General features: G+C 42.9%; 49 protein-coding genes (2 of these 49 cut by a window edge). 44 read left to right on the top strand and 5 right to left on the bottom strand.

Features of this window, described 5'->3' with window-relative positions:
- The 3 genes from uxuA to IGK63_RS12940 form a co-directional block, all read left to right on the top strand.
- Window positions 1-745, top strand: the 3' portion of a protein-coding gene (gene uxuA / locus IGK63_RS12950; RefSeq protein WP_005234052.1) for a mannonate dehydratase. 353 nt of this gene lie to the left of the window's left edge; only the last 745 of its 1,098 coding nucleotides appear in the window; its start codon lies off the left edge, out of view; it ends in the stop codon at window positions 743-745.
- Complete coding sequence (locus tag IGK63_RS12945; RefSeq protein ID WP_008380585.1) at window positions 742-1,359, top strand: bifunctional 4-hydroxy-2-oxoglutarate aldolase/2-dehydro-3-deoxy-phosphogluconate aldolase; 618 nt, start codon at window positions 742-744, stop codon at window positions 1,357-1,359. Before uxuA ends, IGK63_RS12945 begins: the two co-directional genes overlap by 4 nt.
- Window positions 1,360-1,455: 96 nt before the next feature.
- Window positions 1,456-2,178, top strand: coding sequence for an HAD family hydrolase (locus IGK63_RS12940; protein WP_008380587.1), 723 nt, complete (start codon window positions 1,456-1,458; stop codon window positions 2,176-2,178).
- A gap of 262 nt (window positions 2,179-2,440) precedes the next feature.
- On the opposite strand, the gene IGK63_RS12935 is transcribed toward IGK63_RS12940, so the two are convergent.
- Window positions 2,441-3,235, bottom strand: coding sequence for an AraC family transcriptional regulator (locus tag IGK63_RS12935; protein ID WP_008380589.1), 795 nt, complete (start codon window positions 3,233-3,235; stop codon window positions 2,441-2,443).
- A 266-nt stretch (window positions 3,236-3,501) separates the two neighbouring features.
- Between IGK63_RS12935 and IGK63_RS12930 the strand changes: the two genes are divergently transcribed.
- The 4 genes from IGK63_RS12930 (at window position 3,502) to IGK63_RS12915 (ending at window position 8,312) form a co-directional block, all read left to right on the top strand.
- Window positions 3,502-5,118 (top strand): glycoside hydrolase family 43 protein, encoded by a 1,617-nt coding sequence (locus IGK63_RS12930; protein WP_008380592.1) that lies wholly within the window; start codon window positions 3,502-3,504, stop codon window positions 5,116-5,118.
- The gene (locus tag IGK63_RS12925; RefSeq protein WP_008380593.1) at window positions 5,115-6,440 is read left to right on the top strand and encodes an ABC transporter substrate-binding protein; all 1,326 of its coding nucleotides are present in this window, start codon (window positions 5,115-5,117) and stop codon (window positions 6,438-6,440) included. The genes IGK63_RS12930 and IGK63_RS12925 overlap by 4 nt, the downstream gene beginning before the upstream one ends.
- Window positions 6,441-6,566: 126 nt before the next feature.
- Window positions 6,567-7,478, top strand: coding sequence for a carbohydrate ABC transporter permease (locus tag IGK63_RS12920; protein ID WP_016612771.1), 912 nt, complete (start codon window positions 6,567-6,569; stop codon window positions 7,476-7,478).
- Entirely contained in the window at window positions 7,479-8,312 is an 834-nt protein-coding gene (locus tag IGK63_RS12915) for a carbohydrate ABC transporter permease (RefSeq protein WP_005228444.1), read from the top strand.
- Between the two features lie 56 nt (window positions 8,313-8,368).
- On the opposite strand, the gene IGK63_RS12910 is transcribed toward IGK63_RS12915, so the two are convergent.
- Window positions 8,369-9,547 (bottom strand): ROK family protein, encoded by a 1,179-nt coding sequence (locus IGK63_RS12910; RefSeq protein ID WP_016612770.1) that lies wholly within the window; start codon window positions 9,545-9,547, stop codon window positions 8,369-8,371.
- Between the two features lie 250 nt (window positions 9,548-9,797).
- Here IGK63_RS12910 and xylB point away from each other — a divergent pair, with 250 nt between their 5' ends.
- The 7 genes from xylB (at window position 9,798) to IGK63_RS12875 (ending at window position 20,541) form a co-directional block, all read left to right on the top strand.
- The gene (gene xylB / locus IGK63_RS12905) at window positions 9,798-11,294 is read left to right on the top strand and encodes a xylulokinase (protein ID WP_061053208.1); all 1,497 of its coding nucleotides are present in this window, start codon (window positions 9,798-9,800) and stop codon (window positions 11,292-11,294) included.
- 117 nt (window positions 11,295-11,411) lie between these two features.
- Window positions 11,412-12,719, top strand: a complete 1,308-nt coding sequence (gene xylA, locus IGK63_RS12900) for a xylose isomerase (RefSeq protein ID WP_034872124.1) — start codon at window positions 11,412-11,414, stop codon at window positions 12,717-12,719.
- Window positions 12,720-12,860: 141 nt separating this feature from the next.
- Complete coding sequence (locus IGK63_RS12895) at window positions 12,861-14,327, top strand: glycoside hydrolase family 1 protein (protein ID WP_005234062.1); 1,467 nt, start codon at window positions 12,861-12,863, stop codon at window positions 14,325-14,327.
- Between the two features lie 36 nt (window positions 14,328-14,363).
- Window positions 14,364-15,773, top strand: a complete 1,410-nt coding sequence (locus IGK63_RS12890) for a response regulator (protein ID WP_005234063.1) — start codon at window positions 14,364-14,366, stop codon at window positions 15,771-15,773.
- A gap of 137 nt (window positions 15,774-15,910) precedes the next feature.
- On the top strand, window positions 15,911-16,810 hold the full coding sequence (locus IGK63_RS12885) for an ROK family protein (RefSeq protein WP_016612767.1): 900 nt from the start codon (window positions 15,911-15,913) through the stop codon (window positions 16,808-16,810).
- Window positions 16,807-19,077 (top strand): alpha-xylosidase, encoded by a 2,271-nt coding sequence (gene yicI / locus IGK63_RS12880; RefSeq protein WP_016612766.1) that lies wholly within the window; start codon window positions 16,807-16,809, stop codon window positions 19,075-19,077. The genes IGK63_RS12885 and yicI overlap by 4 nt, the downstream gene beginning before the upstream one ends.
- Window positions 19,078-20,541 (top strand): glycoside hydrolase family 43 protein, encoded by a 1,464-nt coding sequence (locus IGK63_RS12875; protein ID WP_016612765.1) that lies wholly within the window; start codon window positions 19,078-19,080, stop codon window positions 20,539-20,541.
- A gap of 58 nt (window positions 20,542-20,599) precedes the next feature.
- Here the strand turns inward: IGK63_RS12875 and IGK63_RS12870 are convergent, their stop codons facing one another.
- Window positions 20,600-22,396 (bottom strand): sensor histidine kinase, encoded by a 1,797-nt coding sequence (locus IGK63_RS12870; RefSeq protein WP_275626522.1) that lies wholly within the window; start codon window positions 22,394-22,396, stop codon window positions 20,600-20,602.
- Window positions 22,393-22,998 carry a YesL family protein gene (locus tag IGK63_RS12865; RefSeq protein WP_275626523.1) on the bottom strand — a complete coding sequence of 202 codons (606 nt, stop codon included), beginning with the start codon at window positions 22,996-22,998 and terminating at the stop codon, window positions 22,393-22,395. The genes IGK63_RS12870 and IGK63_RS12865 overlap by 4 nt, the downstream gene beginning before the upstream one ends.
- A 234-nt stretch (window positions 22,999-23,232) precedes the next feature.
- Here IGK63_RS12865 and IGK63_RS12860 point away from each other — a divergent pair, with 234 nt between their 5' ends.
- The 11 genes from IGK63_RS12860 (at window position 23,233) to rbsK (ending at window position 35,011) form a co-directional block, all read left to right on the top strand.
- Window positions 23,233-24,174 (top strand): ABC transporter permease, encoded by a 942-nt coding sequence (locus IGK63_RS12860; protein WP_005228459.1) that lies wholly within the window; start codon window positions 23,233-23,235, stop codon window positions 24,172-24,174.
- Window positions 24,175-24,189: 15 nt separating this feature from the next.
- The gene (locus IGK63_RS12855; protein ID WP_005234069.1) at window positions 24,190-25,122 is read left to right on the top strand and encodes a carbohydrate ABC transporter permease; all 933 of its coding nucleotides are present in this window, start codon (window positions 24,190-24,192) and stop codon (window positions 25,120-25,122) included.
- A gap of 21 nt (window positions 25,123-25,143) precedes the next feature.
- Window positions 25,144-26,892 (top strand): ABC transporter substrate-binding protein, encoded by a 1,749-nt coding sequence (locus tag IGK63_RS12850; protein WP_275626524.1) that lies wholly within the window; start codon window positions 25,144-25,146, stop codon window positions 26,890-26,892.
- Between the two features lie 138 nt (window positions 26,893-27,030).
- Window positions 27,031-27,687, top strand: coding sequence for an SGNH/GDSL hydrolase family protein (locus tag IGK63_RS12845; RefSeq protein WP_252709031.1), 657 nt, complete (start codon window positions 27,031-27,033; stop codon window positions 27,685-27,687).
- A complete protein-coding gene (locus IGK63_RS12840) occupies window positions 27,684-29,150 on the top strand; it encodes an alpha-L-fucosidase (protein ID WP_275626525.1) in 1,467 nt (488 codons plus the stop codon). The genes IGK63_RS12845 and IGK63_RS12840 overlap by 4 nt, the downstream gene beginning before the upstream one ends.
- A gap of 10 nt (window positions 29,151-29,160) precedes the next feature.
- Window positions 29,161-29,970, top strand: coding sequence for an alpha/beta hydrolase (locus IGK63_RS12835; RefSeq protein ID WP_008380605.1), 810 nt, complete (start codon window positions 29,161-29,163; stop codon window positions 29,968-29,970).
- A gap of 151 nt (window positions 29,971-30,121) precedes the next feature.
- The gene (locus tag IGK63_RS12830) at window positions 30,122-31,135 is read left to right on the top strand and encodes a LacI family DNA-binding transcriptional regulator (protein WP_008380606.1); all 1,014 of its coding nucleotides are present in this window, start codon (window positions 30,122-30,124) and stop codon (window positions 31,133-31,135) included.
- A 139-nt stretch (window positions 31,136-31,274) separates the two neighbouring features.
- On the top strand, window positions 31,275-32,195 hold the full coding sequence (rihC, locus tag IGK63_RS12825) for a ribonucleoside hydrolase RihC (protein WP_275626526.1): 921 nt from the start codon (window positions 31,275-31,277) through the stop codon (window positions 32,193-32,195).
- A gap of 12 nt (window positions 32,196-32,207) precedes the next feature.
- A complete protein-coding gene (gene dcuC / locus IGK63_RS12820) occupies window positions 32,208-33,578 on the top strand; it encodes a C4-dicarboxylate transporter DcuC (protein ID WP_005234077.1) in 1,371 nt (456 codons plus the stop codon).
- Window positions 33,579-33,582: 4 nt separating this feature from the next.
- The gene (locus tag IGK63_RS12815) at window positions 33,583-34,077 is read left to right on the top strand and encodes a GNAT family N-acetyltransferase (RefSeq protein ID WP_005234078.1); all 495 of its coding nucleotides are present in this window, start codon (window positions 33,583-33,585) and stop codon (window positions 34,075-34,077) included.
- Between the two features lie 4 nt (window positions 34,078-34,081).
- Window positions 34,082-35,011, top strand: a complete 930-nt coding sequence (rbsK, locus tag IGK63_RS12810; RefSeq protein ID WP_422705611.1) for a ribokinase — start codon at window positions 34,082-34,084, stop codon at window positions 35,009-35,011.
- Window positions 35,012-35,102: 91 nt separating this feature from the next.
- On the opposite strand, the gene IGK63_RS12805 is transcribed toward rbsK, so the two are convergent.
- On the bottom strand, window positions 35,103-36,317 hold the full coding sequence (locus IGK63_RS12805; RefSeq protein ID WP_275626528.1) for an amidohydrolase family protein: 1,215 nt from the start codon (window positions 36,315-36,317) through the stop codon (window positions 35,103-35,105).
- A gap of 229 nt (window positions 36,318-36,546) precedes the next feature.
- Between IGK63_RS12805 and IGK63_RS12800 the strand changes: the two genes are divergently transcribed.
- The 19 genes from IGK63_RS12800 to IGK63_RS12710 form a co-directional block, all read left to right on the top strand.
- The gene (locus tag IGK63_RS12800; protein WP_005234081.1) at window positions 36,547-36,960 is read left to right on the top strand and encodes an RDD family protein; all 414 of its coding nucleotides are present in this window, start codon (window positions 36,547-36,549) and stop codon (window positions 36,958-36,960) included.
- Window positions 36,938-37,231 carry a hypothetical protein gene (locus tag IGK63_RS12795; protein ID WP_005234082.1) on the top strand — a complete coding sequence of 98 codons (294 nt, stop codon included), beginning with the start codon at window positions 36,938-36,940 and terminating at the stop codon, window positions 37,229-37,231. Before IGK63_RS12800 ends, IGK63_RS12795 begins: the two co-directional genes overlap by 23 nt.
- 50 nt (window positions 37,232-37,281) lie before the next feature.
- On the top strand, window positions 37,282-39,609 hold the full coding sequence (locus IGK63_RS12790) for a glycoside hydrolase family 65 protein (protein WP_086316527.1): 2,328 nt from the start codon (window positions 37,282-37,284) through the stop codon (window positions 39,607-39,609).
- A gap of 11 nt (window positions 39,610-39,620) precedes the next feature.
- Window positions 39,621-40,898 carry a sugar ABC transporter substrate-binding protein gene (locus IGK63_RS12785; RefSeq protein WP_005234084.1) on the top strand — a complete coding sequence of 426 codons (1,278 nt, stop codon included), beginning with the start codon at window positions 39,621-39,623 and terminating at the stop codon, window positions 40,896-40,898.
- A gap of 62 nt (window positions 40,899-40,960) precedes the next feature.
- Entirely contained in the window at window positions 40,961-41,869 is a 909-nt protein-coding gene (locus IGK63_RS12780) for a carbohydrate ABC transporter permease (protein WP_008380619.1), read from the top strand.
- Between the two features lie 5 nt (window positions 41,870-41,874).
- Window positions 41,875-42,711: a carbohydrate ABC transporter permease gene (locus tag IGK63_RS12775; protein WP_016612747.1), complete on the top strand. Its 837-nt coding sequence runs from the start codon at window positions 41,875-41,877 to the stop codon at window positions 42,709-42,711.
- A complete protein-coding gene (locus IGK63_RS12770) occupies window positions 42,698-44,824 on the top strand; it encodes a glycoside hydrolase family 65 protein (RefSeq protein ID WP_275626529.1) in 2,127 nt (708 codons plus the stop codon). Before IGK63_RS12775 ends, IGK63_RS12770 begins: the two co-directional genes overlap by 14 nt.
- A 3-nt stretch (window positions 44,825-44,827) precedes the next feature.
- The gene (locus tag IGK63_RS12765; RefSeq protein ID WP_005234088.1) at window positions 44,828-45,853 is read left to right on the top strand and encodes a LacI family DNA-binding transcriptional regulator; all 1,026 of its coding nucleotides are present in this window, start codon (window positions 44,828-44,830) and stop codon (window positions 45,851-45,853) included.
- A 244-nt stretch (window positions 45,854-46,097) separates the two neighbouring features.
- Window positions 46,098-47,978 (top strand): BglG family transcription antiterminator, encoded by a 1,881-nt coding sequence (locus IGK63_RS12760; protein WP_086297971.1) that lies wholly within the window; start codon window positions 46,098-46,100, stop codon window positions 47,976-47,978.
- Window positions 47,979-47,981: 3 nt separating this feature from the next.
- On the top strand, window positions 47,982-48,767 hold the full coding sequence (locus IGK63_RS12755; protein WP_275626530.1) for a tyrosine-protein phosphatase: 786 nt from the start codon (window positions 47,982-47,984) through the stop codon (window positions 48,765-48,767).
- 15 nt (window positions 48,768-48,782) lie between these two features.
- Window positions 48,783-50,048 (top strand): PTS sugar transporter subunit IIC, encoded by a 1,266-nt coding sequence (locus IGK63_RS12750; protein WP_061053196.1) that lies wholly within the window; start codon window positions 48,783-48,785, stop codon window positions 50,046-50,048.
- Window positions 50,049-50,076: 28 nt separating this feature from the next.
- Complete coding sequence (locus IGK63_RS12745; RefSeq protein ID WP_034872120.1) at window positions 50,077-50,376, top strand: PTS sugar transporter subunit IIB; 300 nt, start codon at window positions 50,077-50,079, stop codon at window positions 50,374-50,376.
- 1 nt (window position 50,377) lies between these two features.
- Window positions 50,378-50,719, top strand: a complete 342-nt coding sequence (locus IGK63_RS12740) for a PTS lactose/cellobiose transporter subunit IIA (protein WP_061053195.1) — start codon at window positions 50,378-50,380, stop codon at window positions 50,717-50,719.
- 156 nt (window positions 50,720-50,875) lie between these two features.
- Window positions 50,876-52,216, top strand: coding sequence for a hypothetical protein (locus IGK63_RS12735; RefSeq protein WP_016621626.1), 1,341 nt, complete (start codon window positions 50,876-50,878; stop codon window positions 52,214-52,216).
- A 217-nt stretch (window positions 52,217-52,433) separates the two neighbouring features.
- Window positions 52,434-53,789 (top strand): guanine deaminase, encoded by a 1,356-nt coding sequence (guaD, locus tag IGK63_RS12730; protein ID WP_275626531.1) that lies wholly within the window; start codon window positions 52,434-52,436, stop codon window positions 53,787-53,789.
- 49 nt (window positions 53,790-53,838) lie between these two features.
- Window positions 53,839-55,122 (top strand): uracil-xanthine permease family protein, encoded by a 1,284-nt coding sequence (locus tag IGK63_RS12725; protein WP_016612741.1) that lies wholly within the window; start codon window positions 53,839-53,841, stop codon window positions 55,120-55,122.
- A 328-nt stretch (window positions 55,123-55,450) separates the two neighbouring features.
- The gene (locus tag IGK63_RS12720; RefSeq protein WP_275626532.1) at window positions 55,451-56,068 is read left to right on the top strand and encodes a LysM peptidoglycan-binding domain-containing protein; all 618 of its coding nucleotides are present in this window, start codon (window positions 55,451-55,453) and stop codon (window positions 56,066-56,068) included.
- 288 nt (window positions 56,069-56,356) lie between these two features.
- A complete protein-coding gene (locus IGK63_RS12715; protein ID WP_008380641.1) occupies window positions 56,357-56,758 on the top strand; it encodes an MmcQ/YjbR family DNA-binding protein in 402 nt (133 codons plus the stop codon).
- Between the two features lie 229 nt (window positions 56,759-56,987).
- Window positions 56,988-57,671, top strand: the 5' portion of a protein-coding gene (locus tag IGK63_RS12710) for an ABC transporter ATP-binding protein (protein WP_077451992.1). 1,026 nt of this gene lie beyond the right edge of the window; 684 of the gene's 1,710 nt are visible here — the first part of the coding sequence; the start codon lies at window positions 56,988-56,990; its stop codon lies off the right edge, out of view.

Genomic DNA, 57,671 nt, shown 5'->3' with positions numbered 1-57,671 from the left:
TCAAAACGAGGATGGCAGCTTCTCCTTGCTCTATGATCAAGCCGTTGTGGATGATATGGAACCTAGTGAGATGTATACGCTAATCCATAGCCAATCAAAAGGCTTTAAATTGCCAGGCTGGGAAGAAGAACGACTGAAAAAGTTCCAGCGTTTGATGGCAACTTATGAAGGGGTCACTCAAGAGATCCTCTTTGATAACTTAAGCTATTTCTTAAAGCGGATCATTCCTGTGTGTGAAGAAGTAGATGTGAAAATGGCGATCCATCCGGACGATCCACCTTGGGAAATTTTTGGTTTGCCACGGATCACCAAAAATTTAGAGGACTTGAAAAAAATCATGGCCATCGTGGATTCGCCTTATAATGGGGTGACGTTGTGCACCGGTTCGTTAGGTGCCGATCCAGAAAACGACATGGTGGAGATCGTTCATGGCTTAAAAGGCCGCATCAACTTTGTTCATTTTCGCAATGTGTTGTTTATGGGGGAACGCAAATTTAAAGAATCTGCCCATCTTTCCACTGAAGGATCGTTAGATATGTATGCCATTATGAAAGCCTTGGTTGAGGTCGGTTTTGATGGTGTCATCCGTCCTGATCACGGGCGGACGATCTGGGGGGAAGTGGCGATGCCAGGCTATGGTCTGTATGATCGCGCGATTGGTATCAGTTATCTTCAAGGGCTTCATGAAGCCGTCTTGAAAGAGCAAATGCAATCGAGGGGAACGAAGGGAGGAGAGAGTGTATGACACTCTATGAACAATTGGCAAAAACAAGGGTGTTGCCCCTTTACACGGCAACAGACCTTACCTATTTGCCAGTAGTAGAATCACTGCTGATTGAGCATGAACTGTATTTTATTGAAGTGACCTTCCGCAGTGCCCTTGCTTTAGAAGCGATTGAAAAACTCTCTCAATCGGGCAAATTGATCGTAGGCGCAGGCACGGTCCGCACCTTAGAACAAGCAAAAGCAGCAGTTGAGAAAGGGGCGCGCTTTATTGTTTCCCCTGCTCTTGTACCTGATGTGGTGGAATTTTGTCTTGCCGAAAACATTCCAGTGTTTCCAGGGACAGCTACCCCAAATGACATTCAACGGGCAACGGATTATGGCTTATCAGTTGTGAAATTTTTCCCTGCGGATATCTACGGGGGCTTACCGGCAATCAAAGCCCTCAGCGGTCCGTTTTACGATATTCGATTTGTCCCAACTGGTGGGATCACTCTCGAAAATGTTCAAGACTATTTATCTGATCCGCAAGTATTAGCGGTTGGCGGCTCCTTCATTCTGTCAGAAGCGCTAGTAAAAGAAGGGCGGGAAAAGGCTGACAGCCATTTGGCGCATGTAAAATCATTGCTAAGTTGAGCAGTCAGCTGTAAATAAACAAGATGAAGCAATGGGTGCCAAAGGATTTTGGTACCATTGCTTTTTTATTCGCAGAAAAGCAAAGGAGGCCATAGGATGGAGAAGATAAAACTGGTGATTTTTGATATGGACGGTTTGATGTTTGAAACAGGTCGGTTAGTTTACCGCGCCTATTTAAGAGCCGCGGAGGAGTATGATTTTGAAGTTTGCCAAGATGTTTATTATTACCTGACTGGCAGAACGGAAGCAGATATTCGTAAAGGGATGCAGGAACTTTATGGCAGTACGGTACCAACGGATCGGTGGCGAGAAGCGATGAATCGTCAGAAAGAAGTGATTTTAGCTGAAGAAAAGCGGGTGTTCAAAAAGCCCGGCCTTCTTGAACTATTGGAAGCATTAAAAAAACAAGATTGCTTGATAGCCGTGGCGTCCTCTTCGTCGAAAGAAAAAATCAAGGCGTATTTTGAAATGGAACAGATGCCAGATTGGTTTGATACGGTGGTTTCTGGGGATCAAGTGCGAAAGGGCAAACCTGATCCAGAAATCTTTCTGACAGCATGCCAACAATTAGGCGTAAAGCCTGAAGCAGCCTTGGTATTAGAAGATTCTCTAGCCGGCATAAGAGCCGCAAAACAAGCCAAGATCCCAGCTTTTCTGATTGCGGATGATTTGAGTATTTTGCCAGTCAAGAAAAATGGGAAGTATCCTTTGCTTAAACAGCCAAAACTTGAGCAAGAAGTAGCTGCACAGGTGAAAACTTTTTCTGATCTGACGGAAGTCAGAGACTGGCTAGTCGTGAATCATTTTTCTTGGCCTTGATCGATGTTCCAAGAAGCTTCGATAAAGCAAACGGCATTAAGCAAGAACATACGGTGCTATAAATCAGGCATAGCGTTGCGGAATCGGTAAAACAACAAAGGTTCATTTTGGCAATTGGTCTTTTCCTGCTCATTTCTCTATGAAGAAGGGGAGAGTTAGAATGTTTTTCACTACTTTCTGGGAACGTGGCAAAAGGCTGACTAGAAAAACGAGTAAGATTGTAGCAGCTCACTTTATAGGTAAGTGAAGCTGCTTTTTTGCGCTATTCCTTCAGCAACGAAAAATGAGCATTGTGTGTTAAGCGGTATTCTTTCGGAGTCAGTGAGGTCAAAGCTTTGAAATTTCGATTGAAGGTTCGCACATTTTGAAAGCCAGCCTGTTCTGCTACTTCCGTAATCGGCAAGAGACTATGAGTCAGCAAAAAAGAGGCATGGCGAATTCTTGCTTGATTCAAAAGCCGAGGAAAGGTGCTTTTCAATTTCTCAGTGATCATTCTGGAAACGTAGACGCTACTATAACCGATACTGCTGCTTAGTTTTTCGAGCGTCAGCTCTTCTTTGAAGTGTGACTCGATATAGGCAAGCAGCTGGATCAGGATATCCTCTTGGTTTTTGGCTGGTAGTAAAGTCGTTTGGTGCTCAAAAAGGTAAAGGACTTGATACAGTGCCGATTTTCGTAAATAGAGGGAATCCGTTTCAAATAAAGGATAATACAGCTGATTTGCGACAGACGAATCAATGGTGATAACGGGATCTGACAAAGCGAAATCTTTGGTTTTGGCATAAAAATCTGGAATAAACTCCGGCGAAAAAACCAGAATATGCAGTTGTGATTCCTTAGGGGTTTCGATGGCATGGGTCTGGTAAGGCATGACTAATAACACTTGGCCAGTTGTAAGGACATAGGGACTTTCTTCGATTTTGACAACCGCTTCGCCGTCACTACAAAAAAGCAATTCAAAGGAACGATGAAAATGTTCCATGTAATTAAGCGAGTAGGGATGGTAACTGGAAACGCCTAGGTATTCGCCGAAATGGTATTCTTCTAAAATAGTCACGCGATCTATCCTCCATTTTTTGTCTATCGATGTGTGGAAATCGTCCTGTGAATGATAGCGATTTCATTCTATAATTATGACAGTTCAGCTGAAGAAAGTAAATAGAACAATGATTAGTGAATATTTTTAAAATGAGCTGCAGCAGCAAGTTTCTTTTTTTTGTTAGGTATATTAGTAAAGAAAACTTACTAACTGGATGAAGCTCATTCCTACTGACACTCAGTTGAATCACAAAATGCCAAAAAGGGAAAGAGGAGGAAATTTTTTTGATTACCAATCCGATACTAACAGGCTTTCATCCAGACCCGAGTATTTGTCGTGCAGGAGAAGATTATTACATTGCTACGTCGACCTTTGAATGGTTTCCAGGTGTGCGCATCTTCCATTCGAAGGATTTGAAGAACTGGCGCTTGATCAGTACACCAGTCAATCGTGTCAGTCAGTTGAATATGCTGGGAAACCCAGATTCTGGGGGTGTTTGGGCGCCAAACTTAAGTTACAGTGATGGTCGTTTTTGGTTGATTTATTCAGATGTCAAAACACAATCTAATAGTTGGAAAGATGTGAACAATTATTTGATCACCTGTGAGACCATTGATGGGGATTGGTCAGAACCAATCTATATGAATTCTTCTGGTTTCGATCCCTCGTTATTTCATGACGACGACGGCAAAAAATATTTTTTGAACATGGTTTGGGATTATCGTCCGACAAACCATTCCTTTTATGGGATCGCTCTCCAAGAGTTTGATTGGCAAGCCAAGAAATTGGTGGGGCAGCCCAAAATCATCTTCAAAGGAACAGAGCGCAAATTGACGGAAGCACCGGTTATGTATAAAGTGAACGGCTATTATTATTTATTGACGGCAGAAGGCGGCACCAAGTTTGAACATGCAAGTACCATCGCTCGTGGGACGCACATCGAAGGGCCTTATGAAGTTCATCCTCAAAACCCTCTGATCAGTTCCTGGGGACAGCCAGAGATCCTGCTACAAAAAGCTGGCCATGGTTCATTTGTGAAAACGCAGACCGATGAATGGTATTTTGTTCACTTAACAGGGCGAGCGCTGAAGTATCCAGAAACGCCCCTCTTAGAAAATCGCGGCTATTGCCCGCTCGGACGAGAAACAGCGATCCAGTCTGTTTATTGGGAAAATGATTGGCCGTATATCACAGGCGGAAACTTTCCAAAAGAGGAAGTCCCACAGCCACAGCTGCCCGAACATCCGTGGGAAACAGAATCAGGCTTTGATGATTTTGAAGAGGCGTCGTTGGCACCAGTGTTTCAAACCTTGCGGATTCCTTTTTCTGAGGAAATCGGTAGTTTGACCGCACGACCAGGGTACTTGCGCTTGTATGGGCGAGAGTCGTTCAATTCCTTGTTCCATCAAGCACTGGTGGCAAGAAGATGGAGCGATTTTCGTTTCGAAGCAACGACTGCCGTCGAATTTTCACCGAACTCGTTTCTACAGTTAGCAGGCATGACGAATTACTACAATACACAAAACTGGTCGGCGATCTACATCACTCATGATGAGACGAAAGGCAGAATCATCACTGTATTGACAAGCGAAAAGGGCCAACTGAAGAGTCAAAAAGCACCAGAAGTTGTGATACCAGCCGATGTACAAACAGTCTACTTCAAAACGATCGTTAATTATGCCCACTATCAATACGCGTACTCGTTTGATCAAAAAGAGTGGCAGGTCATCGATCAGCTATTTGACAGCTTGCAATTGTCTGACGACTATGTAGCAGAACATTACGGTGGGTTCTTTACAGGGGCTTTTGTAGGGATGTTTGCGATTGATACGACCGGCAATCGTTTGGCGGCTGATTTTGATTCATTTGACTATCAAAAAATCGAGGAGGAAGAAAGATGAAAAATTGGAAACGGGTCTTACAAACAGTGTCATTGGCGGGCTTAGCAGCTTTTATGCTTAGTGGCTGCGGGAATGGTTCTGGAAACAGCAGCTCAGATAATAGCGCAACGGGAAGTAGTGGCAAGGATGAACTCGTGGTTTGGACCTTTACTTCAGAATTATCAACGATGATCAATGATTACTATTTGCCGGCGCATGACGACTTGGCCTATGACATTCGGATCGTGGAGATTCCTTCTGACCAATTCGAGACCAAGCTCGATCCGATTCTCGGTTCCAAAGATGCACCAGATGTGATTGCTTTAGAATCTGCCTTTGTCAAAAAATATGTGGAATCAGGCATGATGGCAGACCTTGGTTCACTGGGGCTTGATGAAGCCTCAGCAGATACGTATCAATATGTCAAAGACGTAGGGACTTCAAAAGACGGGGTTCTTCATGCCTTGGCTTGGCAAGCTGCTCCTGGCGGGTTTTATTACCGGGCATCGATGGCAGAAGAGCTGCTAGGAATCGATGATCCAGCGGCTGCGCAAGCGGCCTTGTCAGACTATGACAAGTTCTATGAGCAAGCCAAAGCAGTCAAAGAAAAAAGTGGTGGAACCACCTATATGATCTCTAGTGTCCAAGATTTGGCGAAGCCTTTTTATGGTCAACGCGAACATGGCTGGGTTGAAGACGGCAAATTAGTGATCGACGACAGTTTGTATGACTTGTTGGATGTATCACGAAAATTTGTAGAAGAAGGCCTGACACAAGATACAGAAGGACAGTCAGAAGCTTGGTTTGCTGGAATGAATGGCGACAATGTATTCGGTTATAGTTTGCCGACATGGGGGCTGCACTATTGGTTAAAACCAAATGCGACAGCTGCCGATAACTCCAGCTCAACAGAAGGCGACTGGCGCATGATCCAAGGACCTTCGTCGTGGTTCTGGGGCGGCACATGGATCGGTGCTACGGCAAATTCTGAGATGCAAGAAGAAGCTGCGCAATTGGTGGCTTACTTGACCACAGATCAAGCATTTTTAAAACAATGGGCCGAAGATACCGGTGATTTTGTATCAAATGAGCGAGTCGTTGAAGAAATTAAAGGCGAATATGAAGAGGAATTTTTAGGCGGTCAAAACCACTATGCAGAATTTGCCGATATGGTTCAAGACATCAACGCGAAAATTCTGACCGAGTATGACCAGACGATTGAAACCCTCTTTACGGATAGTTGTTTGACACCATATTCAAAAGGTGAAGTGGATCAGGAAACGGCGATCCAAAACTTTAAAGATGCGGTCGTCAATGCTTATCCAGATGTTCAAGTAGATTAGGTGTTGTTGAAACCGGCACCGAAGACGGGGTCGGTTTCAACCTTTTCTAGGTACTATGCGCTGCTTAAATGGCTTGTCTTTACAGGCAGAAGTTGGCAGTAGAAGAAAAAAATCAGGGGGATTACGATGCAGAATAAGAGAAGATTTGAACAGTATCATCGCTATGGGCTATTATTTATCACACCATTTTTTCTAGCATTCTTGGTTTTTCAGCTTTATCCAATTCTCTATACGATTTACCTAAGCTTTACGGATCTAAAAGGGTGGAATCCAGCTGCCAATCTTGTCGGACTGGATAACTATTTTGCGATTTTTCGCAACCCGTTATTTTTAAAATCGATCAGCAATACCTTTATTTTGTGGGGCGTAAACTTTGTCCCTCAAATTGGCTTGGCTCTGTTGCTGGCGGCATGGTTTACCAATATCAAGTTGCGTTTGCGGGGGAAAGGCTTCTTCAAAGTCGCTTTTTACTTACCCAACATCATTACTGCCGCTTCAGTAGCAATCTTATTTTTCGTTTTGTTCAGTTTTCCGTTAGGTCCGATCAACCTAGTCTTGCAGCATTTCGGTGTTTTGGACCAGCCCTATGACTTTTTCCGTAGTGAAACGGGCACTCGGCTGATCGTTTCCTTTATCCAATTTTGGATGTGGTATGGTCAGACAACGATCGTTTTGGTTTCGGGCATTTTGAGCATTGATGATGCTCTTTTTGAATCAGCAATGGTCGATGGAGCCAATGATGGTCAAATTTTCCGCAAGATCACGCTGCCTTTGTTAAAACCAATCTTGCTTTATACATTGGTGACGTCTTTGATTGGCGGCTTGCAAATGTTCGACATTCCTTTTTTGCTGACAAACGGCAATCCCAACAATAGTGTCTTAACGATCACGATGTTTATCTACAACCAAGCCTTTACCGGGAGTCGGAATTTCAACGTTGCCGCAACCGCGTCGGTGCTATTATTGGTACTTTCGATCGTATTAAGCACGTTATTGTTTCAATTTTTCAAAGAAAACAGCAAAGTGGGGAGAAAATAAATGGAAAATAGCTATCGAGCAAAACGATTGTTGATCTATGTCTTTTTGGTGTTGCTGACGATCTTAAGTATTCTGCCGTTTTGGGTCGTCTTAGTCAATGCGACCCGTTCAGCAGAACAGATCCAGCAAGGGCTGTCCTTGTGGCCTGGCGGTAATCTCCAATACAACTGGTCCGTCTTAATGGGCAGAGGCTTCAATGTTTTCAATGGATTTAAAAATAGTTTCTTGATTGCGGCTGGCGCTACCGTTCTCAATGTATATTTTTCGGCATTGACAGCTTATGGCGTGATCGCCTATGAGTTTCGTGGCAAGAAAGTCCTGTTTGCTGTCATTCTTGGGCTGATCATGATCCCTCAGCAAATTAGCATGATCGGTTTTTATCAATTTATGAATCGCTTAGGGCTCTTAAATAATTTTCTGCCATTGATTTTACCAGCGATCGCATCACCTGCTACCGTTTTTTTCTTAAAGCAATACTTAGAAACGATCTATCATCCTGATTTGGCAGATTCTGCTCGTTTGGACGGAGCCGGCGAAATCAAAATTTTCCATCGCATCATGTTGCCCTTGATGAAACCGGGCTTAGCCACCATGGCGATTTTCTCGTTCGTGACCTCGTGGAATAATTTCTTGATGCCCTTGATCTTGATCAACGATACGGAAAAGTATACGTTGCCGATGCTGGTCCAATTGCTGAAAACTGATGTTTACCGTACTGAATTTGGCAGTATGTATCTAGGGATCTCATTAAGTATTATTCCTTTATTGCTGATTTACCTGTTTCTATCGAAATACATCGTGGGCGGTGTGACGGCTGGCGGAATCAAAGGATAGCGAGACCTTTTTTCCCAAAAGAAAACGCTGGACTGAGTCTTCAGTCCAGCATTCATTTAATGGATCACACGGGAGAGATCAAGTGCTGCAAAGCGCAAATCGTTGATATTCAAGAAATGTTTCGCCACTAAAACGTTACCGCCAAACAGCGGGGCTTGATCGCCTAATCGGCTGTTTTTGATCTTCGTGTTTTTGGTGAACTGGCTGGTCAATTTTTGTTGCAGCGCCAGTAATAAATCAGGAATTTTGCGATAGACCGAGCTGTTGATATAGACTTCTTCGGGATCAGAAAAAGTGATGACATTGTTTAGCCCAATACTAAGAAACTCAACATTTTGTTGCGCCAATTCGACTGCTGATTTTTCTCCGGCATGATAGGCTTGTGCAAAGGTATCCGAATTAACGAACGCTGTTTTTGTATAGTGACTGTAGGTGTCAAACAAGACTTTGTTCGACGCATATTGCTCTAAGCAGCCTCGATTGCCGCAAGGGCACAAGTTGCCGTGAGGAAAGAGCGTAGAATGGCCAACTTCCCCCGCCATGCCGTGAGTACCGGTTTGTAGCTGCCCATCAACGATGATTCCGACACCGATCCCACTATGGACGCTGACGCTCAGTAAATTCGTGGAATCAGAAGAAAAACAGTACTCGCCTAAAGCCGTCAGATTGGCTTCGTTTTCTATATAGACCGCCGTATTGTATTTTTGGCTCAAAGGGGCGATCAAATCAAAGTGTTCCAAGTCGTAGTAGGGGGCAAAGGTGACCGTCTGATTGTGAACGATGCCGTGGATCGCCAAACAGATTCCTACTAATCCATGAGTGGTTTGCGGCATTTGCGGCCAAAATTCTTTCATCATAGAATCGATCGTCGCCAGTACATTTTCTTTGGTGATCAATTCATGGGAATGATCGGCGGAGGCGATCATCTCGCCATTGATATAAGAAAGCATTCCACGAACATAGTTATAGCCGATGTCAAAGGTAACAGCTAAGCTGCTGCGGTGATTGAATTGCAATTGAATCGGTTTGCGACCACCGATCGAAGTGGAATCCCCAATGCCGACTTCGCGAACGAAGTCCGTGTCGATCAGTTTTTTGGTTATTTGAGAAACAGACGCTTTATTGAGATGGGTCAAATTTGACACTTCCGCTCGTGACACATTTTCATTGTCAATGATCGTCTTCAATACAGCCGCTTCATTTTGTTCGCGTATGCCCATTTTATTGATAATCATGTGTTCTCCTCTTCATAGATGTGATTAGTGTTAGTTTACCGTGCAAATTAATATTGTGCAAGCTGAAGAATAAAGAAAAGACGAAGAATGTAGAAGCAGCAGTTTGAGAACGAAAATCTTAGAAAGATTTGTTGAAAGCGCTTGACAGGAATGCGAGAATCGTTTACTATCCAATTAGTTAGTTTTGAATGCTAATTAACCGATTGAGAGGCAATGGTTAACTGCTTCAAACAGAGGAAGGAGAGAAGAGATGGCTTATTTTTTAGGGTTGGATCTAGGAACAAGTGCGTTAAAAGGCTTAGTTTTTGATCAAACCGGGGAACTCCAAGGAACAGCAAGTGTTGACTATCCATTGTCATCCCCTAGACCGGGGTTCAGTGAGCAAGAGCCTGTACATTGGCAAGAGGCGGCAGATAAGGTAATCAAAACCTTGATCCAGCAGCTTCCAACGTTGCAGAAAGAATTGATCGGCATCAGCTTTTCCGGGCAAATGCATAGTCTTGTTTTATTGGATGAAGAAAACCGAGTCATTCGCCCGGCAATATTATGGAATGACGTTCGAACCACCAAACAATGTCAAGCGATCATGGCATCCTTTGGAGAGGAAATAAAAGAAATCACCAAGAATGTTGCTTTGGAAGGGTTCACCTTACCCAAAATTTTATGGGTCCAAGAACACGAGCCTGAACATTGGCAACAAGTTCGTCACATGATGCTGCCAAAAGACTACTTGGCTTTTTGGCTGACAGGTAACTATTCGATGGATTATTCTGATGCGGCGGGTACGTTACTGCTGGATATCGAAAAGAAGTGCTGGTCTGAAGCCATTCTAGGAAAATTCGCAATCGCATCGGATTTACTGCCGCCGCTTTTTGAATCAGCAGCGCCTGTAGGGCAAATGCGAAAAGAACTGCAAGAAGCCTTTGGCTTTGAACAAGAGGTGACGATCTATGCAGGTGGCGCAGACAATGCCTGTGCTGCATTAGGGTCCGGGATCATCGCCGAAGGTGTCGGCATGGTGTCGATTGGCACTAGCGGTGTGTTCTTATCCTTTGAAGAAGCGCAAGAGGTTGATTATCAAGGCGATCTACACCTTTTCCGTCATGCGATCAAAGACAAGTTGTATTCAATGGGGGTCACTTTAGCCGCTGGAAATTCCTTAAGCTGGTATCGTGATACGTTTGCCCCAAACCAATCGTTTCAGGAATTGCTTTCAGCGATCAGTGAGGTAAAACCGGGGGCAGAAGGCCTGCTGTTTACGCCTTATATCGTGGGCGAACGCACACCACATACCGACAGCCAAATCAGGGGAAGTTTTATTGGTATTGACACACGGCATCGCGAAAAGCATTTCAGTCGTGCCGTCTTAGAAGGGATCACCTTCTCTCTGAAAGATTCCCAAATGATCATGGAAGAACGAGCACAGCGGAAATTCACCCAGATCGTTTCTGTGGGGGGCGGTGCGAAAAATGCCGAATGGCTGCAAATGCAAGCCGATATTTTTAATGCAGAAATGCTGACTTTATCTACTGAACAAGGTCCAGGTATGGGCGCAGCAATGCTGGCAGCAATCGGCAGTGGCATTTATCCAGATGCGGCCGCTTGTGTTAACACCTTTGTCAAATACAGCAAGGCAATTGCACCGATTCCTGAAAATGTCGCCAAATACCAAGAAATTTATGCGATCTACCGGACCGTCTACCAGCAGACCGCGCCTATCTGCCATGCGTTGGCGCAGCTCGAATAGCGTAATGGCAGCAGACAATTTGTTTGATCAAAGCGAGGAATCGTTATTGGTTCTAAATGATTGGAACTAAGTAAGTTAGTTTATTACACTAAAAAACATAAAATGGAGGCAACAACAATGACTTATTTCCCAGAAATCGAAAAAATCCGCTACGAAGGTCCTAAAACAGACAATATGTTTGCATTTCGCCATTACGATGCCGAAGAAGTTGTTTTAGGCAAGAAAATGAAAGATCATCTACGTTTTGCAATTGCCTATTGGCACACCATGACGCAAGATGGTTCCGATCCTTTCGGCGCACCCGTCAACAAACGGACGTGGATCGGTGACACCGAAATGGAAACGGCGAAAAATCGAGTAGAAGCTTTTTTTGAGATTTGCGAAAAATTAGGGGCAGAGTTCTTCTGTTTCCATGATGTTGACGTGGCACCTGCGGGAGAAACGTTAGAAGAATTTTTCCAAAACTTAGACGAAATCACCGATTTGATCAAAGAAAAAATGGAACAAACGGGGATCAAACTCTTATGGAATACAGCAAATATGTTCTCACACCCTCGTTTCAACAACGGCGCTGCTTCCACCAATAATGCGGAAGTTTACGCGTATGCAGCAGCCCAAGTTAAAAAAGGCTTAGATATCTCGAAAAAATTAGGCGGTGAAAACTATGTCTTCTGGGGCGGCCGTGAAGGCTATGAAACCTTGTTGAATACAGACATGAAATTTGAACAAGACAACATCGCCCGTCTATTCAAAATGGCGATCGCTTATGGCGAAAAAATCGGTCATAAACCGCAGTTCTTATTAGAGCCGAAACCAAAAGAACCATCAAAGCACCAATATGATTTTGATGCAGCGACAACGATGGCCTTCATTCAGCACTACGGCTTAGAAGGAGATTTCAAATTAAACCTAGAAGCCAATCATGCAACATTAGCTGGCCATACCTTTGAACATGAAATCGCCGTTGCCCGTAGCTATAACGCATTAGGCTCACTGGATGCCAACCAAGGAGATATGCTGTTAGGATGGGATACGGATGAATTTCCAACCAACGTTTTTGACTCGACACTCGCTTTATACGAAGTCTTAGAAAACGGCGGCATCGCACCGGGAGGAATCAACTTCGATTCTAAAGTCCGTCGTTCGTCATTTGAAATGGAAGATCTGTTGTTAGCCCACATCGCTGGTATGGATACGTATGCCCGAGCGTTAAAAGCAGCAGCGAAACTGAAAGAAGACCGCTTCTTAGACGAGTTGAAGGAAAAACGGTACGCCTCGTTCCAAGAAGGCATCGGAGCGAAGATCGTTGCTGATGAGGAAAACTTAGAAACACTGACAGATTACGCATTGGCGCATGATCAAATCGAAATAGAATCCAGCCACATTGAATATGTGAAATCTCGTTTGAATGATTACCTGTTTTAATAAGAAACGACTGTCGTTCTGAGGAGCGACAGTTTTTTCACCTAAAAAATATCTTTTGGCAATTGTTACGAATCAACCAAATTATGATACGATAAAATGTAACCGATTTAACTCGGTTTAGGAATTGAAGGAGGCAACTTGATGTTTCACACAAACTTAGATCCTTTCCCAGAAAACTTCTTATGGGGGGCGGCTTCGGCGGCCTATCAAATTGAAGGCGCATGGGCAGAAGACGGCAAAGGTCCGTCGATTTGGGATACCTATGCCCAAATTCCCGGCAATACCTTTGAGGAAACCAACGGCAAAGTGGCGATCGATCACTACCATCGATACAAAGAAGATGTTGCCTTGATGAAGCAAATGGGCTTGAAAGCCTATCGCTTCAGCGTGGCGTGGTCGCGAATCGTGCCTGATGGCGAAGGTGCGGTCAATGAAGCTGGTGTGGCGTTTTACGAAAAGCTGGTGGACGAATTGCTTCGGCAAGGAGTAGAACCGATTTTGACGCTGTATCATTGGGATCTTCCTCAGGCTTTGCAAGACAAATACCAAGGATGGGAGGGACGAGAAACAGCAGCGGCATTTGAACGGTATTGCCGAATCCTTTTTGAACGCTTAGGAAAGAAAGTCACCTATTGGGTCACCATGAATGAACAAAATGTCTTCACTTCTCTTGGGTACCGTTGGGCGGCACATCCACCGGGCTTGAAGGACTTAAAACGGATGTATGCAGCCAATCATATCATCAACCTTGCCAATGCAAAGGCAATTAATTTGTTCCATGAGCTAGTTCCACAGGGCAAGATTGGTCCAAGTTTTGGCTATGGACCGATGTATCCGTTTAGCTGTGACCCAGAAGATGTGCTGGCTGCAGAAAATGGCGAAGCCTTCAACAACGCGTGGTTTTTAGATGTCTATTGCAAAGGCGAATACCCGAAATTTGTCTACAAGCAATTAGCCAAAGTCGGTCTGGCTCCTGAAGTCACTCCAGAAGATCAAGCACTATTAAAACAGGCAAAACCTGATTTCTTAGGGATCAATTACTATCACGGTGGAACGGCCCAACAAAACAATTTGCAGAAGCAGTCAGCTGAAAAGAAAGAATTTTCTAAAGTCGATCCGTATTTGATGCAAGCGGTAGCTGGCGAGTTCTCACCAGAAGAAACCATGTTTGCGACGGCGGAAAATCCCCACTTGAAAAAAACAGATTGGGGTTGGGAGATCGATCCCGTTGGTTTCCGTGTGGCCTTGCGACGTATTCAGGCCAATTATGACTTGCCGATTTTTATTACTGAAAATGGGTTAGGCGCCATCGATCAATTGACAGAAGACAAACAGATCCATGATCCATACCGCATTACCTATTTGCAGGAACATCTGGTGGAACTGCAAAAGGCCATCACGGATGGGGTTGAGCTGATCGGCTATTGTGCTTGGTCCTTTACAGATCTACTAAGTTGGTTGAATGGATACCAAAAACGCTATGGGTTTGTTTATGTCGATCGCGACAATCAAAACGAACGTCAGTTGGCGCGCATCCCGAAGGATAGTTTTTATTGGTATCAAGAGGTGATTCGCACCAATGGGGCAAGTTTGACAAGTGAAACATGATGTAACGAAGGAGTAGCTGAAAATGGAGGTTGGAAAATGCGTAAAGTGTTGATCGTTGATGATGAAGCATCGATCCGAAATGGACTGCCTCTGATCATCGATTGGGAACGTCTGGGGTATCAAATCGTCGGGTCGGCGGAAAACGGCGAAGCTGGCTTGGCAATGATCCGCGAATTGAAGCCAGACGTTGTGATCGCTGATATCCGTATGCCGGGAAAAAATGGTCTTGAGATGGTGCAAGCAGCATCGGAGGAAGGGCTTTTGTTTTTTGCCATTATTTTGTCCGGCTACTCAGATTTTGACTATGCCAAGCAAGCTTTGCAACTGGGCGCTGTGACCTATTTGCTGAAACCAGTTGATGAAGAAGAGCTGATCGGTATTTTGACGAAAATCGATCAAAAAGCCAAGACCGATCAGCAGAAAAATCAGAAGAGTCAGTTGATGGAGAAATTGTTTGGCGGGGATCAAACGGGGATCAAAGACGCACAAGCCATCAAGCTATTGCGACTTTCCGAGGAGGCAGATGCCCAAAAGCTGGTTGAGAAATTACAGGAGCAAGTGGCGCAAGTCATCACCTTGATCCATCGGCATCATCGGTATTTGGTTTTGTTAAACGAGGAACGCTTTCCCGACGAGGCGATCGATGCGTGGTGCCGCAAAAAAATGGCTCATCAAGAGATCTTGATCTCCCGCTGGTTTGCGGCGCAAGAGAACTTGAAGCCATTGATGATCGATATCCAGACATTAAGTAAATTGATTTTCTTATTTCCCAATCAAGTCATTTCTCACCATGTTTTGGATACGACCCAAGAAGCAGAAGAACGAAGCGATTTGCGTGAAGAATTAGTAAAAGCGATTTTGGCAAACGATCCGTTGGAACAGCCGTTATTCCGCTATTATCAAACCTTTTATCATTTATTGGCATTGGAAGAAGAGATCAAATGGCAAGTCAATGGCGACATCGAATGGCTGCAGCATCAAATCAGTGAAAAAGTAGCATTAGCGATCGAATGGTCGACAGACGAAGTGCATCAGCAGATTTTTCTCGCCCAAACGTTTCCGATGCTACAAGAGGTGATCACCGAAAAACTAGCAGACTTGCAAGCAACAGTCGCCAGCAGTTTGAACCAAATCGATATCATTGCAGAATTGATCCAATACACAAAAAAGCATTATCAAGAAGATTTGACCTTGAAAAAAATCGGGGAACGTTTCAATTACAATAGTGCCTATCTAGGCAAGAAGTTTCGCAAAGAAACCGGTAAAAATTATTTGGCGTTCTTGGATGAAGTACGAATGGAAAAAGCGGTGGAAATCTTACGTCATTCCAATCTAATGGTCTACGAAGTTGCTGAATTGGTGGGCTACAGCAATGTTGATTATTTCTATAAAAAGTTCAAACAATACCATCGGGTTTCACCGAATGAGTTTCGGAAAAATGAATAACCACAAAGATGTCCGTGATTTTCTACGGACATCTATTTTTTAGGGTAACGATGACTAAATTGCTTGGTAGGCTTTCTTTTTTTTCTTTTATATAATTTAAATGAAACTGTAAGCGCTTTTTGAACGGAGGAGGAGAAATGACAGATGTACGCCTGTGCTTTGATGTAGGCGGGACCTATATCAAATTCGGGGTTTTTACCGAGAAGAATCAATGGCTGGATCGAGGCAAAATCAAAACCCCGAGTAATACGCGGGATGAATTTTTTGCTGCCTTAGCTGCCAAAATACAAGAAGTAGAGCAAGCGCATGTTATCGAAGGGATCGGGCTGAGTTTTCCTGGTTTCATTGATTCAGTCAATGGCCGAGCGATCATGGCGGGGGCGTTGGCTCCTTTACACGGCTGTGCTGTCGTACAAGAGCTACAGCAGCGTTTAACCAAGCCCTATCCGATCTGGATCGAAAATGATGCGAAATGTGCTGCTTTAGCAGAACTTTCGACCGGAAATGCTGCTGACGTACAAGATTTTGTCATGATCACATTAGGCACCGGTATTGGTGGCGCGCTCGTTCATCAGCGCCAGTTGATTCACGGAAATGGGTTTCGGGCAGGAGAATTCGGAATGATGATCACTGATTTTCAAGCATCTTCTTTTGCGACCCTCCATGATCTAGCTTCAACGAGAGGGCTGATTGCTGCCTATCGACGAGCAAAAGCGATTCCTGAATCAGAGGAGATTTTAGGAGAAACCATCATGCAGCAGCGGTCGAGTGATCCTGAAACGCAGGAGATTCTGAAACAGTGGGCACATTATGTCGCACTTGCGATTTACAACCTAGCTGTCACGATGAATCCCGAAAGAATACTGATCGGCGGCGGCATCAGCCAAAACCCTGATCTATTAGCTATAATCAAACAAGCAATCAATGAGAACCCCCATTGGCCGGACTTCCAAGTGCCGATCGAGACTTGTCGTTACTATAATGATTCTGGTCTGTTAGGGGCGTTGACATTGATCCAACAAGGAGGAAAAAAATGAAATTTTCAGATGGCGGTTGGTTATTTCGTGAAGGATTTGATGTGAAATTTGCGGTGCATGTCTACGATGCCCGTAAAGAAGAAAACAAATTGGTCTTATATCTGCCTTATAGCTATGTCGGGCATAAAGGGGCAACACTGGATGGCGGATTGTTAACGATGGAAGTCACTACCCCTAGAACCAATATCATTGGGATCACCCTCTACAATTATAAAGGGGTCCAAGCCAAAGCCCCCAACTTTGAATTGATGACAGAAGAGATCACTCCTGATATTTCAGAGGATGAGCAATCATATGTTTTTCGCTCGGGAGACTTGCAAGTCGTGATCAGCAAAGAGGAAAATGTGACAGCTTCGTTTTATTACAAAGAACAGCTGATTACCCAAAGCAAACCTCGCAGCAAAGCCTTAGTGATTGATCCGCAAGCAAATACCCATATCAGCGAACAGTTGACCCTAGATGTGGGAGAAACGATTTATGGTTTAGGGGAACGCTTTACAAATTTCGTGAAGAACGGCCAAAGTGTTGATATCTGGAATGCCGACGGGGGCACTGGTACGGAGCAAGCTTACAAAAATATTCCGTTTTATGTAAGTAATAAAGGGTATGGCGTCTTTGTCAATTCACCCGACCGGGTGCAATTTGAAGTGGGGAGTGAAAAAGTTTCTCGTGTTCAATTCAGCAATCCAGGACAAACGCTGCAGTACTTTGTGATCGCCGGTGATGAGTTAAAACAAGTGATCCAGCGCTACACTGATTTGACGGGGAAACCGTCGCTGCCACCTGCGTGGTCCTTTGGGTTGTGGCTAAGTACCTCGTTCTTGACGGATTATGATGAACAAACCGTAACATCTTTTGTAGACGGTATGGCAGAACGTGAGATTCCCCTTGAGGTCTTTCATTTTGACTGCTTATGGATGAAGGAATACGAGTGGTGCAACTTCACGTGGGACGAACGAACTTTCCCAGAACCGGAAAAAATGCTGCAGCGCTTGAAAGCCAAAGGATTGAAAATCTGTGTCTGGATCAATCCGTACATTGGGCAAAAATCACCCTTGTTTGACGAAGGGATGGCCAATGGCTACTTTTTGAAACGCGCCAATGGAGATGTCTGGCAATGGGACAAATGGCAAGCAGGTTTGGCGATCGTCGACTTCACCAACCCTGAAGCGGTCGCTTGGTACAATAGCAAGCTGCGTGCCTTATTAGACATGGGTGTGGATTGCTTCAAAACGGATTTTGGTGAACGGATTCCCACCGATGCGGTGTACTATGACGGCTCTGATCCAGAAAAAATGCACAATTATTACGCCTACCTATACAATAAAGTCGTCTTTGACTTGCTGAAAGAAGTCAAGGGAGCAGAAGAAGCCATCGTTTTTGCGCGGGCAGCTTCGGTTGGTTCGCAACGCTTGCCTGTACACTGGGGTGGCGACAGTACCTCAGATTATCCATCAATGGCAGAGTCACTGCGGGCAGGTCTGTCCTTTGGGTTAGGCGGCTTTGGGTATTGGAGCCACGATATCTCAGGGTTTGAAGCTGGCTCAACCCCAGACCTTTACAAGCGCTGGACACAATTTGGTCTGCTGTCTTCCCATAGCCGTTACCATGGCAGCTGGGAATACAAAGTGCCTTGGGTTTATGACGACGAAGCCGTGGCGGTAGCCAAAGCCTTTACCAAGTTAAAATTGTCCTTGATGCCTTACTTGCAAGCTCAATCGGTGCTAACCGCCCAAACGGGGATTCCGATGATGCGGGCGATGGTCTTAGAGTTTCCTGAAGACGAGATGACCCATCATTTGGATCGCCAATACATGCTGGGGGAACACCTTTTAGTTGCGCCTATTTTTAATGATCAAGGAACGGTCTCCTTTTACGTACCGAAGACGAAGGGGCATTGGATCGACTATTTATCTGGCAAAGCTTACGAGGGCGGACGTTGGTACCAAGAAACCTATGATTATTTCCACTTGCCACTGTTAGTCCGACCAAATCAACTGATTATCGAAGGCCATGAACAAACCAAAGCAGTCTATGACTATGCCGAACATCCAACGATCCATCTCTTTGATCCGCAAGACAAGACCGCTGCGGCTATCTATGATCACCACGGTGAGTGGATTGGCGAGGTGGCTGTTGAAAGAGTCGATCAAGAACTGATCGTCAAGCTGACAGGGATCCAGCAAGCATCCTTGCAGATTCACACGACTGCTGGAAAAACGAGCCATAAGCTGACGGCTGACCAAACCACGATAAAGGAGTTCTAGATGCCGATGCGAACCATCACGAATCCAATTTTACCTGGATTTCATCCAGATCCCAGTATTTGCCGTGTCGGTGAAGACTTTTATCTGGTGACGAGTACTTTTGAATATTTTCCTGGATTACCAATTTATCACAGTAAAAACTTGGCAGACTGGCAGCTGATTTGTCATGGACTTTCGCGACCTGAGCAGCTGCAGTTATCGACGAAAAACCCCAACGCTTTTGGTCTGTATGCCCCAACCTTGCGTTTTATCAAGGACCGCTTTTACCTCGTTTGTACCAACGTTGGGGCAAACGAAGGAAGAGAAGGCAACTTTCTGATCTGGACAGATGACATCGCCGGTGAATGGTCTGACCCGATTTGGCTGGACACCCCTGGGATCGACCCGACGATTTTCGCAGATGACGATGGGCAGACCTATTACTTAGGCACCCATAAGGAGATCTATCTGCGGACGATCAATTTGGCTTCTGGAGAATTAGGTCCGCGCCAAAACATTTGGACAGGCAGCGGATCGGCTGATCCAGAAGGCCCCCACTTGTATAAAAAAGACGGCTATTACTACCTGTTGATCTCCGAAGGTGGAACGTCCTATGGTCATATGCTGACCATGGCCCGCAGCCGTTCCTTGACGGGACCCTATGAAGCATGTTCCAATAATCCAGTGATGACCAATCGCAGTACGAATCTGCCGCTGCAAGCTGCAGGGCATGCGGACCTCGTGCAAGATATCCAAGGCAACTGGTGGGCAGTTTGTCTGGCAGTACGCCCCATCAGCTATCCTTTGAGGCATTTGTTAGGTCGGGAAACATGCCTGCTACCGGTGGACTGGTCAAACCAATGGCCGGTGTTTGGCGAGGAAGGTCACTTGCCAGAAACCGTTCAGATAGACACAGCGGTGGTACCAAAGGAAACACGGAAGGAGAGCAGCAAGCCTGATTACGTGACTTTATTCGAATGGGCCCCGACGTTGATTGAAGAAGAGCCACATGGCTTCTTGCTGCATCCTAATCAGACGGGTCTGTCCGATCAAGGCAAACTTGCCGCAGTGTTCCAACGGCAAACCGCCTTTGAGCAACAATTTCAGGCAACCTTTGATTGTCGGCAACTAACGGATGGGCAAGCAGGATTGACGGTTTTCTTAAATGCCACCCATCACTATGAGGGTTACCTGGAAAAAACAGCCATCAGTCGACAGTTGGTTTTCCGCCGACAAATCGGTTCCTTATGGAAAGTGGAAAAGAAACTGCCTTATGCAGCAGATATGGTCACCTTGCAGCTGAGCGCCGATAAAGAAACCTATCGTTTTTCTGTTCTTGATGAACAAGGACAAGCACAGCTTTTAGGCAGTGGAGAAACAAAATATCTGACCACTGAAGTCGGTGGTGTCTTTACTGGGATCATGGTGGGCTGTTACGCCAGTGCTTCTTCACCACAACAAACAGTTCGTGTGTGGGATTTCTAACCAAGCAAAAGCCCCCTTTCGATTTCTGAAACAGGAATCGAAGGGGGGCTTTACTGTTTTAGTGAAGAGAAAATGAATCTTGGCTTAGATCATGGATGCGCAAGATGACTTGTGTGCCGCTACCCAGCACACTCTCGATCGTCAAGCCGTATTCAGGTCCATAAAACATTTTGACCCGATGATTGACGTTGGCTAGCCCAATGTTCTTTTTGGCATGGGTGGAGGGCGTCTTGATTTTTTGCTGCAAGCCTTCGAGTTTTTCTGGCGGTATCCCGCTGCCGTTGTCTTGTACCACGATCACCAGATCATGGCCGTCTTTGGTGATCGTCAAACGGACAAACCCTGGATAGGTGATGCCTTCCAAGCCATGGGAGATGGCGTTTTCCACCAATGGTTGAATCAGGAGGGGCAATATTTGGACTTCTTTTTGGTCGATCTCATTGGAGACTGAATAGGAAAAGTTGACTCGATCGCCAAAGCGCATCCGCTGGATCTTGACATATACGTGAACGGCATCTAAGGACTCTTCTAAACTCGTTCGCTTGGTTCCGTGGGCTTCTAGCGTATAGCGCATCGATTTTGCCAGTAATTTGATGGCGTAAACGACGTCAGAATTGCCGGAAGTCAGCGCCATCATGCGAATCGTTTCTAACGTGTTGAACAAAAAGTGGGGATTGATCTGCCCCGCTAAGATATTAAATTCCATTTGCTGTTGTTGAGTCAACAGCTCTTGCTGCGCCAGACGCGAACGGTAGATCTCTTCTTCTTTTTTCTTGATTCGTTGAATGATCTTATGGAAATCAAGAGAGATCTGAGAAATTTCGTCTTCGCCGCTAATATTTTGAAAGAAATCATAATCCTCGATCGAGCCAAAGTAGACCGCCTGCTGCAGTTGAGAAATTCGTTTGGTAAAGAATCGAGCAAACAGAAAGACGATGATGAAAGTAGTGATCAAAATCACCAAAACGATCGTGCTCCAACGGATCAGATTGGCGCGTAGATTGCGATAGGCATTTGTATCCGCACTATAAATTGTGATGATGTCTTCTTTGTTACTCATGGGTAAGGTGCTTTTGGTGAGCATCACCTTGGTACCATCATCTTTTAAAAAGGCAGCACTCGTTTGCGGCTCAGAAAGAGTTGTAAGCTGTCCCGGTTCACCGACTTGATTGATTTTGTCGCTATAAAAGATGACATCATCATTTAACTGTAATTCCAATTCATAGGATGAATTACGAAGTCGGTTGCTGAGATAATTATAATCGACTTGGATCTCCAAAACGGCAGTTTCTTTTGATAAAGGCAAAGGCAACGTTTTATAAAGACTCAAACGATTTGCTTTGTAATCCTCTGGCATCGTCATCAAAAAAGCATCGGGTTGCTTGAGGGCTCGTTGGTACCAGGCGGTCGCTTGAATTGTGTCATCTGCCTGTTGAAAATATTTATAGTTCGGAATGGTTTGATTCGTCGTATAGATAGTTAATTTCGCAATCGAGGTTTGAAGATTTCTGATCTCATCTAGCTGATCATAGCTATTGATGTCCACGATCGCTTCTTGGTCGTCAAGGTAATTGGCAGTTAAAAGCTGACGTAGATGAGTATCGTTTGATAAGGAACTCGCCGTGTTGGTCAGCGTGTTTGTTGTATCAAAAAGAACAGATTTGACACGCTGAGCATTCAACTCTGCCAAGTGTTGGTAATTGCCTGTCAGCTGTTTGGTTGAATCGTAGACCAATAAGAGACCTATAGTCACTGTGGATAAAAAAACAACAGGCAGATAAAGAATGAATAATTGTCGCCGAATGGAAAACTGACTCAGACGACGAAAAAGTGAGAGATGACTGATTTTTTTCATGCTTGTTGATTACGAAAGATAGAAAGCAACAGGAACGAACTACAATAAATAACGAAAGAAAAACCAAAAATCAACAAGAGGAATTTAAACAATGGAAATAAAACAATAAAACAAAACGCAGCGATAGGAATAAGCGCGAGGGCTAACGAACGGATAGGGTCCGCAATCGGTAACAGAAACGCGTTTTTTAATGTTTGCCTAAAGCTGTTTTCATAACGTCCAATTAACGCGAGGCAATAGACTAACACAATAAACAGATAAATAGCTGTAACAATTAGAACGAAGGCAAAAATACTGGCAAGAATGGTTTTTGAGGAAAACCAAAACAAGCTACTATACAGTAGTGCTACCATGGGCAATCCAAGAAGGAGAAAACTACCGGTGGCTTTCATAAAGTTTGCTCGTAGCGCTCGGACATAGCCCACGATCAATTCACCACGCTCTTCATCCGCATAACGAATCGTCACTTCATAAAGGGCAGCTGTCGCAGCTCCAATCGTAATAATTGGCAAACAGCTAATGATATATAGTAAATTTAACAATGTGAATTGTGAAAAAACGGTGGTTATTTTGTACAGTTGACCATCAGGATTGTACTTCATTTTTATCCCTCCAAAATTGATATATTCCTATAGTACTCGCAAAAAACAAATTTTGAAAGCCTTGCCATTTAGGTGTCTTTTATCTGAAACCTTGATGTATCAGCATTCTTTATAAATAAAAGAAAAATAAAGTCTAAAATGTACGGATTGACCTCTATTTTTAACAGGTGGCAAATGAGATTTCAGGTGCTAGTATTAAAAATGTAAAAGCGGTTACAAAAAAGGGGGAGGAAAATGGAAAGTAAACTAAGCAGTGTCCCAAGAAAAAATAAGCGGGTGACACGAGAAGGGAAGATTTTGTTTTTATGTATCGTTCCCTTTCTGATTCTCGTGTTTTTGTTCTCTTATTTTCCTTTGCACGGATGGATTTATTCACTTTATGATTACAAACCAGCATTAGGTTTAGCGCGCAGCGAGTTTGTAGGCTTCAAATGGTTTCGACTTCTTGTCTCTAGTCCAACACAAGTGGATCAGATCGTACAAGTAATGAAAAACACCTTTGCCATGAGTTTTTTAGGGATTGCCACTTCGATCCTACCAGTAGGCTTCGCCATTTTATTGAACGAAATCAAGTGCAAATGGTTTAAAAACTTGGTCCAAACGCTGACCACGCTGCCGAATTTTATCAGTTGGGTTTTGGTGTATACGATCGCCTTTAGCTTGTTTTCTTCAACAGGGCTGGTAAACACGTTGCTGCAAGAATGGGGCTTCGTTACAGATCCAGTCAAATTTTTGGATAGCGGCAATCATACGTGGCTTATGATGTGTCTTTGGAATATTTGGAAAGGCTTGGGCTGGGGTGCCATCATGTATCTTGCAGGCATTTCAGGAATTGACCCCGAATTGTATGAATCGGCACGAATCGATGGGGCGAATCGTTTCCACCTGATGCGTCATATCACACTGCCTGCCTTGATGCCGACGTTCCTTGTGATGCTGATGCTGTCTATCGCCAACTTGTTGAACAACGGGATGGATCAGTACTTTGTTTTCCAAAATGCATTCAATCGAAATACGATCCAAGTCCTCGATTTGTATGTCTACAATTTAGGGATGGGTGGAAATAGTCTATCTCTGGCTACCGCGATCAGTATGCTAAAAAGTGTCATTTCTGTTGCCTTGTTAGCCATCGTCAATATTGCTTCGAAAAAAATTCGGGGGACTTCCATTATTTAGGAGAGGAGGATATCTATGGAACTATCGATTAGTGAAAAGAAAAAGGCGAAAAAAGTACCCAAACGTGAAAACCTGACGTTTAGTATCCTCAATTATACCTTTTTCTTTCTGATTACGTTGATTTGTGCGTATCCTTTTTATTACTTGATTATTAATTCAATCAGTAATAATGAGTTGAGTGCGTTAGGACAAATTCGCTTTTTTCCACAAGAGATCCATTTTGAAAACTACAGTCAAGTGTTACAACTAAAAGGGTTGCCATTAGCCGCAACCGTTTCGGTGGCTAGAACGGTGATCGGAACAGCAGCAACCGTCTTAGCTTCAGCCTTCTTAGGCTTTATGTTTACCCAAGAAAAAATGTGGAAACGAAAATTTTGGTATCGCTTTGTCGTGATTACAATGTATTTCAATGCAGGGCTGATTCCATTATTCATCACGATGAAGACATTAGGTTTAACGAATAATTTTTGGGTCTATATTTTGCCGGCTGTCGTTCAGCCTTTTAACATCATCTTAGTGAAAACCTATATTGAGTCAATCCCCAAATCGTTGCAAGAAGCAGCTGAAATGGATGGAGCTGGCATCATTCAAGTATTCTTTCGGGTAATTTTACCCAACTGTACGCCGATTTTAGCAACAGTCGCGATCTTCTCGGCAGTTGGTCAATGGAATTCTTTCCAAGATACACTGATTTACATTACGGATCAAAGTCTCTACTCCTTGCAATACCTTCTTTATACGTATATCAATCAAGCCAATTCGTTGGCACAAATGGTCAAAAATACATCGGGATCACTTTCCAGTATCGCTTCAGCTGCAACAACGCAGACACCGACTTCGATTCGCATGACCGTTTCAGTCATTGTTGTTTTACCAATCATGTTTATTTATCCGCTTTTCCAGAAATATTTTGTCAAAGGAATTATGTTGGGTGCGGTGAAAGGTTAATAAAAAGAAAGAGGGAAGAAAATGAAAAAAATGTCGAAATATGTAACAACAGGTTTGTTAGGCATGACATTGCTAGGTAGTTTAGCCGGCTGTGGAGGAGCGGCTGACTCTGACACAGACGCTGCTTCCAGCGAAAGTGGCTACGATGAAACGATCACGATCGATGTCTATAATGGGCTAGCCAACTATATGGGGATGCAAGAAGGTTGGTTTGCCAAAATCGTGCGGGATAAATTCAATATGGAATTGAACATCATCGCACCAAACGTTGCTGGAAACGGAGACACTCTTTATCAAACGAGGACGGCAGCAGGTGATTTGGGCGATTTGATCATTGTTGATAATGGCCAACAATACAACGAATTGGTTGAAGCTGGTTTGTTGACCGATGCGAGCGAGTATTATGAAACTATGGAAAATGTTCAGCGCTTCGATGCGGCTGTTCAAAATCTAAACAAAGATGCCGATGGTCTATATGGCTTTCCAACTTCCGTTTCTACATTAAAAGCCACCGATCCTTCAGAAGGATTAGATCCTACATTTGGTACTTATGTGCGTTGGGATCTTTATGGGGATCAAGGATATCCAGAAATCGGTACATTGGAAGACCTGCTTCCTGTGATTCAAAAAATGCAAGAAGACAATCCAACAACAGATTCTGGGAAAAAAGTTTATGGGTTTTCTCTATTCAGCGATTGGGACGGCAACATGATGAATGCAGGCAAACAGCTGGTCACCTACTATGGGTACGATGAATCAGGTTTTGTCTTGGCAAAAGCGGATGGTTCTGATTATCAAAGCATTCTCGATAGTGATTCTGAATATATTCGCGCACTTAAGTTTTATTTCCAAGCCAATCAAATGGGCTTAGTGGATCCAGAATCAACGACGCAAAATTACGATACACTTTTTGCCAAATTCCAAGAAGGACAAGTCTTATTCTCATGGTGGCCTTGGTTAGGTCAAGCGGCTTTTAATACGACTACGAACTTGAATGAAGGAAAAGGCTTTATGTTGGCACCGATTCAAGACCAAAAAATCTTCTCTTATGGTGCGGAAGTTTACGGTGGCAAACAATTTATCGGGATCGGTTCAAATGCCGAAGACCCAGAGCGAATCGCAGCCTTTATTGACTGGCTCTACTCTTCAGAAGGCGTGTTAGCAAATTCTTCTCAAACAAGCGGTAGTAGTGGCCCTGAAGGCTTAACTTGGGAAATGAAAGATGGCGAGCCTGTCTTAACTGAGTTTGGGAAACAAGCGTTGCTAGATGGCGATGGGGATGTGCCAGAAGAATATGGTGGCGGAAGTTACAAAGATGGTGTATCCGCGCTAAACGTCAATACGGTATTACCGATCGATATCAATCCTGATACCGGCTTCCCATATGCTTATACGATGTGGGAAAGCTATCAAAATGAAACAACCGATCCTGTAAAAGAAGATTGGTCAAAAAATATGGGTGGTGCAGAATCGACCATTGGCTATTTAGAGGAGAACGACCAATTGTTAGTTGCCCCTGGTGCCAGCTATGTAGCGCCAGAAGATAGTTCAGAGATCTCTACGTTGCGGAACCAAGCCAAAGCGACAATCATCGAGTACTCTTGGCGAATGGTTTTTGCCAAAGATGAAGCAGAATTTGACCAATTGCTAAAAGAAATGCAAGAAACAGCAGACGGCTTAGGCTATCAAACAGTGCTAGAATTTGACATGAATAATGCGAAAGATCAAAACGAAAAACGGGTAGAAGTAGCGAAAGAATTTGGGGACTAATCAAAAACAAAGAATCATAAAAATGGTTGGTCAACGGTTCCTTGACAAAAGTGAGTAAACAGCGTTTGGTTAAGCAATCACTTAAGAAGATTGATCCAGCACCAGCGGATCAGTCTTCTTTCTTTAAGGAGGAAAACAATGATAGTGGATAAAAAAGATCGTCTGCTTTTTATGGGGGATTCGATCACAGATAGTAATCGAAATTATCAAGCGATACCTGCGGGATGGTCGTCATGGGGGGACGGCTATGTTCATCTGATCAACGCCTATACCACAGCATTACTCCCACAAATGGAATTAATGATCGTTAACCGAGGCATCAGTGGAGATACAGTCGTCGATTTGAAGAAGCGTTGGAAGGATGATGTATTGGCATTTCAACCAGATTGGGTAACGATCATGATCGGTGTAAATGATGTGTGGCGGCATTTTGATGGCACATTTGCTCAAACGGAACTGGTGGGGATTGAAAGATTTGAATCAGAGTTGCGTGATTTGATCGCTCAGACATTACCGAGTGTCAAAGGAATGATTCTCTTGACCCCGTTTATGGTTGAAGCCAACAAAGAAGATCCACTAAGAAAAATGCTTACCAACTACCAACACGTGCTTGCTAAAGTAGCGCAAGAGTATGGTATCCTTTTAGGAGATACGCAGGAAAAGTTTGATGATTTTTTGCTTTATCAGTCATCCTATGTCTTAAGCAGTGATCGTGTGCATCCGTCGACTGCAGGACATGTGTTGATTGCAAAAACATGGCTGGAAACAGTCGGTATTTTGGAGGAAAGACCATGATCACAGTAGAAACGATCCACCAAGTCGCGCATCAAGGCCCCTTTTTCCCAAATTGGCAATCTTTGGGCGCTTTTGTTCTACCGGAATGGTTCCCCAAAGCAAAATTTGGGGTCTTCATTCATTGGGGATTGTATAGTGTTCCTGCATTTAATAACGAGTGGTACTCCAGAAATATGTACATCAAAGACCATCCGGAATACGATCACCATATCAACACCTACGGTCCGCAAAAAAACTTCGGCTACAAAGACTTTATTCCCATATTTACTGCAGAAAAATTCGATGCAAATGAGTGGATTCGACTGATCAAACAAGCCGGTGCCAATTATCTTTTTCCCGTTGCAGAACATCACGATGGGTTTCAGATGTACAAAAGCGAGCTTTCTGAATGGAATGCGGCAGTTATGGGACCGAAAAAAGATATTCTTGCGGAATTAAAAGAAGCAGCTGAGGAACAAGGCCTGCATTTTTGTACCTCATCTCATCGTGCCGAACATTGGTTTTTCATGGGACATGGTAAGGAATTTGACAGCGACATCAAGGAGCCGTTAGAAAAAGGCGACTTTTATTGGCCTGCTATGCCAGAACCTGATAATCAAGATTTGTACAGCGAGCCATATCCCTCAAAAGAGTTTTTAGATGATTGGCTACTGCGAACCTGTGAACTCGTCGATAACTATCAACCAGAGCTGATCTATTTTGATTGGTGGATCCAACACGAAGCCTTCAAGGAGCACCTGCAACTTTTCGCTGCTTACTATTACAATCGTGGGGCTGAATGGGGCAAAAAAGTTGGTATCTGCTACAAACACGATGCCATGATGTTTGGTAGTGGTATTGTGGAGATCGAACGGGGAAAATTTGCCGAACCACAACCTTTTTACTGGCAAACAGATACAGCGATCGCTCGCAATTCATGGTGTTATACCACAACGTTGGATTACAAAACAACGCGTGAGATTTTACAGGATTTGATCGAAGTCGTCAGTAAAAATGGCAATCTTCTTTTGAATATCGGGCCGAAAGGGAATGGTTCGATCCCAGAAAAAGATCAAACGATCTTAAAAGAAATCGGTGCGTGGCTGGATGTAAACGGTGAAGCCATTTATGAAGCGAAACCATGGCGCAAAGCCGGGGAAGGACCCACGACCGTTGTCTCAGGCCAATTTCAAGAGGCACAGGCGACGACATACACGAGCCAGGATTTCCGCTTTACGGTTCAGGGGGATTCGTTGTATGCTATTGGCATGGCAAGTCCTGAGAATGGACACGCAAGGATCCAAGCACTGGCCCAGTCTAAAGATCAAAATTTGCCAGAATTTCACGGCATCATCCAAACCGTGACGATTCTAGGACACGAAGAACAGCCTATTGATTGGCAAGTGACCGATGAAGGCTTGCAACTAACTTTTGAACCAATTGAAACCGACCAACCAATCGTCTATAAAATTACAATGAAATGAGGCGCAATCCGTGATACATGAAAAAAGAACCGCACTTTTACCAGAAAGCCAAGCCAGTTTAACCACGTATGTCATGGAAAATTCTCCTGAAATGGAACCAGATCGTGTTCGACCAGCGGTCATCATCTGTCCTGGCGGCGGCTATGAAATGTTGTCTGATCGCGAAGCGGAACCCATCGCCATCAAAATGATGAGCTTTGGTTTCCAAGCCTTTGTGTTGCATTATAGTATCAAACCGGCTGTCTATCCGTTAGCCTTAAAGGAATTGGCGGCTGCCGTTCGTCTTGTGCGCACCAATCATGAGGTCTGGCACGTCGATCCTGAAAAAATCATTGTTGCCGGTTTTTCAGCTGGCGGTCACTTAGCTGCTAATCTGGGTGTGTCTTGGCAGCAACCTTTTCTAGCAGAGGCTTTACAAGGAGCCAATGAAGAATGGCGACCTAACGGGTTACTGTTGAGTTATCCGGTCTTATCTAGTGGTGAACTTGGGCACCAAGATTCCTTCCGTTCATTATTAGCAGATCGCTATGAAACAGAAAAAGCGGCTTTGTCTTTAGAGACTTTAGTCAATGAACAGACACCGCCGACGTTTCTTTGGCATACGTTAGAAGATGGATTAGTCTTGGCGGAAAACAGCCTCCTTTTTGCCGAACAGCTGCGCAAATTTAATATACCTTATGAGCTGCACATTTTCCCTCGCGGTGGTCATGGACTAAGTTTAGGAACACCGGAAACCGCCAACGGCAATCAACACGGGATCGAAGCATCGGTTGTCCGTTGGCCAGAATTGTTTGCTGATTGGGTGAGGTGGAACATCTAAGAGGAATTCAAAAAAACAGTATAATCTTTAATCAATCATCTTTGTCTAATTCTCAAATCCGTTTTTTCAGCAGTATAAAAAGGATTTACTGAAAACATAAGATTGAGTGCTTGGTTCATTTACAAAATTAGGAAAGCGAAAGGGGTATTCAGTGAAAGTCAGATTAAAAGACATTGCAAAAGAAGTAGGTGTATCGATCGCAGCCGTTTCTCAAGTGTTAAATGACAAACCGATTCGGATCACAGAAGAAAAAAAACAGCAAATCAAGCGCTTGGCGGCAGAAAACAATTATACGCCGAATGCTGCGGCTAAAAGCCTGGTTTTGAAAAAAACCAATACGATCGGACTGATCATCCCAGATATCAACAATCCTTTTTTTGCCAACTTGGCCAAGGTCTTAGAAGATTTGCTGCGAAAACAGGGGTATCTGCTGATTTTGGTCAACTCAGATGATAAAGTTGACGTTGAGAAGGAATTGATTCAGCTCCTGATTGACCGCAACGTTGATGCGTTGATCATCGCCCTTTCAACCGAATCCTACGCGGATGAGGTACAAACCAAAGAACGATTGAAGAATCTTTCGGTTCCAATCGTTTTGGTTGATAGAGGAATAGATAACTTTGAGGTCGATCAAGTCTTTTATAATAATCGGCATGGGGGATATATTGCTACCAGTGAGCTAATAAAAAAAGGACACAAAAAGATCGGCACGATGATGAACCCTGATAAAAATATCAATTGTGTGTATCGATACCAAGGCTATTTAGATGCGCTGAAGGAATTCAATCTCCAACGAAAAGACAGTTGGCATGTGGTAACAAAGTTCCAATTTGAAGACGCCTATGAAAAAGCAGACATTCTCTTAAAAAACCGAGATGTAACCGGCATTGTTGCTGGCAACGACTTGATTGCATTGGGAATTATGAAGCGTGCCAAAGAACTAGGAATCAAGGTTCCAGAGGATGTTTCGATCGTAGGATACGACAATCTTGTTTTGAATGATCTTTTAGAAGTATCTCTAACGTCTGTGGAACAAGATGTAAATGATTTAGGTGAAAAAACGGTTCTTGCCTTGATGAATGCAATCAGCGGACAGAAGCCACGTTACGTCCAATTGACACCTAGATTGATAAAAAAGAACAGTGTGACTGAAAGAGTTTCCTAGCGAAACTCTTTTTTACTATTGACAGCGCTTTAAAACAATGCTATTCTTTGTGTGAACATTAGATAAAACGCTTTATCAGATGTTCGTTTTTTTTAGAAAAATGATAAAACGTTTTATCAAAGGCGAGAGGAGAATACGTATGTCAAAAAAAGAAGTCATTATTGATACGGATCCGGGGATCGATGATGCAGTTGCGTTGGGAATTGCTCTATTTAGTGAAGGCTTGGAGGTCAAGTTGATCACGACAGTGGCCGGAAATGTCGGTATTGAACATGTCACCAATAATTTACTGAAACTGCTTTCCTTTTGGGATTTGTCGATTCCAGCAGCACAAGGTGCATCTCAGCCACTAACGCGAGCAGTCAAAGATGCCAGCGATGTTCATGGGGTCACAGGAATGGCCGGCTATTCATTTCCAGAACCAGATCGTTCATTGCTGCTGGAAACTTCAGCTGTGGAAGCGATGTATCAAACGATCAAAAAGAATAAAGAAAAAATCACAATTGTCGCATTAGGTCCTCTAACGAATATTGCTCTTTTGCTTAAGATTTATCCAGAAGTCAAAGAAAAAATCGATGAGATCGTTTTAATGGGCGGAGCCTTAGGCAGAGGAAACTTTGGTGTATTGTCAGAGTTCAATATTGCGATTGACCCCGAGGCTGCAACGATTGTTTTTGAGAGCGGCTTACCACTTTCTGTAGCACCATTAGATGTGGGCGCCAAAGCGCTTGTTTACCCAGAAGACAGCGCAAAAATCAAAGAAATGAATCAAACCGGAGATATGATGGTTCAATTATTCAAAAAATACCGTGGTGGCAGTTTTGGCACGGGGCTGAAAATGTATGACAGTTGTGCGATCGCTTATCTTTTGTGTCCAGAGATGTTCACTGTTCAAGAGACTTTTGTTGCGATCGAAGCACAAGGAGCCTACACAGCAGGTGCGACAATTGTCGATCTCAACAATCGTCTGAAGCAGAAAAACAATTGCCGTGTTTGTGTCGATATCGATGAAGCGCTCTTTAAAGAATGGTTTTTACAGGCAATCAGCAAGTGTAAATAGGAGGGGAAAGAAATGATAGAAGCGATTTTAGTACTCGTTGTTTTGGGGATCGTCGGATATTTTATTATTAAGAGTTATAATCCAGCATTGATTTTGATTATTGGGGCACTTGTCTTGCTTTGTGCATCCGTTGCTTTAGGAAATCCGCTTTACCCAGAAGGTGAAGGGACTGGCTTGGCCTTATTCGATATTTTTTTAAAGCTTAAAGATACGATCATCTCTCAAGTAAGTTCTGCTGGTCTAGTGATCATGATCTTATTCGGATATTCAGGTTATATGAATCTCATTGGTGCCAATCAAAAAGCTGTCAATATCCTGGTTCAGCCAATGACCAAAATCAAGTCTAAGGCATTATTTATTCCGATCGTTTTCTTATTAGGGAATTTGATGTCGTTAGTCGTCCCAAGTGCATCTAGTTTGGCAATAATTTTGATGGCAATCCTTTATCCACTGCTTCAAGGGATTGGTATCTCTTCCTTAACAGCAGCCGGAGTTATCGCAATGACTGCCACGATCATGCCGACGCCATTAGGTGCGGATAATGTGATTGCGGCTCAGACATTGAATTACAACATCTTAACTTATGTTCTGTACCATGCGAAAATTTCCATCCCAACATTGCTGATCATGGCCATTGTTCATTACTTTTGGCAAACGTATTGTGATAAAAAAGAAGGCAAAGATGCCTTTGTAGAACTAAAAGAAATTGAAAGTAAGTCAGAAGAAACGGCTGTTCCTGGATTTTATGCAATTTTACCACTCCTTCCTTTGGTGTTGATCATTATCGTTGGTATAATCGGTATATTCAAAGAAGGTGTAACAATGGATATTTTCGTCCTAACGATGATTTCCTTTTTTGTCGCATTACTGATTGAATGTTTGAGAAAGAAATCTTTCAAAATCGCGCAAGAAAGTGCAGTGGAACTATTCAAAGGAATGGGACAAGGGTTTAGTCAAGTAGTCATGTTGGTTGTGGGTGGATCATTATTTACCACAGCTATCCAAAGCTTAGGAGTGATTGATTCACTAATGAGTGCGGTAGAAAATTCTCAATCTGCTGGCGTGTTAACGGCATTGATATTCAGCGGCGCAACCGCATTGTTCGGTATTTTGAGTGGCGGAGGATTGGCGATGTTTTACGCTGTGATTGAACTGATTCCCGATATTGCCGCTAAAGCGGGAATTGACGGGATTTTGATCGCCTTGCCAATGCAGATGATCGCCAATCTTGGCAGAACGATCTCACCAGTTGCCGCTGTAATTATGATTGTGTCTTCTTCAATCGACGTCAGCCCTGTTCGGTTACTGAAACGAACCAGCGTTCCAACGATCGTTGGGATTATAGCAGTGGTCATTTTGTCGTTGGTATTGCTCCCTTACTAGAGTCATGAATGAACTTCAAAGGGCGTCACGACAAGAATTAGCAGAGATTTTTCAACTGTTCATCGAAGCAAAGCAGCAGATGAATAGAAGGAAAATCTACCAGTGGACTGATACTTATCCCTCCCTAGAAATCTTAGCGAAGGATATCGAGAAAAAGGAACTGTTTGTGTTGAAGGATGAAAATAAAAACATTGTAAGTGCCGGTGTTTTGTCAGTTGACTCATTGTCAAATTGTAGCAAAGAATATCATGGGATAAGAACGATTCAGCGACTCGTTGCGAGACCATCTCAAGCGGGGCAAGGCTTTGGCCGCCAGTGGATCAGAAGCTGTTTGGAACAACAGTGTGATGAAGGGGAAACACTTCTTTCAATCACAAATCATACCAATCTGCCCATGCAGCGATTATTTGTAAAAACAGGGTTTTTAAAGGTTGGTGAAACGACCATTGAGGGTCGGGAAGCTTTTGGTCCTTTTTATATATTCAAGAGAAATAGGTGATTTTTTGAGTAAGATAACGATTTTAGGTAGTGTGAACATGGATATCGTGATCACGACAACACGAATGCCGAGGATCGGCGAAACGATCATTGGGGAGCAAATTGATTATTTTGTCGGGGGCAAAGGAGCAAATCAAGCAGTGGCAGCTTCTCGTTACGGTGCATCAACAAAATTTTTAGGGAAAATCGGGGAAGATACTTTTGGGGAAAAGGTTCTTCAGCACCTCAGCAGAGAAGCTCTCGATTTATCGGCTGTTTCCCGTGAAAAAAATATGTTCACAGGAATTGCGAGTATTTTTAAATTAGCAGAGGATAATTGTATCACTGTCGTCCCCGGTGCGAATGGACTGATCGATGAAGCCTACGTTCAGCAAACAATCAGTGAACTTTCACAAGGGGATATCTTACTTACTCAACTGGAAATTCCTGTGGAAACAATCAAACAAGCATTGATTCTTGCCAAGAAAAAAGGAGTTCTAACGATTTTGAATCCTGCTCCTTACAATGAAATCGTACCGGAACTCCTGCCGTATATTGATATTTTGACACCAAATGAAACGGAATTTGCCGCTTTGATCGGTAAAGAGGCCATTTTGGAAGACGAAATTGAGCAGGTCATTGCTGATTGGCAAAAAAAATATGCCACGCGAATCGTTGTCACACGAGGAAGCAAAGGGGTAACATTTGTAGAAAAGTCACAAGTTGTGACGATTCCATCGAACCAAGTTTCAGTTGTAGACACTACCGGTGCGGGGGATACCTTTAATGGCATCTTGGCAGCAGCTTTAGGGGAAGGAGCCGATTTTTATGAAGCCGTTTGTATGGCGAATAATGGAGCTAGTCTGTCCGTTCAAAAGCTGGGGGCTCAAACAGGAATGCCACTAAAAAGTGAAATAGAAGAGTTTATGAAGCAGCAGGTTGATTCATTTACCTGAAAGACTATGTACAATTAGCAAACGACTATTCCTGAAAAAAGGCATCTGCGCCTCTAAAAAGAAGCGCAGATGCCTTTTATATAGGTAAGATTTATGCGGTGAAAACAACTGTTCCTTGATAAAAGCTTTTGCTGACGAAGCCTTTACGGGCAACGAATTCTGCCGTACAAGTAGCTGGTGTCAGTAAGAAATCAGCCGAATCACCAACCTTAGGCCATTGCTGCGCACCGTTTTTATCCAACGGGACTTTGCCATCCGTGACTAAACCTAATGCTTGCGTCAAGTCTTCCTGACTTTTGACGGCAAAAATCTCTAAATAGCGGGCCAGTTTTTCTTGTAAAGAACCATCTCCTAGAGAAGACCAAGAATCATAGACGTTGTCGCAACCAATATGAACAGCAACGCCATAGCTTTGCAATTCCTTAAGCGGTGGAATCGTGCCAGGGCTGATGGGAATACTTGAAATGATGTGGATCTCTAAATCTGCTAAGGATTGAAAGACTTCTTTTCGTTCTGTGCCTTCAAAGTCATTTAGACCAAAGGCGTGACTGATCGCCACATTTCCTTGCATATTGAATTCCTTCGTCAAACGAATCATTTCTTTGACGGTCGCTCTGCCAGCTTCTTGCCGATCGTGAAGATGGAGGTCAATCCCGACATGTCCTTTTTGAGCAAGTTCAAAAGTTGTCCGTAAGGAAGCCTGGTAATCTTGATCGAGTGTATAAGGATCAACACCGCCAATAAAAGATGCTTTGCCCGTTGCTAAGGCTTCTTCAATCAAAGAAGCAGCATTTGAGCGCAATAAGCCATGTTGTGAGAATAAGACCAACTCCGAGCCAAAAGGTTGTTCGGCAACTAATTCGGTAATCGCATCAAAATAACGCAGCTGAGTCATTGGTTCAATATCAATATGTGAGCGGAACATCACCGCACCATGAGGTAGTTCTAAATCGATCAGCGCTTGTCCGCGTTCTTTGATCGATAACGGCAAGGCATCTAATTGGGGAATCTCAGTTTCAAATCGTTCCACCAAGCTAGCTGCCGGCGTTACTGGACGCCAAGGAGTACCTAATTTACTTTTGTCCAAATGACAATGTTTTTCGATCAATCCTGGCAACAATAACTGATTTCCCCCATCAATGATCGTCGCTTCGCTTGATGCCTGCCATTCGGTCATCGGCACGATCTCCGCTATTTTTCCATCATTGATCCCGATTGCTGTATTTTCTGTTTTGGTTCCATAAGACCAATCGCCTTCTTTTAAATAACTCGTCTCAAGTTGTACATTTGTAAGCCATAAATCCAAGAAATCGCCTTCTTTCGTATTTGCTTCATGGTATCACAAGTAAAGCTGGTTCCCAACCAAATCGCTTGCAAAAAAACAGACAATCTAAAACGTTTTAGTATTTACGCGATTTTCCATTAGGAAATCGGAAAAAATAAAAATTATTTTTTGTGAAAACGCTTGAATAGAGAAAAGATGTCTGGTAATATGTGGATGTAACGAAAAGGTTTTCGAAAAAAGGGGGACAAATATGCTGTTACTAAGATTGCTAGCATTTTTGATTGATTGCATGATCATTTTTTTACCAAGTACCATGCTTAGCTATCTCCTAATGGTACCTGCTGGAGTAACGATTGTCTTGCCACAACTTCTCTTTGTGGTCTACAACATGATTTGTTTGAGTAGTTTTGAGGGGAAAACGATTGGCAAACATTTTGCGAAACTCGTTGTTTTTACGAATCAACGTAATTTATTAACTGTAGGAATGAGGGAAGTAGCAAAATTGCTCTACTTTTTACCAATGATCGGTTGGTTGTTTTTCACTGGTTCTTTCTTCCTCTATCTAGGTACGAAAAAAACGTTACACGACATTTTAGGACAAAGTGTAGTGGGGTTCAATAAGAAACAGGGGAATGATCAGTATGAACGAAACCTCCTTCGATGAGTTGTTAACAGGGAATCCTTTATTGGAGATCAATACACAAGCGCTACTTTTGTTAGTTATTTTTGCTTGGGCTAGTGCTAGTCTTATTGCTTGGAAGTGGCGAAACGAATACCAAGCCGCAAAAATAATTAGAGATTATGCTTACTATGCGCCACTCCACTTGATCGTAGGATGGGTGTTTCTTAACGCAGCAATTGTCCTAGTAATTGGTAGTTATTTCATGGGCTTGATTGTACTTTTGTTTCGGTCCAATAACTATTTTTATAAATAAAAAATTTTTGAAAGAAACTAAAACGTTTTCTGAAGAAGTAGGAGGAAAAAATGGAGACAGCGATGCAGTATTTAAAAGAAGACCCTTGGAAAATTACGGAAAAGACCTTTGATACAAAATGGTTAGGCAAAGCAGAAGCCATCATGTGTTTGGGCAACGGGTATCTGGGGATGCGCTCTGTGACAGAAGAGAAATATGTTGGCGAAACGCGTAATCTTTTTGTTGCAGGAACCTTTAATAAATTCGACGAAAATGAAGTGACTGAGCTTCCTAATGTGCCGGATATGATTGGAATGGAGCTCCTTTTTGATGGCGAACGATTAGATTTATCAAAAGGCAAATATTCAAACTATTCACGTGTCTTAAATTTGAGAACTGGGGAACTCACGCGCTCCTTTCAATGGAAACATGGTCAGATTAATGTCGAACTGACCTTTAAGCGATGTGTTTCCTTTGCCCAAAAGCATGTGTTTGCGCAACAAGTGCTGGTCGAAAATTTAGGAAAAGAAGTCACGTTGGAAATTATTTCTGGTATTGACGGACAAAAGACAAATAGCGGCTCACAGCATTTTACTGAAGGTGACAAATCATTAACAGAAAATCGTTTCTTACAAATGATGCCAAAGACCACTCAATCTAAGATCGCCTTTGTTCTTTCGACAGCACATAATCTAGAAAAAACAGAAGATTGCTATGATGGAACCAAGAAGCGGATCGAGATGGGAAGACGGAAAATCTACAATCGTTACTGGCAAACCTTGGCACCTAATGAGACGTTGAAGCTTGAGAAGTTTTCTTCTGTTTATACCACGATCGATAAAGAGCATTTAGGAAAGACACCACAAGATTTGAAGAAGATTGCCCTTGAAGAGCTGAAAGAGATTCGCAAAAACGGCTATCAGGAATTAGCAAAAGCTTCAGCAGCGGCATGGGACAAAGAAGTCTGGTCCGTCTTTCCAATCAAAATCAAGACAGAGAACACACTAGATCAATTAGCGATTCATTTTGCAAAATATCATCTACATGTGATGACACCAGCCCATGACGAACGCATGAACATAGGTGCCAAAGGCCTATCTGGGGAAGGGTACAAAGGACATACCTTTTGGGATACAGAGATTTTTATGCTGCCATATTTTACCTTCACACACCCAGAAATCGCCAAAAAATTAGTGACTTATCGCTATTTAGGTTTGGCTGGTGCCCATAAAAAAGCTACTGAGAACGGCTATCAAGGCGCCCAATTTCCGTGGGAAGCTGCTTGGCCTGAAGATGGTGAGACTACGCCAGTTTGGGGCGCAGCGGATATCCTTACGGGCTTACCAACGAAAATTTGGTCAGGATTTATTGAACAGCATATTACCAGCGATGTCACCTACGGCATCAAACAATTTATTGATGTAACGAATGATCAACAATTTGCATGGGAAAAAGGCTATGAAGTGATTTTTGATACGGCGATCTTCTGGGCGAGTCGTTTAGAGTGGTCCGAAGAAAACCAGCGCTTTGAAATTTTAGACGTAGTCGGACCAGATGAATATAAGGAGCATGTCGATAATAATGCTTTCACGAATCATACTGCGCACTGGAACATTCAATTAGCTATTTCATTGTATGAAGAGTTGAAAAAGAACCAGCCAGAACAATTTACGAAACTAGCTGAAAAATTACCATTAAATGAAGCTTATCAAGAATGGCAAGCAAAAGTAGCTGCTATTTATTTACCGCAACCGAATGAAGCGGGAATCATCCCGCAAGATGATACCTATTTGACGAAAAAAGAGATCGATCTCACGAAATATAAAAATGATTCGCAAGTAGGCACACTGTTCCATGAGTATAACTTAGAACAGGTCAACGAGATGCAAGTTTCGAAACAAGCGGATGTTCTTTTGCTCTTGTTCTTATTTGAGAACCTTTTTCCAAAAGAAGAGAAACGGTTGAATTGGGATTACTATGAGCCGAAAACGTTGCATGATTCTTCCTTATCCTTATCGACACATGCCATCCTCGCTGCTGATTTAGGGGAAATAGCACTTTCTTATGATTTGTTTCAACAAGCAATCAACATTGATATGGGAGAAAATATGCTGTCTTCCAATGAAGGGATTCATGCAGCATCACTCGGCGGTATTTGGCAAATGACGGTCTTCGGCTATGGTGGTGTCCGTTGTTTAGACGGCCAGTTAAGAATCGAACCACATTTACCAAAGGCTTGGGAAGCACTTGAATTTGGTATTATGTGGCACCAACAGCCATTAAAGATTGAGGTCACACAGGAAGGTTTTACGGTCACCAACCATGGGGAGCAAGCGATTGAGTTTATCGCTTTTGATAAGGTTTATCTGCTTGAAGAACAAATCAAAATCACTTTTTAGGAGGAAATAAAATGACTGGATGGAAAAAAGTAGTAGGAACAGGGCTTCTATTGTCTGGAGCAGTGGTGCTGGCAGCTTGTGGTGGAAACGAAGACACCAGTAGTTCGACAGATCAGACGGATTTCACGGGGGATTCGTTAACGATCGGTGTTTGGGGTGGCAACGAGGCAGAAGAAAAATCGTTGGATGAAATGATCCAATCTTTTGAAGAAGCAACGGGTGCTACAGTTGAAAAGAAAGTATATACCGATTATAATACCCAAATTCAAGCTGACATGGCTGGTAGAACGGCACCAGATGTCTTTTACGTGGATGCCTATATGTTCCCATGGTTCTCAGAGAATGGCACACTTGCAGAGCTGGATCCGGCTAATTTTGAAAGTGAGCAGTTTTATGATAGCTTGATCGATGCTTTTACGACTTCGGATGGACAACTGCAGGCTGTTCCCAAAGATATGTCAACTTTAGCACTCTATTTCAATACAGCGATTTTTGAAGAAGCGGGTGTGTCGATCGATGAAGTGCCAGACACACTTGAAGCGTATGTTGAGTGGCTGCCGTCGTTCCAAGAAAAAATCAATGAGGCGTATGGTGACGGAAATGTTTTTGCCATGAGCTATAACCAAGATATGGCTCGCAACTATCATCTTGCAACGCGTGAAAATGCTCAACCAATCAATGAAGATGGGACGGCTAATTTGGCTGATCCAGCAGTAGTTGATAATCTTTCGATTTTAAAAGAGTTGGTCGATACGAAAGCAGCTGTTACACCGCAAGATATCGGAACAGGTTGGAACGGCGAAGCTTTTGGTTCTGGAAAAATTGCGATCATGGATGAAGGAAACTGGGTGTATGAGACACTTAAGACAGAATTTCCTGATATTCCTTTTGTTGTAAAAGAAATGCCAACGTATAAAGGAACGGAAGGGTCAATGATGTTTTCTGTCGGTTGGGGAAAATATGTTGGGACTGAAAAAAGTGCCTTGGCAGATAAATGGATTCAACACGCTACTGGTCAAAGCGGTATGCAAGCATGGGTTGAAGGAACCGGGACATTACCTAGTCGTCAAGATGTAGCAGATGCGGCCAAAATCACAGAAAACAGTGACTTGAATGTTCACCTAGAGGCTTGGGATTATGCAACGATTTGGCAAAAGGGCACCACTTTAGATACGATCAACAAAGCCTATCAAAACTTTTTACCGAATGCTTTAAATGGAAACATGACCTTTGAAGAAGCAATGGAAGCTGCTGATGAACAAGCGAACGCAGATATTACAGCAAACTAGTCTGAATTTGAACGAGGGAGAGGAACTCCTCTCTCTTTTCTTTTGGGAAAGGTGACAACATGATGGAACGAAAAAAAACTAACTATACAAAAAGCCAATGGCAAGAAATCCGACAAGCGTGGCTCTTTCTGGCTCCAGCAATCATTGTCGTAGGAATCTTTTTCGTCTTAGCTGTTCTCTTTGCTTTTTATCTATCTTTCAACGACGTCAATTTGTTTACCAATACATTTTCTTTTAAAGGGATAGAAAACTATTTACGTATCTTCACCGATCAAAAAGCGCGAATCGCTCTTAGAAATACGGCCACGTTTGCCTTGGTCGTCGTTCCGTTACAAACGATTTTTGCTTTGATTATCGCGTATATTTTAAGCAGCAAAGGAATCAAGGGGAAGAAACTGTTTCGGATGGTTTATTTTTTGCCAACTTTAACTTCTAGTTCAGCATTGACGATCATCTTTATGTTTATTTTTAATATTTACGGTCCAGTCAATGACTTATTTATGAATTTAGGATTTTACTCAGAACCAATCAATTTTTTACAAGAACCGGCCTATGCGTTGAAAGTGATTATGGTAATGAATATCTGGTCGACCGTGCCTTATTATATGACGATCTATTTGGCTTCTTTAGTTGATCTGCCTCATTCTTTGTACGAAGCAGCAGAGATCGATGGTGCGACAACCGTGGATAAATTACGGTATATCACGATTCCCTATCTACGCCCAATCACTACCTATGTACTGCTGACGGGGATCATTGGTACCTTTCAGATGTTTGACCAGGCGTATATCTTCTCGAACGGATCAGGGGGACCCAACAATTCGACTCTGACCTTGTCACTAATGATTTACCAATACGCCTTTGGACAAATGAACACGATGGGGTATGCGGCAGCATTAGCGATCGTTTTAGCAATTATTATCTTTATCACGTCACTTTTAGCAGAAAAATTGAACAAAGAAAGAGGGTAACGTACGTGAGAGGAAAAGAGAAAACAAAAATTTTAAAGATCTTGCTCTATACGATCTTGATTCTTTATGCAGTACTGACCTTTTATCCTTTTGTCTGGGCAATTGCTGCATCTTTCAAACCCTATAGAGAAATTGTTTCTGGGGATATGAGTTTGATCCCCAATGAGTTTACTTTAGACAATTTTCGATATGTCTTGGGGCGCTCTTCTTTGTTTATGCGTTGGTTTCTAAACTCCGTGATTATATCCGTTATTGGAACGACCATCAATATTTTATTAAATACGATGGCAGGTTATGCCTTAGCAAGATTAAATTTTCCAGGGCGTGAACGAATTTACTATGGGTTTTTGGCATTGATGATGGTGCCAGCTCAGGTTTTGTTGATTCCAAATTACTTAATCTTGATGAATCTAGGAATGTTAGATAGTTTTTCAGCGTTGATTTTACCAGCTGCGATCAACATCGGGAATATCTTTATGATGCGTCAATTCTTTTTATCTTTTCCAAAAGATGTGGAAGAAGCTGCGGCAATCGATGGTCTCGGCAGATTTCAAACATTCTTTCGTATCGTGATGCCATTAGCAAAACCATCCATCGCAACACAAGCTGTCTTTATTTTTATGGGCTTTTGGAATGAATTCATGAAACCAATGCTCTATTTGACCACGCCAAGTAAATATACTTTGACTCTAGGGTTGCAGACTTTCCAAAGTCGAAATGGTGGTGTACGATGGGATCAGACGATGGCGGCAAGTGTGATCACGATCATTCCCATTGTGATCATTTACTTGCTGTTCAACAAATATTTCTTACAAGGAGTGCGAATGGATGGCGAAAAATGATTCATTTAAAGTAAGAGCACAGGAACTTTCTCATCAAACCCCTGAATACTTAGAAACATTGTTTGCAGTTGGCAATGGTCAAATTGGCGTGCGGGCAGGGCATCCTTTAAAAGTTAATGAGCTTTACGAGGGAAACCCAGGCTCCTTTGTTAATGGCTTTTTTGATAGTGAGCCGATCCAATATGGTGAATGGGCATACGGCTATGCCAAAGAGCATCAGACGATCATCAAGCTGCCGAATCTAAGAGGCGTACGTTTACAGATTGGTGACGAGGACTCTAGTGCTTCAGAATGGCAAGTAAAGCCTATACAAATGACTTTGGATTTGGAAAAAGGCGTGTTGGATGAATCCTATAAAGTAGTAACGCCACTAGGTAAAACTTTTGAATTGGTGATGCAGTCGTTTGCCTCTGTGACACGAAGTGAACTCTACGTCTGTCAGTATCAAATTAAGAACACCAATTTCTCAGAGCTAATTTCCATGACACATCCGTTAGAACAAAAAGCAGCAATTGTTCAAACAGATGATCCTCGGGTTGCCAGTAAAGCACATCACTTACGAAAAGCTGATTATCAGGATTATGCGATTTGGACTGCTGAAAATAGTCAACGAAGTATAGCAATTCGAGTGATCAATGGCGAAAAGCAAGTACAAGCAGAGGAAACGCTTACGACGGTTTTCCAAATGAAACTACTTGAAGATAATCAAAATCACGAAACACCTTTTAACCAAGAGTTAGCCGATTTTGAAGTTCTCTTGCAAGAGCAGCAACAAAGTTATCAGCAATTTTGGGCGGCAAGTGATATTCAAATCGAAGGAGATCCAGTTCTTCAAAAAGGCATTCGGTTCAATTTGTTTCATTTGAATCAAGGTGCGGGGCGAGACGGCAGAACAAATTTCGCAGCCAAAGGATTGACTGGCGAGGGATATGAAGGGCATTACTTCTGGGATACGGAAATGTATCTGTTGCCGTTTTTTATTTTCACGAACCCTGAAATAGCCAAGGCATTGCTTTCCTATCGCGGGAAGATCTTGCCGCAAGCCAAACAACGGGCGCAGGAGCTAAGCCAAGAGGGTGCTTTGTTTGCTTGGCGAACAATTGATGGAAATGAGACGAGTGCTTATTATCCAGCGGGAACTGCCCAAGTCCATATCAATGCGGATATCGTTTATGCATTCCAATTGTATGAACGAGTGACTGGCGACCAGGCATTCATCGAAACGGTTGGCAGTGAAGTTGTTTTTGAAACGGCGAAATTCTGGTTGAGCTATGGCGATCTAGTAGAAAAAGAGGGCAAACTTGCCTTTTGCATCAATGGAGTGACTGGACCTGATGAGTACAGTGCCCTTGTTAATAATAATTTTTATACGAATAAAATGGTTCAAAATAATCTATATTATGCCATTGAGTTAGCACAGCGGTATGGTAAATACCAAGAAACAATTAGTGCTTGGCAGCAAGCAGCCGACTTAATGTACTTTGGTTACGATGAACAGCGAGGGATTACGAAGCAAGACGATGGATTCTTAGAACAAGCAGTCTGGCCATTTGAAACTACACCTGCTGAAAAGTATCCTCTCCTGCTGCATTATCATCCAATGGTCATCTACAAACATCAAGTCTGTAAGCAAGCCGATACGGTTTTAGCCCAAATGCTCTATACAGGAGACTTCAGTCTTGAGCAATTAAAAAAAGATTATGACTATTACGAACAAGTGACGACGCATGATTCCTCCTTGTCTCGTTCTATTTTTAGCGTGATGGCGAGTCGAATTGGGGATTCTGAAAAAGCCTATCGTTATTTTATGGATACGGCTTTGATGGATTTAACGGATCTCCAAAAAAATGTTGTCGATGGCATTCACGCAGCAAATATGGGGGGAAGCTGGCTGAGCTTGATTTACGGTTTTGCAGGGTTGTATTACGATCAAGGCCTGCGATTAGCGAATCATTTGCCACAGAAAATAAAAGAACTAAAATTTACGCTCTTTTATCAAGGAGAACCTGTTAAAATCAGTTTAAAGGATCGCGATATTGACTGTCAGTTAGCGGAGACAACCCAATTGCTCGCTATGAAGGCTGATGGTGGTATTTGGATAAAGGAGAGATAGCAAATGCGAACAACGATTCGCGATGTGGCAAAGGCAGCCGGTGTATCAATAGCGACTGTATCCAAAGTTTTTAACGGGTATAGTGATATCAACCAACAAACCAAGCAAGAAATTTTAAAAATAGCGAAAGAATTAGACTATTCCCCAAACATGGCAGCAAGGACACTGTCTTCGAAGAAACAACAAACCATCGCCTTGATTTTAAATGAGTTGAATTTCAACCGAAAATCAACGATGCCTTTGGAAGTGTTGAATGGGGTCTATCGTTATACGGATCAGTCAGATTTTGAGTTTGTCTTTTATGGGACAAGTACTGAGAAACAAAAGCAAAAGACGTTTAGTCAGTTCTGCAATGAGCACAATATCACTGGTGTAGTGATCCAAGGGTTAAAAACCACCGATCCTTACTACCAGGAAGTACAGCAAACCTCTTTGCCGACAGTTCTGATTGATATGGAAATCGACAATCCTAAGATCGGCTTGGTTTCGATTGACAATGAAAAAGCGGCGCAAGAAGCTGTGGATTTTTTGATTGCCAATAATCATCGACAAATTGGCATGATCAACGGGAGTCGTGATGCCAATGTCAGTGAACTTAGAGAAAAAGGCTACCGCGCTTCTTTGGCAGCGCATGGCTTGTTAGTGAATGAGTCGTATATCCAGTACGCCAACTATGAAGAAGAAATTGCCTATTTGATTTGTAAAAATCTGTTAGAAAACAATCAAGAAATCACTGCACTGTTCTGTGCTAGTGATATTATGGCAATCGGAGCGATACGAGGAATCAAAGACATGGGCTTGCGGGTTCCTGAAGATATTTCGGTCATCGGGTTCGATGATATTATTTTGGCTAGCTACGTAACGCCTGAATTAACAACCGTTGCCCAAGATATGGAACGAATCGGTTATGAAGCAGCTGAATTACTAGCAGACATCATCACCAATCAAGCAGAAACGAGCCATCGAAAAATTAGTCCCCATCAATTAAAAGTGCGACAGTCGGTAGAGAAAATCAGCGAGGTTCGCTAAATAAAAAAGACATGACCTTCATTGAGTGAAGATCATGTCTTTTTTTGTGGAGAAGAAAACTCAAACAAATTGGTCGGTCATATGTGGCAACAACAAAGTGAAAGTCACGACCATTCGTTTTTTTGATAAGAAGCAAAGCACAAGGCAAGCAACTTCTTGTAGAAATTTCCCTTAATGAAAGGGAAGATATACCTATGGAGGTTGCTTGGGTTTGACTCTAAACTAGTAAGCGAGGGAGAGAGAGATGGAAAAATTAAGCCTATTGTTGTTAAGAACACTTTCGGAGCATGACGGTTTTATGACGAGTAAAGCGGCTGCTGCCGAGTTGGGTGTTAGCAGAAAAACCGTTCGCCGTTATGCAGAAGAAATCAACCAGCATCAAGAACGATACGGTTGTATGATTCAAGCGAAAAAAGGGAGTGGGTTGTATTTACAAATAACGAACGAAGAAGCTTTTCAGCGAAGGAAAGAACAAGCGTCCCACAATGACGACTTTGTTTCTAGAATTATTGAATTCTTTATTCAAGAAGAAACGTATATTAAATCCGAAATGCTTTGCGAACGCTTATTCATTTCTCAGAGTAAGCTATCTCAAGAATTGAAAAAGCTGCGACGGATACTAAGCCATTACCAGCTCTCCATTCAAACGAAGCCGTATTACGGAATGAAACTTAGCGGTAGCGAATTTGACTTGAGACGGTTTATGGCTAGTAATTATTTGCAAAGAACCCATATCAAGCAGTTAGAAGAGGGCACAATCAGCGAAGATACACCGTCGCTTCTTCACCAGCAGATAAAAGCGATCGTTTCGACGGAGTTTTCGCAAAAAGCCTACCCCATGTCGGAGGCTATTTTGAACAATCTGGTGAATCATTTAGCGATCGCTGTCTTACGCATGCAAAGCGGCCGCTACTTAGATCGAAACCTACCGATCAGCGGCAGGACCAATGATGAGCAGACATTACTAGGAGAGCGAATCATCGCCAGAATTGAAAAAGAGTGTGCTGTACATTTTACCGAATACGAGCGAAATTATGTTTTAGGGCAAATCGTTGGCAAACGAGTAGTCCCTAGAAATGAAAAGATGACTGTTTCAGATGAAGCAGCAGAATTGGTCAGCAAAATTTTAAAAGCGATCAAGGAAAGCCGCCAAATCGATTTCAGCAAAGACTTGGATCTGCAAACGATGTTGATGTTGCACTTTGCTCCGCTGATCGATCGGATCGAATTGGGGATCGAGCTGAAAAATCCTTTGTTGAATGAGGTGAAGGTACACTGTAATGTCGCTTATGATTTAGCCATCATTGCCGGTCAAGTCATTGCAAAGCAATTTGAAAAGACCATCAGTGATCATGAACTCAGCTATTTGGCGATGCACTTTGATGTGGCTTTAAATAAGAAAAATTCGCAAACACAGCGCAAGTATATTTTAGTGGTCAATGACCTAGGCCGAGCGGCCAATACCTTCCTTAAAGAGAAATTTGAGTTTTATTTTCGCAATTATATCAAGAAAGTCACGGTATGCAATCAATATGAATTTTTGCAAATGATCGAAGAGCAGGAGTTCGATTTTATCTTTTCTTCGATTCCACTTCCTTACGAAGGAACGATTCCTGTTATGAGTGTTGATTATTTTATGCAACCGGATATGATCAAAAAGATCGAAGCCGCATTGGCCGCTGTCTTCACAGAAGAAGTGCTTTTGAACTACTTTAAGGAATCGTTATTCATCTGTGAACAAGAATTTGAAACAAAAGAAGCGGTGTTGCATTTTTTATGCCAACAAATCAAAGAACAGTATTCAATGCCTGAGAATTTTGAAACGTTGGTTTTTGAACGAGAAGCCTTTTTTGGAACCGATTTCTTACCGTCAGTCGCTTTCCCTCATCCCAATGCGCTGATTGGTGCAGAAACGGTGATTGCCGTTGCAAACTTGAAAAAGCCAGTGTTCTGGTACAAACAGACGGTTCGTCTCGTTTTCTTATTAGTGATTGCTGAACAAGATCACTTAAAAGTGAAACCGCTGAATGATCATTTGATCAAACAATGTTCTTCGTTGGATAAAGTAAACAAACTAGCTGCGACAACGGACTTTATGACGTTCATTAATTATTTAAAGGAGTAGTATATGACAAATGAAAAAGTAACCTTAGAAGGTGCGTATAATTTTCGCGATTTTGGCGGCTATCGGACCAAAGAGGGCAAATACGTAGTGACTGGAAAACTATACCGCTCAGACGAATTGAGCAAATTGACAGAAGCTGATCAGAAAAAATTAGCAGCTCTGGGAATTGAGAAAATTATTGACTACCGCAATGCCCAAGAAAGAGCAGACAATGAAGACAAACCCATTGGGAATGCTCAGATACTTTATTTGACGCCAATTGCTGATATTGCTGCTTTAGCTTCTTCAGAAGATGGGGAGCCAATGGCGCTTTCTGCAGAAAAAATCACCGCCGAAGTTGCAAAAGAATTGATGATTCGGCAAAATTATGAATTTGTTGAAAACAGTCAATGCAAGACCGTTTTTAAAGAAGTATTGGCCATTCATTTGGAAGCTGAAGGTGCAGTGGTTCAGCACTGTCGTGGTGGCAAAGACCGCACCGGGTATGGGGTTGCCCTGATTCAGTTACTGTTGGGTGTCAGTTATGAAGAGGTCATGGAAGATTACCTGCTGACCAACGAGTACAAAAGGGAGAAAAATACCAAGAGTCTCAAGCAGATACAAGAAGAAACGAACAACCCCGATTTTGTGGCAGCAATGCGATACTTCAAAGAAGCTGATCCGTGTTTTTTACAAACCGCTTTGGATTTGATTGAGGCTCATGGGGGGATTGAAACGTATGTAAAAGAAGAACTGGGTTTTTCACAGCAGAAAATCCAGCTGCTTAAAGATAAATACTTGCGGGATTAAGTGAAGGAGGACCTTATGAATACACTGAAAGATAAAATACTAGCTGCAGCCGTTCAAGTACAAAACAATATTTATATGAAAGCCATTGCCAATGCAATGATGGGCTTAATGCCCGTCATGATGATCAGTTCCATTGCTTCCTTGATCAATGCGATCGACATTGGGGCAACGCAACAGATAATGGAACAAATTGGTGTGAAAGCATTATTAACCCAAGTCAACGCGATGACGATCGATGTCGTTTCCGTTTATGTCGCCTTTCTAGTTGGCTATAAATTAGCCGAGCATTTAAATGCGGATCAACTAAATGCCGGTATCATGAGTTTGGTATCATTTTTGATCTTGAGTCCGATTTCGACTTTAGAAGAAACCCGTACGATGGAGTTGTCGACCCTTGGCTCCGGTGGGATGTTTGTCGCCATGTTTGGCGGATTGTTGGGTGCCAGAATTTACATTTTATGTGTACAGAAGAATTTGATGATCAAAATGCCGGATTCGGTACCGCCGATCGTCAACAAATCCTTTGCAGCGATCGTGCCAGCAATTATTGTTTCAGCCATTATGGGCATCATTTACGTGGGTATGGCGGCAACTCCTTACGGCACACTGACAGATATGATCTATACTTGGGTACAAGCTCCATTGACCTTATTAGGAGCGAATATTTTTGCTTGTATGATCATTGTGGCGTTTATCGAATTTCTTTGGTTCTTTGGCATTCACGGAGTGTTGGCTGTTTATCCGATCTTGATGTTGGTCTTTTACCAACCAGGGCTTGATAATCTGGCGGCGTACAGTGCCGGCCAAGCATTACCACATCTGTTTACGATTGGGTTTATTTTGAACAATCGCGGGGCTCGTTCATTTGCAGTCGCTTTACTGGCTATTTTTGGCTGCAAATCAGAGCAACTAAAAGCTGTTGGTAAAATTGGATTGATCCCTTCCATGTTTGGTATTTCTGAGCCAATCAAATTTGGGATTCCTCAGGTGATGAATATCAGAATGCTGCTTCCCTTGATGTTAACACCGGCTGTTTCCGTGTTGTCAGCATATCTCTTAACAATTGTCGGCTTTTTGCCTTATCACAATGGAGTCAATATCCCGACTGGCTTTCCGATTATTTTCGGTGGCTTCTTAGTGAATGGCTGGCAAGGGATCATTGCACAATTGATTCAATTTGTCTTATGTGTCATCATCTACATCCCTTTTATGCGTCTGCAAGACAAAGCAGCACTAGCTGAAGAAAAGAATCTGCAAACCCAAGCGGCAGTCGTTGAGTAACAAATAACGAGAAAATGGAGGAACAATGATGAAAAAAATAGTGTTGGTTTGCGCTGGCGGCATGTCTACTGGCGTCTTAGTAAATAATATGAAGAAAGCAGCGCAAGAAAAAGGAGAAGCGGTGGCGATCGATGCGTTCTCCATTGAATCTGTCACGACTGCAGCAAAAGATGCTGATTGCGTACTGTTAGGACCGCAAGTTTCTTACCGATTAAATGAAGTCCAAGGCTTAGTTGCTTGTCCAGCAGCCAGTATCGACATGCGCACCTATGGCATGATGGATGGAAAAAAAGCATTGGAACAAGCACTTGAACTAATAGGAGAGTAGAATGGAAGAAAAAGAACAAATTTGTTTTCAGATTATCTCGCAAGCGGGTATGGCAAGAAGTTGCTTTTTTGAAAGTATTCAAAAAGGAAGAGAAGCCCAGAATCTGGCTGCACTGCAAGCAATCGAAAAAGGAAAAGAACACTATCATGAAGCCCATTTGGCACATCGGAAGTTAGTTCAACAAGAAGCTCAAGGGGACAAAGTTTGGATGTCCTTACTATTAAGTCATGCGGAAGATCTTTTGATGAGCGCAGACATCATGAGTGAGCTTGCAAAAGAGTTTCAAGGGTTGTATGAAGAAATTCAGGCAATTAAGCAAACGATTCAGTCTACTGGCTCCTAGCCGAAAATCGCAATAAGAAAAAGAAACGAAGTGTCAGTCTTTTGACAATACACTTGGTTTCTTTTTGCTTAAATTTGGCACGCAAGTTGACAGGATTGCTTGAAAGTGTAGGATAGAAGAAAGATGGAACTTTAAATCAAGGCAAGGAGTCGGACGATGAAAGTTTTAAAATCCCATACCGCACTTTTGATCATCAGCAATACGATCACGATCATCCCGTATCTATATTTCTTATCTTTGAGCAAAGAGCAGTCGCTAAGTGCAGCATTAGCCTTTGCGCTCTTTTATACCTTTCGCATGACAGGGGTCTTTTTCTTACAGACGCTTACGGCGCTTTTTGCACCATCATTGTTAGCAGCAAGTGTCTTGATCGGCGGCGCCGGCGCATTGGTAGGTATCTTGAGCACTTGGTGGAGCGTGGCACTCTTGCCAGCTGCTGGTTTGTTGGGGATCAGTGCTTCTTGGCTGCCGCCAGCTGATCTGATGGTACGACAAAAAGCCAAGCTCACTGAACAGCCGCTGAAAAATGATTGGAAGGAGGCGCTGTTCTTTCTTTTTGTTTTACTGTTTGCCTTACGGTTGCCTGATGACCTTCAAGGCGTTGGCCTATTTGGCAGTTATTTTGCACTCTTTGTGCTGGCAGCTAAGAGTAGTCAAACCTTCAACAACCTCCCAAAAAGACCGTTGATGCAGCGCAACCAGTTATTCAACAAGCAGTTTTTGTTGTATTTCTTTTTCTTTCTCTTACTGTTTGGCTTGCGAGCAGCCAGGCTGATCAAGTCGAATGCCCTGTTTGAGTGGGCGATTACTGGCTTCTTGTTTCTCTTTGCTTTGCTGCTGATCACTTTAACGAAACGCAGCCGCTCGTGGAAACAGCCGCTTCACTTGAACATCCTCACCTTTATTCGGGGAGTGATCGGTAACTTTCTTTTTCTTTTCGGCTCGGTCTATGTTACCGGTCGATTTGGGGCACAAGCGCTTAGTACTCACGTTTACTTGCCTTATGCACTGGGCCTTTTTGGCGCAATGTTTCTCGGAGGAAAACTCGCACGCTTGCTAGAAAAACAGTTAGTACCGGCGTATTTGCTTGGATTGATGGTTGGTGTTCTTCTATTTAGCAGCGATCTTTTGATCCCAATAAGTTTATTTGTCATTAGTTTCTTTAATGCGGGATTGAATCAATGGCTCACGAAACAGTATTTGGCGGCAAAACCGGAAGCAATTGAACAGCAGAGCTTAGCCAAGTATGCCACACAAAGCAAAGGGAGTCTGGTACATCAATTTCTTTTGATGACACTCCTATTTGTTATTCTTCGTTTTGAACATCAGCCGCTGGCTTTCTTGTTTCAGCTATCAGGAACGACGGCAACGAATCAGACCTCAAGGATCCAAAGCTTTTTAGAGCCAGCAAAATGGGGCTCGATTGCAGGAGTACTCTGTTTGCTAGTAGGTGGACTGGTGGTATTTTATCGGCAACTAAAGAAAACAAAAGTATAAGCGTCGTTAACTGACACTGTCTTATTTCTAGACGGTGTCTTTTTTTGAAATCGCATAAAAACCGAACATTTATCGTTTTATCTTTCTTTATGATAGTGAATTTTATTGCACTATTTTCGAATAGCGTTAAAATAAGAACATCGTGTTAGTGAAAAAGGAACATTAAATGAACGGCTTTTTCCTGACAATGTCTTAGAGAACGGGGGAAATCAAACAAATGGCAACCATTCACTATTTTAAAGGAGATGTTTTCCATACGCCAACTGATGGAAAACTAGAATATATAGAAGAAGCTTTGATTCAAGTCGATGACGCAGGGATCATCACGAAAGTCACTGCCAAAACAGATCAAGGGTATGAGGCAGAGCTGGCAAAAGCATCAGAGAATCTTCAGGCTTTATCTGAAGGCCAGTGCTTTTTACCAGGGTTTGTCGATCTGCATGTCCATGCACCGCAATGGCCGCAAGCAGGGATCGCGTTAGATGAACCGTTAAATGTCTGGTTAGATGAATGCACGTTTCCGCTGGAGGCAAAATATGCCGATCCAGCATTTGCCAAAGCTGTCTATCAAGATTTGGTGGCACAGCTATTGGCAAGAGGAACGACAACGGTTCTTTATTTTGCAACGATCCATCTAGAAGCGAGTCTTCAATTGGCGAAGACTTGTGCCACTCTTGGTCAACGGGGATTAGTCGGAAAAGTCGTTATGGACGATCCTCAAGCCAATCCTGCTTTTTATCGGGACGCATCAACAGAAGAGGCATTAGCGGATACAGAACGTTTTATTCAAGAAGTACAAGCAATCGCAAAGACCGCACCTCAAGGCGTTTATCCTGTGGTTACTCCGCGATTTGTCCCGAGCTGTACCGATGAAGGCTTGGCAGGGTTAGGCGCATTGGCTGAAAAATATGATGTCCATGTTCAGACCCACTGCAGTGAAGGGCAATGGGAACATGACTTTGTTCAAGAGCGATTTGGCAAAACGGATACCGAAGTGCTGCAAGATTTCGGCTTGTTGCGAGAAAAAGCAGTGATGGCTCATGGCAATTTCATCAGCCCAGCTGACGGCGCCCGTTTTGTCGAAATCGGCGCCGCAGTTGCGCACTGTCCCATCTCAAATGCCTACTTTGCCAATGGCGTGATCCCAATCAAGCGCTTGAAAGAACAAGGGGTCACGATTGGTTTAGGAACGGATATCTCCGGCGGTTTTTCACCGAGTTTGTATGACAACATCAAACAAGCTGTGATGTCTTCGAGAATGTTAGAAGATGGCGTGGATGTCACGCTTCCTCAAAACACACGAGGAGTAGCTGATTCTCGTATATCCGTGATCGATGCGTTCTCATTGGCGACAAAAGGCGGCGGTGAGGCACTGAGATTACCAGTAGGTGTCATCAAAGAAGGGTATGCGTTTGATGTGCAAGTGATCGATACGCGACAAAAAGAAAATCCTTTGCCTGACTTCGGTGTGTTTACTTCACCCGAAGCAAGATTACAAAAAATCCTGTACTTAGCAACGATGCAAAATATTCGCCAAGTCTGGGTCCAAGGAAAAAAAGTACACGAAAAATGAGGAGAATGAGACAGTGGAATCAACGAAAAACAAACATTTAACGATCGGAATGAACGAAGACATTCCCTTTGGTCAAGCAGTACTTTTAGGATTACAGCATGTGTTGGCAATGGACGTGTATGTGCCGCCATTTATTATCGCAACCGCGGTGGCGATGTCCTCTTCAGACGCATCAGGTTTGATCCAATCGACCTTTTTAGGAGCAGGGATCGCTTCTTTGATCCAAGTCCTCTTTTTCTTGAAATTACCTGTATGTCAAGGACCATCCTTTGTACCCGTTGGAGCGATCATCGGTATTTATTTTGGTGCCAACGGCATGGACACGGTGTTAGGTGCCAGCATTGTTGGTGCCGCAGCAGTCATTTTACTAGGTTTTACTGGAATCTATAAGTATATCGTTCGTCATTTTATTCCTACGATCGTCAGTGGAACGATCATCATGATCGTTGGTTTGACGCTGTTGCCAACGGCCTTTACTAGCAATATCTATCCTGCCACTGAAACACTAAGTGCCAATCAAAACATGTTGTTAGCTGCGATTACTGCGGCGATTTTGATCTTGTTTTCCATGTTAGGCGATTATTTTCCAGGAATGGGAAAATACTTCCGAATCAGTTCGGTCATTATTGCTTTGGTTATCGGTACCGTGATTGCTTCCTTTATGGGGGGCGTTGATTTTCAGTCGGTGGCGGATGCTTCTTTCTTTAGCCTGCCAAAACTGGTATTTCTAAACTATGGCCTGCATTTTGATGTTTCAGCGATCTTAACGATGCTAGTGATCTATATGGTTCTCCTAGCAGAAACAACAGGAACTTGGTACGCGGTCAGTTCTGTGACAGAAGAACCTGTTACGGATGAACAGATCAATAAAGGCGTGATCGGTGAAGGGTTAGGCTGCTTGGTTGCCGCCTTAGTTGGAACGACACCTGTAACTGGTTATTCTACCAATGCAGGGATCATTTCGATCACCGGGGTTGCTAGTAAAAAAGTCTTTGTGATGGCGTCCGTCTGGTTTATCCTATTGTCCTTCATGGGAAAACTTTCAGCCTTGATTCACGCAGTACCTTCTGCTGTCATCGGCGGCGTGTTCGCGGTCGTCTGTGTCATTATTTTGTTGAGCGGCTTTCGGGTCATTAAGAATGAAGAGTTTTCCGAGCGTGAGTTGTATATTATCGGGGTACCATTGATTATTGCCATCGGCTTGTTGTTTATGCCAGCAGAAATCAAAGAATCTGCGCCTCAATTCTTACAATATTTATTAGATTCACCGATTGCTTTAAGCGCTATTGCGGCGATCGTCATGAATAAATTGATCCCAGTGAAGAAAAAATAGGAAGTAAATGAGGAACGAGACAAGGTCTCATTCCTTCTTTTGTTACAAATCTGTGTAAAAAGAGGGTTTTTTGTAATATAAGAAAGGTTTTCTAAGGTTAACTGGTTTACCTAGAAACAAAATAACTGTAATGTTAAAAATTACAGCAGAGAAAAGCTTGATATGATAGTCTTTTTCAATTCTTACGAAACGTAAGGCAACTGTCGTTTTCGTAATCATCTGTAATGATTTCTTTACCTATGAAATATTCTTCGGTGTTAGACTTGTTTATGCGCTTGAGTCATCTCAAATGACGCAAAATGAGTTTCAAAGAAGGAGATTTAATTATATGAAGTCTTTAAAAACTGTTTTACTTAGTACAGCTGTCCTTGCCGGTTTCGGCCTTTTCTTAGGTGGGAAAGACGCCTTTGCAGACGAACAATACACTGTTCAATCTGGTGATACATTATCAACAATCGCTACTAACTTTTTCGGTTATAGCTCTGATGATACGATCAATGCGATCGTTGAAGCAAACGAGATTGCTGATAAAAACTTGATTTTTGTTGGGGAAGCATTGATCATCCCTACAGATGGCACTGCCACTTATACAGAATCTGCAAACACGACTGCTGCAGCAAGTGTACAACAACCAAGTGAACCAGCAGCTTCACAATCAAGCAGCACACAATCTGCTGCTGCAAGCACACAAAGCAGCTCAAGCTACAGCTCTTCAGCTAGCGGCTCAGAAGCTTCAGCAAAAGAATGGATCGCAAACAAAGAATCTGGTGGTTCTTACACAGCGACAAACGGACAATACTACGGCCGTTACCAATTAACCAACTCTTACTTAAATGGTGACTATTCAGCTGCTAACCAAGAAAAGGTTGCCGATGAATATGTTGCATCACGTTATGGTTCTTGGTCTGCTGCCAAAGCATTCTGGGAAGCAAATGGTTGGTACTAAGATTCTAAAATGAATCTTGTCCATGACATCTAGTAATCAATTGCCCTTATTGGCGAGTACATCTTACTCGCTGATGAGGGCTTTTTTTGTATCTTCTGAGAGAGATGAATGAATGTAACGCCGCATGCAGCTCTCAAGAGTCATTTTCAGGCGACATGCCATTGATAAAAAATCCCTTTTTACACGGCAACCATGTATAATAGTAGGAAATAGAGCAGAAAGCGATTCAATCTGTCAAAATTGAGACAGAAAATGACGGTTTTGATAGTAGAAAGTGAGGGAAACACAATGAGTACATCGATTGAAGAAAAAATTGCACAAAAAATGCAGCGATTTCAAGCATTTGGGGAAGGCTTGCCGGGAGCCAAAGTCTATTACCGCGAAGATTGGGATGCAATCTACTTTGATTTAGTAGGAAAACAGTTTGGGATCATGAGTCCGCAAGCAGAAGAAACAGCATTTTTGACTTTGAAAAATCTGCCCGAGGTCAACGAAACGCTGCGAGAGCAATTTCCTGACGTCATCATTCCGGGGTATTATGCCAATAAGACCCATTGGAATACCATCAAGTTGGCATCTGATGCCTTGATGGAAGAAAACATCGAACAAATGATTTTGGTTTCCTACGATCTAGTCAAACAAAAACTGACAAAAAAACAAAAAAGTGAGCTGGAAAACAGCGAATCGTAAGTCAAAGATTTAGCGACAGAAAATAAGGAAGACCCTCTTGAGGATCATCATAATCCCTTTATTATTCGTTATTTTCGCCAACATTTATGCAATATTTTCAAAGAGCTTTCATGAAAGCTCTTTTTGTTTTATTTGTTCGCTTGTTTCTAGTCGTGATCCATGGTAAATTGTTGTGCAACCGAAATTTTTTGGCAGTCTTTTCTGCTAAACACAAAGGAGTGGTACGTATATGGATCTGGTCTTACGCCATGTCAAAAAGTACAAAGCGGCAACTGGCATTGCCTTATTATCGGTCATTTTAATGGTCGTTGCTGCATTATGGCAGCCAAAGCTCTTGCAGCAAGTGCTAGAATCAATTATTACTGAAAACAATGATGAAATGAAAAAAATTGGTGTGCAGTTGATTGGGCTAGCATTGCTAGGCCTTGTTGCAGGGATCATCAACACGGTTTTTTCTGCGAAAGTGGCGCAAGGCGTTAGTGCCGATATTCGAGAAGAGATGTTTCGGAAAATCCAGACATTCTCATTTGGAAATATCGAAACCTTCTCAGCGGGAAATCTTGTGGTGCGCTTGACCAATGACATCACGCAAATTCAAAACTTAGTGATGATCTCGCTACAATCGTTGTTTCGCATCCCGTTCTTATTTATCGGTGCCTTCATTTTGGCGATGACAACCATGCCGCAACTGTGGTGGATCATCGTCTTACTGATTATCGCTGTCCTAGTGATTACGGCACTATCCTTTACACGGATGGGCAAACACTTTATGATCATCCAGAACTTGATCGACAAAATCAATGGGATTGCCAAAGAAAATTTGATGGGGATTCGTGTGGTGAAATCTTTTGTTCAAGAAGACAACCAACTGCAAGGCTTTTCAAAAGTCAGTGAAACGTTAACGAAGCATAAC

The sequence above is a fragment of the Enterococcus sp. AZ040 genome, from assembly GCF_050499185.1.
Taxonomy (GTDB): Bacteria; Bacillota; Bacilli; order Lactobacillales; family Enterococcaceae; genus Enterococcus_D; species Enterococcus_D entomosocium.
Note: the sequence above shows the minus strand (reverse complement) of the source record. Positions and strands in the feature narration are given on the sequence as shown.

Coding starts and splice junctions, on each gene's coding strand:
- IGK63_RS12945 (WP_008380585.1), top strand. CDS start 742: ATGACACTCTATGAACAATTGGCAAAAACAAGGGTGTTGCCCCTTTAC.
- IGK63_RS12770 (WP_275626529.1), top strand. CDS start 42,698: ATGGCGAAAAATGATTCATTTAAAGTAAGAGCACAGGAACTTTCTCAT.
- IGK63_RS12860 (WP_005228459.1), top strand. CDS start 23,233: ATGGAAAGTAAACTAAGCAGTGTCCCAAGAAAAAATAAGCGGGTGACA.
- IGK63_RS12800 (WP_005234081.1), top strand. CDS start 36,547: ATGCTGTTACTAAGATTGCTAGCATTTTTGATTGATTGCATGATCATT.
- IGK63_RS12850 (WP_275626524.1), top strand. CDS start 25,144: ATGAAAAAAATGTCGAAATATGTAACAACAGGTTTGTTAGGCATGACA.
- IGK63_RS12780 (WP_008380619.1), top strand. CDS start 40,961: ATGGAACGAAAAAAAACTAACTATACAAAAAGCCAATGGCAAGAAATC.
- IGK63_RS12760 (WP_086297971.1), top strand. CDS start 46,098: ATGGAAAAATTAAGCCTATTGTTGTTAAGAACACTTTCGGAGCATGAC.
- IGK63_RS12915 (WP_005228444.1), top strand. CDS start 7,479: ATGGAAAATAGCTATCGAGCAAAACGATTGTTGATCTATGTCTTTTTG.
- IGK63_RS12890 (WP_005234063.1), top strand. CDS start 14,364: ATGCGTAAAGTGTTGATCGTTGATGATGAAGCATCGATCCGAAATGGA.
- IGK63_RS12815 (WP_005234078.1), top strand. CDS start 33,583: ATGAATGAACTTCAAAGGGCGTCACGACAAGAATTAGCAGAGATTTTT.
- IGK63_RS12795 (WP_005234082.1), top strand. CDS start 36,938: ATGAACGAAACCTCCTTCGATGAGTTGTTAACAGGGAATCCTTTATTG.
- dcuC (WP_005234077.1), top strand. CDS start 32,208: ATGATAGAAGCGATTTTAGTACTCGTTGTTTTGGGGATCGTCGGATAT.
- IGK63_RS12870 (WP_275626522.1), bottom strand. CDS start 22,396: ATGAAAAAAATCAGTCATCTCTCACTTTTTCGTCGTCTGAGTCAGTTT.
- IGK63_RS12785 (WP_005234084.1), top strand. CDS start 39,621: ATGACTGGATGGAAAAAAGTAGTAGGAACAGGGCTTCTATTGTCTGGA.
- IGK63_RS12735 (WP_016621626.1), top strand. CDS start 50,876: ATGAAAGTTTTAAAATCCCATACCGCACTTTTGATCATCAGCAATACG.
- IGK63_RS12895 (WP_005234062.1), top strand. CDS start 12,861: ATGTTTCACACAAACTTAGATCCTTTCCCAGAAAACTTCTTATGGGGG.
- IGK63_RS12755 (WP_275626530.1), top strand. CDS start 47,982: ATGACAAATGAAAAAGTAACCTTAGAAGGTGCGTATAATTTTCGCGAT.
- xylA (WP_034872124.1), top strand. CDS start 11,412: ATGACTTATTTCCCAGAAATCGAAAAAATCCGCTACGAAGGTCCTAAA.
- IGK63_RS12920 (WP_016612771.1), top strand. CDS start 6,567: ATGCAGAATAAGAGAAGATTTGAACAGTATCATCGCTATGGGCTATTA.
- xylB (WP_061053208.1), top strand. CDS start 9,798: ATGGCTTATTTTTTAGGGTTGGATCTAGGAACAAGTGCGTTAAAAGGC.
- IGK63_RS12840 (WP_275626525.1), top strand. CDS start 27,684: ATGATCACAGTAGAAACGATCCACCAAGTCGCGCATCAAGGCCCCTTT.
- IGK63_RS12720 (WP_275626532.1), top strand. CDS start 55,451: ATGAAGTCTTTAAAAACTGTTTTACTTAGTACAGCTGTCCTTGCCGGT.
- rihC (WP_275626526.1), top strand. CDS start 31,275: ATGTCAAAAAAAGAAGTCATTATTGATACGGATCCGGGGATCGATGAT.
- IGK63_RS12865 (WP_275626523.1), bottom strand. CDS start 22,998: ATGAAGTACAATCCTGATGGTCAACTGTACAAAATAACCACCGTTTTT.
- guaD (WP_275626531.1), top strand. CDS start 52,434: ATGGCAACCATTCACTATTTTAAAGGAGATGTTTTCCATACGCCAACT.
- IGK63_RS12885 (WP_016612767.1), top strand. CDS start 15,911: ATGACAGATGTACGCCTGTGCTTTGATGTAGGCGGGACCTATATCAAA.
- IGK63_RS12875 (WP_016612765.1), top strand. CDS start 19,078: ATGCCGATGCGAACCATCACGAATCCAATTTTACCTGGATTTCATCCA.
- IGK63_RS12715 (WP_008380641.1), top strand. CDS start 56,357: ATGAGTACATCGATTGAAGAAAAAATTGCACAAAAAATGCAGCGATTT.
- IGK63_RS12925 (WP_008380593.1), top strand. CDS start 5,115: ATGAAAAATTGGAAACGGGTCTTACAAACAGTGTCATTGGCGGGCTTA.
- IGK63_RS12845 (WP_252709031.1), top strand. CDS start 27,031: ATGATAGTGGATAAAAAAGATCGTCTGCTTTTTATGGGGGATTCGATC.
- IGK63_RS12725 (WP_016612741.1), top strand. CDS start 53,839: ATGAACGAAGACATTCCCTTTGGTCAAGCAGTACTTTTAGGATTACAG.
- IGK63_RS12745 (WP_034872120.1), top strand. CDS start 50,077: ATGAAAAAAATAGTGTTGGTTTGCGCTGGCGGCATGTCTACTGGCGTC.
- IGK63_RS12940 (WP_008380587.1), top strand. CDS start 1,456: ATGGAGAAGATAAAACTGGTGATTTTTGATATGGACGGTTTGATGTTT.
- yicI (WP_016612766.1), top strand. CDS start 16,807: ATGAAATTTTCAGATGGCGGTTGGTTATTTCGTGAAGGATTTGATGTG.
- IGK63_RS12765 (WP_005234088.1), top strand. CDS start 44,828: ATGCGAACAACGATTCGCGATGTGGCAAAGGCAGCCGGTGTATCAATA.
- IGK63_RS12790 (WP_086316527.1), top strand. CDS start 37,282: ATGGAGACAGCGATGCAGTATTTAAAAGAAGACCCTTGGAAAATTACG.
- IGK63_RS12855 (WP_005234069.1), top strand. CDS start 24,190: ATGGAACTATCGATTAGTGAAAAGAAAAAGGCGAAAAAAGTACCCAAA.
- IGK63_RS12750 (WP_061053196.1), top strand. CDS start 48,783: ATGAATACACTGAAAGATAAAATACTAGCTGCAGCCGTTCAAGTACAA.
- IGK63_RS12740 (WP_061053195.1), top strand. CDS start 50,378: ATGGAAGAAAAAGAACAAATTTGTTTTCAGATTATCTCGCAAGCGGGT.
- IGK63_RS12910 (WP_016612770.1), bottom strand. CDS start 9,547: ATGATTATCAATAAAATGGGCATACGCGAACAAAATGAAGCGGCTGTA.